Annotated in this window: 59 protein-coding genes, 2 rRNA genes and 2 other annotated features; all 61 genes read left to right on the forward strand. The window is 39.1% G+C overall.

All coding sequences use genetic code 11. The features are described 5' to 3' along the window. Positions 1-102: ribosomal RNA gene (locus AS180_RS11420) — 23S ribosomal RNA — on the forward strand; the annotation flags it as partial. 101 nt (positions 103-203) lie between these two features. Next, positions 204-319: ribosomal RNA gene (gene rrf, locus AS180_RS11425) — 5S ribosomal RNA — on the forward strand. Positions 320-523: 204 nt separating this feature from the next. Next, complete coding sequence (locus tag AS180_RS11430; RefSeq protein ID WP_025909695.1) at positions 524-985, forward strand: CtsR family transcriptional regulator; 462 nt, start codon at positions 524-526, stop codon at positions 983-985. Positions 986-1,022: 37 nt separating this feature from the next. Further along, the gene (locus tag AS180_RS11435) at positions 1,023-1,562 is read left to right on the forward strand and encodes a UvrB/UvrC motif-containing protein (RefSeq protein ID WP_025909696.1); all 540 of its coding nucleotides are present in this window, start codon (positions 1,023-1,025) and stop codon (positions 1,560-1,562) included. 4 nt (positions 1,563-1,566) lie between these two features. After that, positions 1,567-2,634 carry a protein arginine kinase gene (locus AS180_RS11440; protein WP_025909697.1) on the forward strand — a complete coding sequence of 356 codons (1,068 nt, stop codon included), beginning with the start codon at positions 1,567-1,569 and terminating at the stop codon, positions 2,632-2,634. A gap of 20 nt (positions 2,635-2,654) precedes the next feature. Further along, positions 2,655-5,096 (forward strand): ATP-dependent protease ATP-binding subunit ClpC, encoded by a 2,442-nt coding sequence (clpC, locus tag AS180_RS11445; protein WP_025909698.1) that lies wholly within the window; start codon positions 2,655-2,657, stop codon positions 5,094-5,096. A 123-nt stretch (positions 5,097-5,219) separates the two neighbouring features. Continuing rightward, positions 5,220-6,599 (forward strand): DNA repair protein RadA, encoded by a 1,380-nt coding sequence (gene radA / locus AS180_RS11450; RefSeq protein WP_025909699.1) that lies wholly within the window; start codon positions 5,220-5,222, stop codon positions 6,597-6,599. A gap of 5 nt (positions 6,600-6,604) precedes the next feature. Beyond that, positions 6,605-7,681, forward strand: coding sequence for a DNA integrity scanning diadenylate cyclase DisA (disA, locus tag AS180_RS11455; RefSeq protein WP_025909700.1), 1,077 nt, complete (start codon positions 6,605-6,607; stop codon positions 7,679-7,681). A 142-nt stretch (positions 7,682-7,823) separates the two neighbouring features. Continuing rightward, positions 7,824-8,921 carry a PIN/TRAM domain-containing protein gene (locus tag AS180_RS11460; protein ID WP_062686839.1) on the forward strand — a complete coding sequence of 366 codons (1,098 nt, stop codon included), beginning with the start codon at positions 7,824-7,826 and terminating at the stop codon, positions 8,919-8,921. A 25-nt stretch (positions 8,922-8,946) separates the two neighbouring features. Beyond that, the gene (gene ispD, locus AS180_RS11465) at positions 8,947-9,636 is read left to right on the forward strand and encodes a 2-C-methyl-D-erythritol 4-phosphate cytidylyltransferase (protein WP_025909702.1); all 690 of its coding nucleotides are present in this window, start codon (positions 8,947-8,949) and stop codon (positions 9,634-9,636) included. Positions 9,637-9,648: 12 nt separating this feature from the next. Further along, a complete protein-coding gene (gene ispF / locus AS180_RS11470; protein ID WP_025909703.1) occupies positions 9,649-10,128 on the forward strand; it encodes a 2-C-methyl-D-erythritol 2,4-cyclodiphosphate synthase in 480 nt (159 codons plus the stop codon). 101 nt (positions 10,129-10,229) lie between these two features. Next, positions 10,230-11,687, forward strand: coding sequence for a glutamate--tRNA ligase (gene gltX, locus AS180_RS11475; RefSeq protein ID WP_025909704.1), 1,458 nt, complete (start codon positions 10,230-10,232; stop codon positions 11,685-11,687). 34 nt (positions 11,688-11,721) lie between these two features. Further along, positions 11,722-11,945, forward strand: a binding site (T-box leader). A gap of 49 nt (positions 11,946-11,994) precedes the next feature. Next, a complete protein-coding gene (cysE, locus tag AS180_RS11480) occupies positions 11,995-12,648 on the forward strand; it encodes a serine O-acetyltransferase (RefSeq protein WP_025909705.1) in 654 nt (217 codons plus the stop codon). Continuing rightward, positions 12,638-14,035, forward strand: a complete 1,398-nt coding sequence (cysS, locus tag AS180_RS11485) for a cysteine--tRNA ligase (protein ID WP_025909706.1) — start codon at positions 12,638-12,640, stop codon at positions 14,033-14,035. Before cysE ends, cysS begins: the two co-directional genes overlap by 11 nt. Positions 14,036-14,042: 7 nt before the next feature. After that, positions 14,043-14,456, forward strand: a complete 414-nt coding sequence (locus tag AS180_RS11490; protein WP_062686840.1) for a Mini-ribonuclease 3 — start codon at positions 14,043-14,045, stop codon at positions 14,454-14,456. 1 nt (position 14,457) lies between these two features. Further along, entirely contained in the window at positions 14,458-15,204 is a 747-nt protein-coding gene (gene rlmB / locus AS180_RS11495; protein ID WP_025909708.1) for a 23S rRNA (guanosine(2251)-2'-O)-methyltransferase RlmB, read from the forward strand. 1 nt (position 15,205) lies between these two features. Then, complete coding sequence (locus AS180_RS11500; protein WP_025909709.1) at positions 15,206-15,715, forward strand: NYN domain-containing protein; 510 nt, start codon at positions 15,206-15,208, stop codon at positions 15,713-15,715. 68 nt (positions 15,716-15,783) lie between these two features. Beyond that, positions 15,784-16,434 (forward strand): RNA polymerase sporulation sigma factor SigH, encoded by a 651-nt coding sequence (gene sigH, locus AS180_RS11505; protein ID WP_025909710.1) that lies wholly within the window; start codon positions 15,784-15,786, stop codon positions 16,432-16,434. Between the two features lie 73 nt (positions 16,435-16,507). Continuing rightward, positions 16,508-16,657, forward strand: a complete 150-nt coding sequence (gene rpmG, locus AS180_RS11510) for a 50S ribosomal protein L33 (protein WP_025909711.1) — start codon at positions 16,508-16,510, stop codon at positions 16,655-16,657. A 53-nt stretch (positions 16,658-16,710) separates the two neighbouring features. After that, positions 16,711-16,890, forward strand: a complete 180-nt coding sequence (gene secE / locus AS180_RS11515; protein ID WP_025909712.1) for a preprotein translocase subunit SecE — start codon at positions 16,711-16,713, stop codon at positions 16,888-16,890. A 193-nt stretch (positions 16,891-17,083) separates the two neighbouring features. Continuing rightward, on the forward strand, positions 17,084-17,617 hold the full coding sequence (gene nusG / locus AS180_RS11520) for a transcription termination/antitermination protein NusG (RefSeq protein ID WP_025909713.1): 534 nt from the start codon (positions 17,084-17,086) through the stop codon (positions 17,615-17,617). A 164-nt stretch (positions 17,618-17,781) separates the two neighbouring features. Then, positions 17,782-18,207 (forward strand): 50S ribosomal protein L11, encoded by a 426-nt coding sequence (rplK, locus tag AS180_RS11525; protein ID WP_025909714.1) that lies wholly within the window; start codon positions 17,782-17,784, stop codon positions 18,205-18,207. Positions 18,208-18,315: 108 nt separating this feature from the next. Next, complete coding sequence (gene rplA, locus AS180_RS11530; RefSeq protein WP_025909715.1) at positions 18,316-19,017, forward strand: 50S ribosomal protein L1; 702 nt, start codon at positions 18,316-18,318, stop codon at positions 19,015-19,017. A 62-nt stretch (positions 19,018-19,079) separates the two neighbouring features. After that, positions 19,080-19,223, forward strand: a sequence feature (ribosomal protein L10 leader region). Positions 19,224-19,264: 41 nt separating this feature from the next. After that, positions 19,265-19,765: a 50S ribosomal protein L10 gene (gene rplJ / locus AS180_RS11535; RefSeq protein WP_025909716.1), complete on the forward strand. Its 501-nt coding sequence runs from the start codon at positions 19,265-19,267 to the stop codon at positions 19,763-19,765. A 44-nt stretch (positions 19,766-19,809) separates the two neighbouring features. Beyond that, the gene (rplL, locus tag AS180_RS11540; RefSeq protein ID WP_013054917.1) at positions 19,810-20,172 is read left to right on the forward strand and encodes a 50S ribosomal protein L7/L12; all 363 of its coding nucleotides are present in this window, start codon (positions 19,810-19,812) and stop codon (positions 20,170-20,172) included. A 113-nt stretch (positions 20,173-20,285) separates the two neighbouring features. Then, on the forward strand, positions 20,286-20,888 hold the full coding sequence (locus AS180_RS11545; RefSeq protein ID WP_025909717.1) for a class I SAM-dependent methyltransferase: 603 nt from the start codon (positions 20,286-20,288) through the stop codon (positions 20,886-20,888). Positions 20,889-21,130: 242 nt separating this feature from the next. After that, positions 21,131-24,697: a DNA-directed RNA polymerase subunit beta gene (gene rpoB / locus AS180_RS11550; protein ID WP_025909718.1), complete on the forward strand. Its 3,567-nt coding sequence runs from the start codon at positions 21,131-21,133 to the stop codon at positions 24,695-24,697. 72 nt (positions 24,698-24,769) lie between these two features. Continuing rightward, complete coding sequence (rpoC, locus tag AS180_RS11555) at positions 24,770-28,363, forward strand: DNA-directed RNA polymerase subunit beta' (RefSeq protein ID WP_025909719.1); 3,594 nt, start codon at positions 24,770-24,772, stop codon at positions 28,361-28,363. Between the two features lie 130 nt (positions 28,364-28,493). After that, on the forward strand, positions 28,494-28,742 hold the full coding sequence (locus AS180_RS11560; protein ID WP_025909720.1) for a 50S ribosomal protein L7ae-like protein: 249 nt from the start codon (positions 28,494-28,496) through the stop codon (positions 28,740-28,742). A 96-nt stretch (positions 28,743-28,838) separates the two neighbouring features. Next, positions 28,839-29,261 carry a 30S ribosomal protein S12 gene (gene rpsL / locus AS180_RS11565; protein ID WP_025909721.1) on the forward strand — a complete coding sequence of 141 codons (423 nt, stop codon included), beginning with the start codon at positions 28,839-28,841 and terminating at the stop codon, positions 29,259-29,261. A gap of 49 nt (positions 29,262-29,310) precedes the next feature. Further along, positions 29,311-29,781, forward strand: coding sequence for a 30S ribosomal protein S7 (gene rpsG, locus AS180_RS11570; RefSeq protein WP_013054923.1), 471 nt, complete (start codon positions 29,311-29,313; stop codon positions 29,779-29,781). 63 nt (positions 29,782-29,844) lie between these two features. Continuing rightward, a complete protein-coding gene (gene fusA / locus AS180_RS11575) occupies positions 29,845-31,923 on the forward strand; it encodes an elongation factor G (RefSeq protein ID WP_025909722.1) in 2,079 nt (692 codons plus the stop codon). Positions 31,924-32,037: 114 nt separating this feature from the next. Continuing rightward, positions 32,038-33,228, forward strand: coding sequence for an elongation factor Tu (tuf, locus tag AS180_RS11580; protein WP_025909723.1), 1,191 nt, complete (start codon positions 32,038-32,040; stop codon positions 33,226-33,228). A gap of 323 nt (positions 33,229-33,551) precedes the next feature. Beyond that, positions 33,552-33,860: a 30S ribosomal protein S10 gene (rpsJ, locus tag AS180_RS11585; RefSeq protein WP_025909724.1), complete on the forward strand. Its 309-nt coding sequence runs from the start codon at positions 33,552-33,554 to the stop codon at positions 33,858-33,860. Between the two features lie 41 nt (positions 33,861-33,901). Continuing rightward, positions 33,902-34,531, forward strand: coding sequence for a 50S ribosomal protein L3 (gene rplC / locus AS180_RS11590; protein ID WP_025909725.1), 630 nt, complete (start codon positions 33,902-33,904; stop codon positions 34,529-34,531). 28 nt (positions 34,532-34,559) lie between these two features. Further along, positions 34,560-35,183 carry a 50S ribosomal protein L4 gene (gene rplD / locus AS180_RS11595; RefSeq protein WP_025909726.1) on the forward strand — a complete coding sequence of 208 codons (624 nt, stop codon included), beginning with the start codon at positions 34,560-34,562 and terminating at the stop codon, positions 35,181-35,183. After that, on the forward strand, positions 35,183-35,470 hold the full coding sequence (gene rplW / locus AS180_RS11600) for a 50S ribosomal protein L23 (protein WP_025909727.1): 288 nt from the start codon (positions 35,183-35,185) through the stop codon (positions 35,468-35,470). Before rplD ends, rplW begins: the two co-directional genes overlap by 1 nt. Positions 35,471-35,497: 27 nt before the next feature. Further along, positions 35,498-36,328, forward strand: a complete 831-nt coding sequence (gene rplB, locus AS180_RS11605) for a 50S ribosomal protein L2 (protein WP_025909728.1) — start codon at positions 35,498-35,500, stop codon at positions 36,326-36,328. Between the two features lie 57 nt (positions 36,329-36,385). Continuing rightward, complete coding sequence (gene rpsS / locus AS180_RS11610) at positions 36,386-36,664, forward strand: 30S ribosomal protein S19 (protein WP_025909729.1); 279 nt, start codon at positions 36,386-36,388, stop codon at positions 36,662-36,664. Between the two features lie 19 nt (positions 36,665-36,683). After that, on the forward strand, positions 36,684-37,025 hold the full coding sequence (gene rplV, locus AS180_RS11615) for a 50S ribosomal protein L22 (protein WP_025909730.1): 342 nt from the start codon (positions 36,684-36,686) through the stop codon (positions 37,023-37,025). Positions 37,026-37,028: 3 nt separating this feature from the next. Continuing rightward, positions 37,029-37,685 (forward strand): 30S ribosomal protein S3, encoded by a 657-nt coding sequence (gene rpsC / locus AS180_RS11620; protein ID WP_025909731.1) that lies wholly within the window; start codon positions 37,029-37,031, stop codon positions 37,683-37,685. 2 nt (positions 37,686-37,687) lie between these two features. Continuing rightward, positions 37,688-38,122: a 50S ribosomal protein L16 gene (gene rplP, locus AS180_RS11625; RefSeq protein ID WP_025909732.1), complete on the forward strand. Its 435-nt coding sequence runs from the start codon at positions 37,688-37,690 to the stop codon at positions 38,120-38,122. After that, positions 38,112-38,312 (forward strand): 50S ribosomal protein L29, encoded by a 201-nt coding sequence (rpmC, locus tag AS180_RS11630; protein ID WP_025909733.1) that lies wholly within the window; start codon positions 38,112-38,114, stop codon positions 38,310-38,312. Before rplP ends, rpmC begins: the two co-directional genes overlap by 11 nt. A gap of 24 nt (positions 38,313-38,336) precedes the next feature. Further along, a complete protein-coding gene (gene rpsQ, locus AS180_RS11635) occupies positions 38,337-38,600 on the forward strand; it encodes a 30S ribosomal protein S17 (protein ID WP_025909734.1) in 264 nt (87 codons plus the stop codon). 52 nt (positions 38,601-38,652) lie between these two features. Further along, positions 38,653-39,021, forward strand: a complete 369-nt coding sequence (rplN, locus tag AS180_RS11640) for a 50S ribosomal protein L14 (protein WP_025909735.1) — start codon at positions 38,653-38,655, stop codon at positions 39,019-39,021. Positions 39,022-39,072: 51 nt separating this feature from the next. Continuing rightward, on the forward strand, positions 39,073-39,384 hold the full coding sequence (gene rplX / locus AS180_RS11645; RefSeq protein ID WP_025909736.1) for a 50S ribosomal protein L24: 312 nt from the start codon (positions 39,073-39,075) through the stop codon (positions 39,382-39,384). 31 nt (positions 39,385-39,415) lie between these two features. After that, positions 39,416-39,955, forward strand: coding sequence for a 50S ribosomal protein L5 (gene rplE / locus AS180_RS11650; protein WP_062686841.1), 540 nt, complete (start codon positions 39,416-39,418; stop codon positions 39,953-39,955). A gap of 33 nt (positions 39,956-39,988) precedes the next feature. Next, positions 39,989-40,174, forward strand: a complete 186-nt coding sequence (locus AS180_RS11655) for a type Z 30S ribosomal protein S14 (RefSeq protein ID WP_025909738.1) — start codon at positions 39,989-39,991, stop codon at positions 40,172-40,174. 30 nt (positions 40,175-40,204) lie between these two features. Continuing rightward, positions 40,205-40,603: a 30S ribosomal protein S8 gene (gene rpsH, locus AS180_RS11660; protein ID WP_025909739.1), complete on the forward strand. Its 399-nt coding sequence runs from the start codon at positions 40,205-40,207 to the stop codon at positions 40,601-40,603. Positions 40,604-40,634: 31 nt separating this feature from the next. Next, positions 40,635-41,174 carry a 50S ribosomal protein L6 gene (rplF, locus tag AS180_RS11665; protein ID WP_025909740.1) on the forward strand — a complete coding sequence of 180 codons (540 nt, stop codon included), beginning with the start codon at positions 40,635-40,637 and terminating at the stop codon, positions 41,172-41,174. 32 nt (positions 41,175-41,206) lie between these two features. Beyond that, the gene (gene rplR / locus AS180_RS11670; RefSeq protein WP_025909741.1) at positions 41,207-41,569 is read left to right on the forward strand and encodes a 50S ribosomal protein L18; all 363 of its coding nucleotides are present in this window, start codon (positions 41,207-41,209) and stop codon (positions 41,567-41,569) included. 20 nt (positions 41,570-41,589) lie between these two features. After that, positions 41,590-42,090 (forward strand): 30S ribosomal protein S5, encoded by a 501-nt coding sequence (gene rpsE, locus AS180_RS11675; protein ID WP_025909742.1) that lies wholly within the window; start codon positions 41,590-41,592, stop codon positions 42,088-42,090. 13 nt (positions 42,091-42,103) lie between these two features. Then, on the forward strand, positions 42,104-42,286 hold the full coding sequence (rpmD, locus tag AS180_RS11680; protein ID WP_025909743.1) for a 50S ribosomal protein L30: 183 nt from the start codon (positions 42,104-42,106) through the stop codon (positions 42,284-42,286). Between the two features lie 33 nt (positions 42,287-42,319). Next, entirely contained in the window at positions 42,320-42,760 is a 441-nt protein-coding gene (gene rplO / locus AS180_RS11685; RefSeq protein WP_025909744.1) for a 50S ribosomal protein L15, read from the forward strand. 2 nt (positions 42,761-42,762) lie between these two features. Continuing rightward, the gene (gene secY / locus AS180_RS11690) at positions 42,763-44,055 is read left to right on the forward strand and encodes a preprotein translocase subunit SecY (RefSeq protein WP_025909745.1); all 1,293 of its coding nucleotides are present in this window, start codon (positions 42,763-42,765) and stop codon (positions 44,053-44,055) included. Positions 44,056-44,119: 64 nt separating this feature from the next. Further along, complete coding sequence (locus tag AS180_RS11695; RefSeq protein ID WP_025909746.1) at positions 44,120-44,773, forward strand: adenylate kinase; 654 nt, start codon at positions 44,120-44,122, stop codon at positions 44,771-44,773. Next, positions 44,770-45,516, forward strand: a complete 747-nt coding sequence (map, locus tag AS180_RS11700) for a type I methionyl aminopeptidase (RefSeq protein WP_025909747.1) — start codon at positions 44,770-44,772, stop codon at positions 45,514-45,516. Before AS180_RS11695 ends, map begins: the two co-directional genes overlap by 4 nt. A gap of 240 nt (positions 45,517-45,756) precedes the next feature. Beyond that, the gene (infA, locus tag AS180_RS11705) at positions 45,757-45,975 is read left to right on the forward strand and encodes a translation initiation factor IF-1 (RefSeq protein WP_025909748.1); all 219 of its coding nucleotides are present in this window, start codon (positions 45,757-45,759) and stop codon (positions 45,973-45,975) included. A 37-nt stretch (positions 45,976-46,012) separates the two neighbouring features. Continuing rightward, on the forward strand, positions 46,013-46,126 hold the full coding sequence (gene rpmJ, locus AS180_RS11710; protein ID WP_003156543.1) for a 50S ribosomal protein L36: 114 nt from the start codon (positions 46,013-46,015) through the stop codon (positions 46,124-46,126). 23 nt (positions 46,127-46,149) lie between these two features. Next, a complete protein-coding gene (gene rpsM / locus AS180_RS11715; RefSeq protein ID WP_025909749.1) occupies positions 46,150-46,515 on the forward strand; it encodes a 30S ribosomal protein S13 in 366 nt (121 codons plus the stop codon). A 23-nt stretch (positions 46,516-46,538) separates the two neighbouring features. Further along, on the forward strand, positions 46,539-46,928 hold the full coding sequence (gene rpsK / locus AS180_RS11720) for a 30S ribosomal protein S11 (RefSeq protein ID WP_025909750.1): 390 nt from the start codon (positions 46,539-46,541) through the stop codon (positions 46,926-46,928). Positions 46,929-47,093: the final 165 nt, after the last annotated feature.

Below are 47,093 nucleotides of genomic sequence, written 5' to 3' on the forward strand. Positions count from 1 at the left end.
AGCTAGTAAGATCCCTGAAAGATGATCAGGTTGATAGGTCAGAGGTGGAAGCACGGCGACGTGTGTAGCTGACTGATACTAATCGATCGAGGACTTAACCAAATTAGAAAAGCGAAGGCGACTAATTAGGAGCCATAGCTAGACAGTAAACTTAGTACTCAGCAAAATGTTATCTAGTTTTGAGAGAATAATCTCAAATCATGTCTGGTGGCGATAGCAGAGAGGTCACACCCGTTCCCATGCCGAACACGGAAGTTAAGTTCTCTAGCGCCGATGGTAGTTGGGACTTTGTCCCTGTGAGAGTAGGACGTTGCCAGGCATATTATTTAAAAGGATTAGCTTATAGCTAGTCCTTTTTTTATTTCTCATTAATTTCAATAAATGACGTTTTGAACCTTATTTTAGTGGAAATCATAAAAGTAAGGCAAAACTTATCAAACTACATAGTTGAAATTTTTTTCATTTCCTTTTATATTTAATTTAATAAGGTCAAATATAGTCAAAGTCAGAAGGAGGGTGCAACGTGCCAAATATCTCTGACATCATTGAACAGTATTTAAAAGAAGTGCTCGAATTAAGTGACAGAGAAATTGTTGAGATTAAACGTAGCGAAATTGCAGATAAGTTTCAATGTGTTCCATCTCAAATCAATTACGTTATTAATACGCGCTTTACGATTGAAAGAGGTTATGTGGTTGAAAGTAAGAGAGGTGGAGGTGGCTTTATCAGAATTTCTAAAGTCCGAACTCATAATGCTTCTCATTTATTTCAACAAGTCATCGATCTTATCGAATCTCAAATTTCACAGTCATATGCTGAAAGCGTCATTTTCAGGTTAGTTGGAGAAAAAGTCATTACGGAGCGAGAAGCTAAGATAATGCTTAGCGTTATTCATCGATCTGTTATTGACCTTGAGCTACCATATCGTGATGAACTTCGAGCGAAATTACTAAAAGCTATGTTGAATTCATTAAGGTATCGCTAATTGAATTGATTTTATGTAGACAGGGAGAGATGGTTGCATGATTTGTCAGCAATGTGAGATTCGACCTGCAACACTTCATTTTACGAATGTAGTGAATGGGAATAAGACAGAAGCACACCTTTGCGAACAATGCGCTGCAGAGAGTGGGGATGTATTTTCTATATCATCTCAGCAAGGCTTTTCAATTAATAGTCTATTAGCAGGACTATTAAATTTTGAACCTTCTGCTACAGGTCCGAATACAATTAAAAATGAACCACTACGTTGCCCTACATGCGGAATGACGTATCATCAATTTTCTAAAGTTGGTCGGTTTGGCTGTTCAAACTGCTATGAAACCTTTGAACAACCACTTGTTCCGTTTTTGAAGAGGTTACATGGGGGGAATTATTTACATCATGGTAAAATTCCAAAGAGAATTGGAAGTAATCTTCATTTAAAAAAGGAATTACAGGCTCTGAGATTGAATTTAAAGGAGTATATTGAAAAAGAAGAATTCGAAAAAGCTGCAGAGCTTCGAGATGAAATTCGCTTATTAGAGAAAAAAATCAATAACTCTACGGGAAAGGAGATATAGCCGTATGTCTGAACTATTCTTCACAAATCCCGTAAGCTCTTGGATGAAACAAGAAGCACCGGACTCTGATATTGTACTAAGCAGCAGAATTCGTCTAGCTAGAAATTTAACAAATTTTCTTTTTCCTACAATGTTAGTAAAAGAAAAAGCTGATGAAATTGTAAACAATTTTGATCAAGTGTTTGAAGAAATAAGGAAAATGGAAGAGTGTGAATTATCTTCTCTAAAAATGAGTGAGTTAAAGCCACTGGAGAAACGAGTACTGGTGGAGAAGCATTTAATCAGTCCTCAATTATCTGAATCTAATTCAGGGGCTTGTTATTTATCAAAGCAAGAAGATTTAAGTATTATGGTTAATGAAGAAGATCATTTACGCATACAATGTTTATTTCCAGGTCTTCAATTATCCGAAGCATTAGAACGAGCTAATGAAGTAGATAATTGGATTGAAAATCGCGTGGACTACGCTTTTGATGAACAAAGAGGCTATTTAACGAGTTGCCCAACGAATGTTGGTACAGGGCTTCGTGCCTCGGTTATGATGCATGTACCTGCATTGGTTATGACTCGTCAAATTCATCGAATTATTCCTGCAATTAATCAATTAGGTTTAGTTGTAAGAGGAATTTACGGAGAAGGTAGCGAAGCATTAGGTAATATCTTTCAAGTTTCTAACCAAATTACGTTAGGAAAATCTGAAGCTGATATTGTATCAGACTTGAATAGTGTTGTAACACAATTAATTGCTCAAGAAAGATCTGCCAGAGATGCATTACTTAAAACCTCTCATTTGGAGTTAGAAGATCGCGTTCATCGCTCATATGGAGTATTAGCTCATAGTCGCATAATTGAATCTAAAGAAGCGTCTCAGTGCTTGTCAGATGTTCGATTAGGGATTGACTTAGGTTATATTACAAACATATCCAAAAATATTTTGAATGAACTCATTATTATGACGCAGCCAGGCTTTTTACAACAGTATTCAGGCTCTGCGTTAGATGCCCATGAACGAGATATTAAAAGAGCTACCTTAATTAGAGATCGCCTTAGTAATATTAAAAATATAGATTAAACGTGGAGGGTGACAGCCGTATGATGTTTGGAAGATTTACAGAGCGTGCACAAAAAGTATTAGCGTTAGCACAAGAAGAAGCTTTACGACTTGGACATAACAATATTGGAACTGAACATATTTTATTAGGTATTGTACGTGAAGGTGACGGTATTGCTGCAAAAGCATTATCTGCATTAGGGTTAAGCACAGAAAAAATTCAAAAAGAAGTCGAAGCTCTTATTGGAAGAGGTCAAGAGTTAACTCAAACGATTCATTATACACCTCGCGCTAAAAAAGTAATTGAACTTTCAATGGATGAAGCAAGAAAATTAGGTCATTCGTATGTGGGAACTGAGCATATTTTACTTGGATTAATTCGTGAAGGTGAAGGCGTAGCTGCTCGTGTACTTAATAATTTAGGAGTGAGCTTAAATAAAGCTCGTCAACAAGTATTGCACCTGTTAGGTAGTAACGAAGCTGCTTCTAGTCATCAAGGTGGTGGAACTTCGAATGCAAATACACCAACCCTTGATAGTTTAGCTCGGGATTTAACAGTGGTAGCACGTGAAGGAAGTCTAGATCCAGTTATTGGGCGTAGCAAGGAAATTCAGCGTGTTATTGAAGTGTTGAGTCGTCGTACAAAGAATAACCCAGTTCTTATCGGTGAACCAGGTGTAGGTAAAACAGCAATCGCAGAGGGATTAGCACAGCAAATTGTTAACAACGAAGTGCCGGAGATTCTTCGAGATAAGCGCGTTATGACCCTAGATATGGGAACCGTAGTTGCTGGAACAAAATATCGTGGTGAATTTGAAGATCGTTTGAAAAAAGTAATGGATGAAATTCGTCAAGCCGGTAATATCATTCTATTTATTGATGAGCTGCATACATTAATCGGTGCTGGTGGTGCAGAAGGGGCAATTGATGCTTCAAACATTCTAAAACCATCCTTAGCACGCGGTGAATTACAATGTATTGGTGCTACTACTTTAGATGAATACCGAAAATATATTGAAAAAGATGCAGCTTTAGAGCGTCGTTTCCAGCCAATTCAAGTTGATGAGCCAACCCTAGACGAATCTATCCAAATTTTAAAAGGCTTAAGAGATCGTTATGAAGCTCATCACCGCGTATCAATTTCTGATGAAGCTATTGAACAAGCAGTAAAATTATCTGACCGTTATATCTCAGATCGCTTTTTACCAGATAAAGCAATTGATTTAATTGATGAAGCTGGTTCAAAAGTTCGCTTACGTTCATTTACGACGCCGCCTAATTTGAAAGAGTTAGAGCAGAAGCTAGAGTCAATCCGAAATGAAAAAGATGCTTCTGTCCAAAGTCAGGAGTTTGAAAAGGCTGCATCATTACGTGATACAGAACAACGCTTAAGAGAAGAATTAGAAGAAACTAAAAAAGCTTGGAAACAAGAGCAAGGTAAAGAGAATTCAGCTGTTACAGTAGAAGACATCGCGATGGTTGTATCTAGCTGGACTGGAGTGCCGGTTTCGAAATTGGCTCAGGAAGAATCAGAGCGTTTACTAAACATGGAAGAGATTTTACACTCTCGTGTCATTGGCCAAGAAGAAGCTGTAAAAGCAGTGGCAAAAGCTGTTCGTCGCGCAAGAGCAGGCTTGAAAGATCCAAAACGTCCAATAGGCTCATTTATTTTCTTGGGACCAACTGGTGTAGGTAAAACAGAGCTTGCTCGTGCTTTAGCTGAATCAATGTTTGGTGACGAAGATGCGATGATTCGTATTGATATGTCAGAGTATATGGAAAAACACTCGACTTCTCGCTTAGTAGGTTCTCCTCCAGGCTACGTTGGATATGATGAGGGTGGTCAGTTGACGGAGAAAGTTAGAAGAAAGCCATACTCTGTTGTATTACTAGATGAAATTGAAAAAGCGCATCCGGATGTATTTAACATTTTATTACAAGTTTTAGAAGACGGACGCTTAACTGATTCAAAAGGTCGCACTGTAGATTTCAGAAACACAATTCTAATCATGACTTCAAATGTTGGTGCAGATACGTTAAAACGTAACAAGCATCTTGGATTTACGGTTGAAACAGAGGGTCAGGATTATAAGGATATGAAAGGGAAAGTTATGAGTGAGATGAAGCGTGCTTTCCGTCCAGAGTTCCTAAACCGTATTGATGAGATTATTGTGTTCCATTCGTTAGAGAAACCGCATCTAGCTGAAATTGTAAAGCTAATGGCTGATCAATTAACTAGACGCTTAAAAGAACAAGAAATTGAATTGGAATTAACAAAGGCAGCAATTGATAAGATTGCAGAAGAAGGGTTTGACCCAGAGTATGGGGCGCGTCCTCTACGTCGAGCAATCCAAAAGCATGTTGAGGATCGTTTATCTGAGGAGTTATTAAGAGGCGTCATTCAAAAAGGTCAAAAGGTAACGTTAGATGTAGAAGGTGAAAACTTTACAGTCAAGTCATCTTCACCGAGCAGTATTAGCTAAAGAATTAAGAACATGTGGGGCATACGACAAAATACGTATGCCTCCATTTTTTATTTACAATGTAAAGATAGTGTACAATAGCATCAAGGACTTTTATAAAGAACGAGGAGATTATACTAAATAATGAGTAAAAGAAAAACAAAGTTTTCATGTCAACATTGTGGGTATGAATCGGCTAAATGGATGGGAAAGTGTCCTGGCTGTGGCAGTTGGAATTCAATGGTGGAAGAAATTGAAGAGACAAAGTCTTCAAGGCGAGGAGGAGCTTTTTCTGGCGCAACCTCTACAAAGGTGCAAAAGCCTCAATCCATTACGAATATTGAATCAACGACTGAACCAAGGATATATACAAAGTCACCCGAGCTAAACCGTGTTTTAGGTGGAGGGATTGTTAGAGGATCACTAGTCTTAATTGGGGGAGATCCTGGTATTGGTAAATCAACTTTGTTGCTACAAACTTCAGCTCAGTTAGCTATGAACAAGCATAAGGTGCTTTATATATCTGGTGAGGAATCAACAAAGCAAACAAAGCTAAGAGCAGATCGCTTAGGTATTAAAGCGGAAGATTTGTATGTGCATGCAGAAACAAACTTAGAGTCAATCACAGAAGCTATCTCAAGTATGAATCCAGAACTTGTTATCATTGATTCAATTCAAACAATTTATCACGGTGACGTTACATCAGCGCCCGGAAGTGTTTCTCAAGTACGCGAGTGTACAGCAGAGTTAATGCGAATTGCAAAAACAAACGGCATAGCTATTTTTATTGTAGGTCATGTTACCAAAGAAGGGTCTATTGCAGGTCCAAGGTTACTTGAACATATGGTAGACAGTGTTTTGTATTTTGAAGGAGAACGCCACCATACGTACCGGATTTTAAGAGCAGTAAAAAACCGCTTTGGTTCAACAAACGAAATGGGTATTTTTGAAATGAAGGAAAGTGGTCTAGAGGAAGTGCTCAACCCATCTGAAATCTTTTTAGAAGAACGATCTCAAGGTGCAGCTGGTTCTGTCGTTGTGGCTTCGATGGAGGGTACTCGTCCCGTATTGGTAGAGTTACAAGCACTTATTAGCCCAACAAGCTTTGGAAATCCTAGAAGAATGTCTACAGGACTTGATCATAACCGTGTCTCGCTTATTATGGCAGTGTTAGAAAAGCGAGTAGGATTACTGTTGCAAAATCAAGATGCGTACTTAAAAGTAGCAGGTGGGGTAAAGTTAGATGAGCCAGCTATTGATTTGGCGGTTGCGGTTAGCATTGCATCGAGCTTTAAAGATGCACCTTCAAACCCTACAGACGTAGTAGTAGGAGAAGTTGGATTAACAGGTGAGGTTCGAAGAGTGTCTCGCATTGAACAACGAGTGCAAGAAGCTGTGAAATTAGGATTTAAGCGAATCATTGTTCCTGAAAAAAACTTAGGTGGTTGGAAAATACCAGAAGGCATTGACGTAGTAGGGGTGTCCACTGTGTCAGAAGCGTTACAGTACACATTAGGAGGTTAAAAAGAATGAATGATGAAAAGATAACAGAGCAAAAGCAAATCTCTGATATTCTAGAATTTGTGGCTCCTGGAACCCCTTTTCGCGATGGTATTGAAAATGTATTAAGAGCTAAGACCGGCGGGTTAATTGTAATCGGGTACAATGATCAAGTGAAAAAGATGGTAGATGGAGGGTTTTCAATTAATTGTGCATTTACACCAGCTCACTTATATGAGTTGGCTAAAATGGATGGAGCGCTTATCTTAAATGACAGTGGTAGTAAAATTTTATTTGCAAATGCTCAATTAATGCCGGATCCATCTACTCCTTCTTCGCAAACCGGTATGCGACATCGTACAGCAGAGCGGGTTGCCAAGCAATCAGGAGTACTGGTTATTGCTATTTCACAGCGTCGAAATGTTATTACGCTGTATAAAGACTCTTCTCAATATGTATTAAAAGACATTAGCGTTATTTTAGCAAAAGCGAACCAAGCGCTTGGCACGTTGGAGAAATATAAAGCAGTTTTAGATGATTCCATCAATAGCCTAAGTGCTTTAGAGTTTGAAGAACAAGTAACTCATACAGACGTGTTACAATCTTTGCATCGCATTGAGATGGTATTGCGAATTAAAAACGAAATTTTAAGTTATATTAGTGAGTTAGGAACAGAAGGGCGATTAATTCGTCTGCAGATGAATGAATTGTTGTCTCACTTAGAAGAAGAAGCAATTTTGTTAATGAAAGATTATATGTATGATACAAGCGTAGAGCCAACAAAAGTAATTGAAAAGATGCAACAGCCATCTAATAATGTATTGCTAGATGACCAAACTCTCTTACGGCTAATGGGTTATCCAATTTATACGAGCTTTGAAGAGGGAGTTGTTCCGAGAGGATATCGAATGCTTCATAAAATTCCGCGACTACCGTCTATTATTATCGAGAACTTAATTGAAGAATTAGGCGACCTCAAGGCTATTACAGATGCAACTGTTCAGGAGCTTGATGAAGTAGAGGGTATCGGTGAAATACGTGCTCGTAAAATTCAACAAGGACTAAAGCGACTGAAGGAACAACACTTGCTAAACCGTCAGCTCTAGGATATTAATTGACTTTTTAATCTTGGTTAGGATATTGTGAAAATACTAATAGAGGGACATTTTGTTTACAAATTATGTTTTCAATTAAATAAAAGGTTTCAATCATTGTAAACTGTTTATAATGATAAAAGGAGGTGATGGCGTGTTAAAACGTTTTGTTCAATTGTTTTTTATCATAACAGGTGGTACATTAGGAATCTTTCTTATCCCAGAACTTATTGAATTATTAAGTCTAAAAGATATTGCATTATTAGACAAGTCATACATTCACGCTCCTTTAGGTGCAATTCTCTTTTTTGTCATAACATTCTGGTTAGTAGATTATGTTGTAGGCTTTATTCGCCGCATCGAAGAGTCTCTTGTAAAGGCACCGGTAACAGATGTTTTATTTGGGAGTTTAGGCTTAATATTAGGGTTAATTGTTGCCTATTTAGTTGGTACGTTCCTTTGGAAAATTCAGCTGCAGGTAGTTAGTACAGTTTTACCAATCTTTTTAAGTATTTTATTAGGTTACTTAGGCTTTCAAGTAGGGTTTAAAAAGAGAGATGAGTTGGTCAATGTTTTTTCGATACCTACTCGTATTGGTAAGAAAAAAGGTTCGGAAGAAGAGCAAGAGAATAATCAATCCTTGCAGTCTTTAAAAATTTTAGATACAAGCGTTATTATCGATGGACGCATTGCAGATATATGTCAAACTGGTTTTTTAGATGGAACCATTGTCATTCCTCGATTTGTGTTAGAAGAGCTTCAGCATATCGCAGACTCATCAGATGTTTTAAAGCGCAATAGAGGTCGTCGAGGTCTTGATATCTTAAATCGAATTCAAAAGGAATTGTCTATGAAGGTAGAGATTTACGAAGGTGATTTTGAAGATATTCAAGAAGTAGATAGTAAACTTGTAAAGTTGGCAAAAGTTACTTCGGGTCTCGTCGTGACAAATGATTTTAATTTAAATAAAGTATGCGAACTGCAAAATGTAGGGGTTTTAAATATTAATGACTTAGCAAACGCAGTCAAACCAATTGTTTTACCAGGAGAAGAAATGAATGTACTTGTCATTAAAGACGGTAAGGAACACAATCAAGGTATTGCCTACTTAGACGATGGTACAATGATTGTTGTAGAAGAAGGCCGAAACTATATCGGTAAGCAAATCGATGTACTTGTGACAAGCGTACTTCAAACATCAGCTGGTCGAATGATTTTTGCTAAGCCTAAGCTCTTAGAAAAAGCCCTCTAATTTTCAGCTATAAGGGAGAAGGAACATGCAATACGATGTAATTGTTTTAGCAGCAGGACAAGGTAAGCGAATGAAAGCAGGGCGAAATAAGCAATTTCTATTAATTCGAAATGTACCTCTTCTTGTTCATACACTAAATATATTTGAAACTGATCATACATGTAATAGCATTATTTTAGTTATTAATGATCAAGAACTAGAGGATATTACATCACTTTTAGAGCAATATCCGATGCGTAAAGTTACGGCAGTGGTGTCGGGTGGTCAAGAGCGCCAACATAGCGTGTATAATGGGTTGAAAGCCATTAAGCTGTCTAATGTGGTTCTTATACATGATGGTGCTAGACCATTTGTGAAGCATCACCATATCCACAAACTTGTAGAAGAAGCGGCAGTTAAAGAAGCGGCAACTTTAGGCGTTCCTGTTAAAGAGACGATTAAGAAAGTAGAAAACAACATCGTAGTGGAAACGATTGAACGCTCTAGCTTGTGGTCTATTCAAACCCCACAAGCTTTTCTTTCGTCTACCATTCAAAGAGCTCATAACGTAGCAAAAGAAAACGGTTATCTAGGAACAGATGATGCAAGCTTAGTGGAACAGCTAGGTCAGGAAGTAGCAATTGTACAAGGAGACTACGATAATATAAAATTAACAACACCAGAAGACTTAATTTATGCAGAAGCTATTTTAACAAAGTTGGAACAAAACAACTAAGAGGTGAAGGAAATGAATATACGTGTTGGACAAGGATTTGACGTTCATCAATTTGCAACGGGACGTCCATTAATCATTGGAGGGATTGAAATCCCATATGAGAGAGGATTACTGGGACATTCTGATGCTGATGTACTTCTGCATACGATTGCCGATGCACTGTTAGGAGCAATAGCTCAAGGGGATATTGGAAAGCATTTTCCAGACACGGATCCAGAGTTTAAAGATGCAGATTCAGCTAAGCTTTTACAACATGTGTGGAAGCTAGTGAAAGCAGAAGGTTATGCGCTCAGCAATGTAGATTGTACAATTATTGCACAGAAACCTAAGATGGCACCGTACATCCAGCCAATTCGAGAGCGTATTGCCGAACTATTAGAAGCTGAAGTGTCACAGATTAATGTTAAAGCAACGACGACAGAAAAATTAGGCTTTACTGGTCGTGAAGAAGGAATTGCTTCACAAGCCGCGGTGTTAGTATATCAAAAATAACCCAGAGTCTTTAACAGAATTACATTTGGTGATAAAATTAATAATGTCGAAAAATAATAAATTACATACTTACGTAAAATAAACTGGAGGTTATCCTACTTATGTCAAAAGAAGTACGCGTTCGCTATGCACCGAGTCCAACTGGGCACCTTCATATCGGAAACGCACGAACAGCTTTATTTAATTATTTATTTGCTCGCAATCAAAACGGTAAGTTCATTATTCGTATTGAAGATACAGATCAAAAGCGTAACATTGAAGGTGGAGAAGAAAGCCAGCTTCGCTATCTAAAGTGGTTAGGCATTGATTGGGATGAAAGTATTGATATCGGTGGAGAATACGGCCCGTATCGTCAATCCGAACGTACAGAAATTTACCAAAAATATACGGACGAACTATTAGAAAAAGGTGCAGCTTACTATTGCTACTGTACAGAAGAAGAATTAGAAAAAGAACGTGAAGAACAGACTGAAAATGGTCAAATGCCACGCTACTCAGGCAAATGCCGTAACTTAACAGAAGAGCAGCAAAAAGAATTAGCAGCAGAAGGTCGCAAGCCAAGCATCCGCTTCCGAGTTCCAACGGGTACGGTAGTGAAGTTCAACGATATTGTTAAAGGCGAAGTAGCATTTGAATCCGACGGTATCGGTGACTATGTTATCGTGAAAAAAGATGGCACGCCTACTTATAACTATGCTGTAGCTATTGATGATCATCTAATGGAAATGACGCACGTTTTACGTGGAGATGATCATATTTCAAATACACCAAAGCAAATTATGATTTATAATGCGTTAGGTTGGGAGCCGCCTGTATTTGGACATATGACATTAATTGTAAATGAAAGTCGCCGCAAACTAAGTAAGCGTGACGAGTCCATTATCCAATTTATCGAGCAGTATAAAGAATTAGGTTACTTACCTGAAGCTCTGTTCAATTTTATTGCAATGCTTGGATGGTCACCTGTAGGGGAAGAAGAAATCTTCTCAAAAGAGCAGTTTATTGAAATCTTTGATCCTGCTCGTTTATCTAAATCACCAGCATTATTTGACACGAATAAACTTCGTTGGATGAACAATCAATACATGAAGCAGCTTGATTTAGATGAAGTTGTAGATCTATCTCTTCCTCATCTCGTAAAAGCTGGACGTGTAGAAGAACAAATGACGGAAGAACAAACGAAGTGGGTAAAAGAACTAATTGCCCTTTATCAAGAACAAATGAGCTACGGTGCAGAAATCGTGGAGCTAACAGAAATGTTCTTCAAAACAGAAATTGAGTATAATGAAGAAGCGAAAGCTGTACTTGCAGAAGAGCAGGTGCCAGAGGTATTGCAAGCTTTTGCAACGGAAATTGAAGCAATGGAGACTTTTAGTCCCGAAGAGATTAAAGCAGCAACAAAAGCTGTTCAAAAAGCAACAGGTCATAAAGGTAAGAAGCTATTTATGCCAATTCGTGTAGCTACAACGGGTGAAACACATGGACCAGAATTACCAAAAGCTATTTCGCTACTTGGTAAAGCAACAGTGTTAGCTCGTCTAGCAAAAGTTTCTGGTTAACAAATTGGTTTAAAACCCATATAGTTAATATATATTGAAATCGTTGATAAGGAGAAGTAAATAGGCTATCGCTTTTTTAGAGAGGATTACCATCGGCTGAAAGTAATCTATGCGTATACCTATTGAAATGCACCTTAGAGACTTCTGTTGAAAACTGAGGTTAGTAAGCAGGAGCGGGTATCGCCGTTACACGAGATGAGTTGGAGTGCGTATCTGCACTCAAGCAGAGTGGAACCGCGTATAAGAAACGTCTCTGTGTCAGTTGACACAGAGACGTTTTTTTTATAAAAAATGGGGGGTGAAAAAGGTGATAAAGATGTTAAAAGAGGATATTGAGGTGATATTTGAACAAGATCCTGCTGCTAGGAGCTACATCGAAGTTATTTTAACGTATTCTGGGCTCCATGCTATTTGGTCACATCGTTTAGCTCACGCGTTGTTTAAACGCAAATGGTTCTTTTTAGCACGTGTAATTTCACAGGTTAGTCGCTTCTTTACAGGAATTGAAATTCATCCGGGGGCAAAAATAGGACGACGCTTTTTTATTGACCACGGAATGGGAATCGTAATTGGAGAGACTTGCGAAATAGGAGACAATGTCACAGTTTATCAGGGAGTAACTTTAGGCGGTACGGGAAAAGAAAAAGGAAAACGTCATCCAACGATTAAAGACCACGTTCTTATTGCAACGGGTGCTAAAGTTTTAGGGTCCATTACCATTAACGAAAACTCAAAAATTGGTGCCGGGTCGGTTGTCTTGAATGATGTTCCTGAGAATTCAACAGTTGTGGGAATACCAGGTCGAGTCGTCATTCAAAATGGAGTTCGTATTAAAGATTTAAATCATCAGGATTTACCAGATCCAGATGCAGAGCGATTCAAGCAGCTTGAACATCAATTAAGCGAACTACAACAAGAAATCAAGCAGCTCAAAGAAGGGAAGATTTATCATGACAATTAAGCTATATAACACATTAACTCGTCAAAAAGAAGTGTTTACACCTTTAGAGGAAAATAAGGTTAAAATGTATGTCTGTGGTCCAACTGTTTATAACTATATTCATATTGGAAATGCAAGACCCGCCATTGTATTCGATACAGTGCGTCGCTATCTAGAGTTTAGAGGGTATGAAGTACAATATGTGTCAAACTTCACAGATGTTGATGACAAGCTAATTCGAGCAGCTAAAGAGCTGGGTGAAGATGTACCAACGATTGCAGAACGATTTATTAACGCTTATTTTGAGGATACGACAGCACTTGGCTGCAAACATGCGACTATACATCCTCGCGTAACAGAGAATATGGATATTATTATTGATTTTATTGATGAGCTAGTTAAAAAAGGCTATGCATATGAGTCAGATGGAGACGTTTATTACCGCACAAGAAAGTTCGAAGGTTACGGAAAGCTTTCACATCAATCAATTGATGAGCTGCAATCAGGTGCTCGTATTGAAGTTGGAGAAAAGAAAGAAGATCCGTTAGACTTTACGTTATGGAAAGCGGCAAAAGATGGTGAAATTGCATGGGATAGTCCATGGGGGCAAGGAAGACCAGGTTGGCATATCGAGTGCTCAGCGATGGCTCGTAAATACTTAGGAGATACAATCGACATTCATGCCGGCGGTCAGGACTTATCGTTTCCTCATCATGAAAACGAAATTGCACAGTCTGAAGCATTGACGGGAAAGACATTTGCGAAATATTGGTTGCATAATGGTTATATTAATATTGATAACGAAAAAATGTCGAAGTCATTAGGAAACTTTGTACTTGTACACGACATCATTCAAAAGCACGACCCATCACTATTAAGATTCTTTATTCTATCAGTACATTACCGTCACCCAATTAATTATAACGAAGAAATCCTTGAAAATACTCGAAAAGGCTATGAGCGTTTACAAACAGCTTATGTGAACTTAAAGCACCGTTTAGAGGCAGCAACAGACTTAAACGACGGTAATTCAGAATGGCTAACTAACATTGATGAGCTTCATAACAGTTTTATTAAAGAGATGGATGATGACTTTAATACAGCAAATGCTATTTCAGTGCTATTCGAACTGGCTAAGCAAGCAAATGTATATCTACTCGAAAAGACAACATCAAAAGAAGTAATTGAAGCATTCATTAATGAATTTAACCAATTAGGTGGAGCTTTAGGCTTAACATTTGACGCTCAAGAATTAGTAGATGAGGAAATTGAAAATCTCATTCAACAGCGAATTGATGCTCGTAAAAACCGTGACTTTAAATTAGCTGATCAGATTCGCGATGAATTAAAAGCTAAGAATATTATTTTAGAGGACACGGCTCAAGGAACGCGTTGGAAAAGAGGATGATTGTTTAATGACTGAAAAAAAGTTAGATGTGAAGCAGTTGAATAGCCTAGCATTAGCTTATATGGGTGATGCAGTATTCGACTTGCATGTAAGGAAACATTTGCTTGGGTTAGGGACAGTACGCCCTAACCAGCTTCATAACAAAGCGAAAAAATATGTTTCAGCTAAAGCTCAAGCTCAGATTGTCTATCATTTTAAAGAAATTGAGTTCTTAGATGATGAAGAGCTAGCGGTGCTAAGAAGAGGACGTAATGCAAAATCAGGCACAGTTCCTAAAAACACGGATGTACAAACGTACCGCTATAGCACAGCGTTTGAAGCGTTAGTTGGCTATCATTACTTATTGGGTAACCATGAGCGTTCTCAGGAAATTATTACAAAAGCAATCTCTTTCATTTTTGAAGGAGAGGGAGGAAATTAATATGCAGCAGCAGGATTATATTATCGGACGAAATGCCGTATTAGAAGCATTAAAATCAGAAAGAGAAATTAACAAGTTATGGATTGCAGAGGGCTCTCAGGGGGGATCCATGGGAGAAATTGTGAAATTTGCTAAACGAAACGGCGTATTAGTCCAGTATGTGCCTAAAAAGAAAATTGAACAAATGGTTCAAGGCACGCATCAAGGTGTATTAGCTCTAGTTGCGGCGTATTCATATGCTGAAATTGATGAACTGTTTGAAAAAGCAGCACAAAAAAATGAAGATCCTTTCTTTTTAGTACTAGATGAGTTAGAAGACCCGCACAACTTAGGTTCAATTATGAGAACAGCAGATGCAGTTGGTGCTCACGGGATTATTATTCCAAAGCGCAGATCTGTGGGGTTGACATCAACTGTAGCTAAATCATCAACTGGAGCTATTGAACATATTCCAGTTGCTCGCGTAACGAACTTAGCTCGCACTATTGATGAATTAAAGGAAAGGGGAGTATGGGTAGCTGGTACAGATGCAAAAGAAAGCGATGACTATCGAAACTTAGATGGTACAATGCCACTAGCTTTAGTTATTGGAAGTGAAGGTAAAGGAATGAGTCGCCTTGTTCGAGAAAAGTGTGACTTTTTAGTAAGGCTTCCGATGGTTGGTCACGTAACATCCTTAAATGCATCAGTAGCAGCAAGTTTATTGATGTATGAAGTGTATCGTAAACGTCACCCATTAGGAAGATAAAATGGATATTTTATTAGTAGATGGTTATAACATGATTGGTGCATGGCCTAACTTACGAAATCTACGTGACCATGATTTAGCGGGAGCCCGAGATTTGCTTATTGAAAAGCTTGCTGAGTACCAAGCTTATACAGGCTACCGCGTCATTGTGGTATTTGACGCACATATGGTTCAAGGAATTGAAAAGAAAGCTCATAACTATAAAATTGAAGTCGTTTTTACACGTGAAAATGAAACAGCTGATGAGTATATTGAAAAATTGGCTCAAGATTTAAATAACGTAGCGACACAGGTCCATGTTGCGACATCAGATTTTACTGAACAGTGGGCGATATTTGGTCAAGGAGCATTACGGAAATCCGCCCGGGAATTGTATAATGAAATTCAAGAGATTGAAAGATTTATCAAAATTGAAGTAAAGTCCATTCAAACGCAAAAGCCAGCGGCAAGGATTAAATTGCCTGACGGAGTTGCTGAAATTTTCGAAAAATGGAGACGCGGCGAGAAGTGAGGCTGTTGACGGTGGAGAATTAGCTACTGTATAATATTTCTATCTACTGTGCGGTCAGGGGGATCGATATGGGCGATAACTATGGGAGAAAACTTCATGCTCATTTCGAACAACAAGAAGATGAAGAAGTTGTCGAGCTTGTGCATAAAGGTGACATTGATGCATTAGAGTATTTGATTCACAAGTACAAGAATTTTGTTCGAGCTAAAGCACGGTCGTACTTTTTAATAGGGGCAGATAGAGAAGATATTATTCAAGAAGGCATGATAGGGTTATATAAAGCTATTCGTGACTTTAGAGAAGATAAACTTACTTCATTTAAAGCGTTTGCTGAACTATGTATTACCAGGCAAATCATCACAGCGATTAAAACGGCTACAAGACAAAAGCATATTCCGCTAAATTCTTATGTGTCGTTGGACAAGCCTATTTACGATGAGGAATCTGATCGAACATTGCTAGATGTTATTTCGGGAACCAAGGTCATGAACCCAGAAGAACTCTTGATTAATAGAGAAAAGTTCGATGATATTGAATTAAAGATGGCAGAGCTTTTGAGTGATTTAGAAAGAAAAGTACTCGTATTGTATTTAGACGGTCGCTCTTACCAAGAAATCTCAGAAGATCTAAACCGCCATGTAAAATCAATCGATAATGCGTTGCAGCGAGTTAAACGTAAGCTAGAGCGCTACTTAGAAATCCGTGAAATTACCACGTAGCCTGTATTGACACAGGAAGAAAGTGTGTGATACTTTCTTATAGACATTATCACTTATATAGGTGGCTAACAAAATGCGTAAAAAAGTTGTAATGGCATGTGTAGAATGTGGTAGTCGCAACTATACAACGATGAAAAGTACAGAGCAAAGCAACATTCGTTTAGAGATGAAGAAGTTTTGCAAATCTTGCAACTCACATGTCCAGCATCGTGAAACAAAATAGATTAAAAAGCTGCACAGATTAATACCCCTTTTATTTTAATGGAGGTTACAAACATGAACCGTGTAGGGAAATTTTTGCGTGACGTTGGTCGTGAAATGAAGAAGGTCAGCTGGCCTAAACGAAATGAACTAGTTCGCTATACAATTACAGTTGTTTCTACAGTTATTTTCATGACCGTCTTTTTCGCAGTTGTCGATTATGGAATCTCATCATTGATTCGTTTAATCCCTTGAATAATTTAATGATAATCATGGTATAATGAAACTAAATGATGATTTCTTCTTAAAAAGCCCGGGTACGGGTTTTTTAATTTGTTTTGAGAATGATATGAACTAGAACAGGTGAAGGTTCTAGTTCATCTTCTGTGCAATAGATACTTGAACACTTTATAGGAAGCTGGGAGGGAAGGACATTACGTCCTCAAAAATGGAGAAAAATTGGTATGTTGTTCATACTTATTCAGGGTATGAGAATAAAGTAAAGACGAATTTAGAAAAGCGTGTAGAAACAATGGGCATGCAAGATAAAATCTTCCGCGTGGTGGTACCTGAAGAAGAAGAAAGAGAAATTAAAAACAATAAAGAAAAGATAACAAAGAAGAAAGTATTTCCAGGTTATGTGTTAGTAGAGATTATTATGACAGATGATTCATGGTACGTGGTACGTAACACTCCTGGTGTAACAGGTTTCGTTGGGTCAGCCGGTTCAGGTTCTAAACCGACACCTCTATTACCAGAAGAAGTAGAAATGATTTTAAAGCAAATGGGTATGGATGAAAGTCATGCTGAATTTGACTTTGAGTTAAAAGAAACGGTTCTAGTTAAAGAAGGTCCGTTTGCGAACTTTGAAGGCACAATCGAAGAAATTGATACGGACAAGCGCAAAATTAAAGTTCATGTTGATATGTTCGGACGTCAAACACCTGTTGAGTTAGAGTTTACACAAATTGAAAAAATATAACTTTTAAAACCTTGCATTTCATCTGTTTTAATGTTAATATTTCATAAGTCAGTATGTCTCAATCTTGAGACTAAAACAACTATTTCTTTATTTTATATATAAAGAACTTGGAGTGGGAGGGCATCGCCCTATTACCACATCACGGACTTAAGGAGGTGTGTCTCGTGGCTAAAAAAGTAATTAAACTTGTAAAATTACAAATTCCTGCTGGTAAAGCAAACCCAGCACCACCAGTTGGTCCTGCATTAGGTCAAGCCGGTGTTAACATCATGGGATTCTGTAAAGAATTTAACGCTCGCACAGCTGATCAAGCTGGTTTAATCATTCCTGTTGAAATTACGGTATTTGAAGACCGTTCATTTACATTTATTACGAAAACTCCACCTGCTGCTGTATTACTTAAGAAAGCGGCTGGTATTGAGTCAGGTTCTGGTGAACCAAACCGTAATAAAGTTGCAACAGTCAAGCGTGACAAAGTACGTGAGATTGCTGAAACAAAAATGCCTGACCTAAACGCTGCTAACGTTGAGTCTGCAATGCGTATGGTAGAAGGTACAGCACGTAGCATGGGAATCGTAGTTGAAGACTAATCCCAAATGATTAGGTGTTAGAAGGTTGCGAGATAGGGATAGCTTCCGTTTCGCAACCTTTATTAGTGGGAGGTTATTCCGTTAATACCACATAAGGAGGAAAACAAAATGGCTAAAAAAGGTAAAAAGTACGTTGAAGCTGCGAAGCTTGTAGATCGTACACAAGCTTACTCAGTTCAAGAAGCAATTGAATTAGTAAAGAAAACAAACACAACTAAATTTGATGCAACTGTTGAAGTAGCATTCCGTTTAGGCGTTGACCCTAAGAAAGCTGACCAACAAATTCGTGGTGCAGTAGTACTTCCAAATGGTACTGGTAAAACTCAACGTGTATTAGTATTTGCTAAAGGTGAGAAAGCGAAAGAAGCAGAAGCTGCTGGAGCTGACTACGTTGGCGATTCTGATTACATCAACAAAATCCAACAAGGTTGGTTTGAATTTGACGTAATCGTTGCTACACCAGACATGATGGGTGAAGTTGGTAAACTTGGTCGTGTATTAGGACCAAAAGGCTTAATGCCAAACCCTAAAACTGGTACTGTAACATTCGATGTTGAGAAAGCTGTTAATGAAATCAAAGCTGGTAAAGTAGAATACCGCGTTGATAAAGCTGGTAACATCCACGTACCAATCGGTAAAGTATCATTCGAAGATAGCAAGTTAATTGAAAACTTCACTACAATCTTCGAAACTATGCAAAAAGCTAAGCCTGCAGCTGCAAAAGGAACATATATGAAGAACTTAGCTGTATCTTCAACTATGGGGCCTGGTATCAAAGTTGATATCGCAACTTTCAGCGCAGCTAACTAATTATTGGAAATAAATTGGTGTTGACTTTCTGAGTCCAACTGATTACAATAGATAATGTTGTTAAAAAAATAACATTTGTACCGTAGACAGTAGGTGCCTGTAAGGCTTAATTTCCTACCGAGGTGTGTGTGATAAATTAGTGAACGTTCTGATTCGCTTATAACACCTCCATGTCTTAGTTGTCATGGAGGTGTTTTATTTGCACCTTGTATGAGTGTACGGAAGGAAATCTACAGGAGGTGTAAAAATGAGCAACGTAATTGAACAAAAGAAACAAGTTGTTGATGAAATTGCTGACAAGCTTAAAGCAAGTGGATCAGCAATCGTAGTTGACTACCGTGGGTTAAATGTTGCTGAAGTAACTGAACTTCGTAAGCAATTACGTGACGCGGGAATTGAGTTCAAAGTATACAAAAACACTTTAACTCGCCGTGCTGTAGAAAAGGTTGAACTAAACAGCCTTAACGAAGCGCTAGTTGGTCCAAACGCAATTGCATTTGGTGGAGAAGACGTTATTGCTCCAGCTAAAATTCTTAACAGCTTCGCTAAAGAACACGAAGCGTTAGAAATTAAAGCTGGTGTTATCGAAGGTAATGTAGCAACTGTTGATGAAATTAAAGCTATTGCTGAACTTCCATCTCGCGAAGGCTTACTTTCTATGTTACTTAGCGTTCTTCAAGCTCCAATCCGCAACCTTGCTCTTGCTACAAAAGCTGTGGCAGATCAAAAAGAAGAACAAGGTGCATAATTTAGTCTGTTATATATAACACAATCACAAGGAGGAAATTAACAATGACTCAAGAACAAATCATTGAAGCAGTTAAAAATATGACTGTTTTAGAACTTAACGATTTAGTAAAAGCAATTGAAGAAGAATTTGGCGTAACTGCTGCTGCTCCTGTAGCTGTAGCTGGCGGTGCTGCTGGTGAAGCTGCTGCTGAGAAAACTGAATTTGACCTAGTACTTGAAAGTGCTGGCGGCCAAAAAATCAAAGTTATCAAAGTAGTACGTGAAATCACTGGTCTTGGCTTAAAAGAAGCTAAAGAAATCGTTGATAACGCTCCAAAAGCTCTTAAAGAAGGTATTTCTAAAGAAGAAGCTGAAGAAGCAAAAGCTAAACTTGAAGAAGTTGGCGCTTCTGTAGAAGTTAAGTAATTATTACTTAACATTTGATATGAAAAAGCTCGCTTATTCAAGCGAGCTTTTTTGCTTCTGTTTCTCTATTCGTTTATAGTATTAGAGGATGCCTTTTAGAAGGAGGAGTTCAGTTGACAGAACACTATTTTTCAAACACACCATCGGCTAGCAGTAATGAAGAGACATTTTCGTTTGAACTTCGAGGACAATCTTTTCGTTTCACTAGCGATCATGGTGTTTTCTCTAAAAAAGAAGTTGATTTTGGTTCTCGAGTGCTAATTGACAGCTTTGAGGTTAATAACGTAAAAGGTCCTATTCTAGACGTCGGCTGTGGATATGGTCCTATCGGTTTAGCGATGGCTAAACTTCATCCGGATGAGCAAGTGCATATGGTTGATGTTAACGAGCGCGCATTAGCTTTATCAGAAAAGAATGCAAAAGCTAATGGGATTGATAATGTTCAAATTTATCAGAGCTTTTGCTATAGTAATGTGAAAATTGATCATTTCTCTACTATTCTTACGAACCCACCAATTCGTGCTGGTAAAAAAATTGTACACGAAATTCTTGAAGGGGCATATAGCCATCTCGTTGAACAAGGTGAATTATGGGTCGTGATTCAAAAGAAACAGGGAGCTCCTTCCGCTTTAACGAAACTAGAGTCTCTATTTGAAGAAGTAGAGGTAGTAGAAAAGAAAAAAGGCTATTATATCATACGTGCTAAAAAATGTTGACTAATATTTTTTAGTATGTTAGCATTATAAAATGCCAATATATAAATATTCCATATAGACCTCTGTTATACATAAAATTGCACGTATAATTTGAGAATGTATGGGAAAACTAATAAAATCAATAGTACGTTTTATGAAATTGTGGTTTTCTATTTAAAGAAACCATTTTTCTTTTGTTCAATAATAAACAATAGTTTATTATATGTCTTGAATAATAACGCTTGATTTGAGGGGTGAATCAGTTGACAGGTCAACTAGTTCAGTATGGACGCCACCGCCAGCGCAGAAGTTATGCTCGTATCAGTGAGGTTCTAGAATTACCAAACTTAATCGAGATTCAAACGGCTTCATACCAATGGTTTTTAGATGAAGGATTACGAGAAATGTTCCAGGATATTTCTCCAATCGATGATTTTACTGGTAATTTATCACTAGAATTTATTGACTACAGCTTAGGTGAGCCAAAGTATTCAGTAGAAGAGTCTAAAGAACGTGATGTAACTTATGCAGCACCTCTTCGTGTTAAGGTGCGTTTAATTAATAAAGAAACAGGTGAAGTAAAAGACCAAGATGTGTTTATGGGTGATTTCCCATTGATGACGGAAACTGGTACGTTTGTTATTAACGGTGCTGAGCGCGTTATCGTATCACAATTGGTACGTTCACCAAGCGTCTACTACAGTGGAAAAGTAGATAAAAATGGTAAAAAGGGATATACAGCTACTGTTATTCCAAACCGTGGAGCATGGTTAGAATATGAAACTGATGCAAAAGACGTCGTTTATGTGCGTATTGATCGTACTCGTAAACTTCCAGTATCAGTACTGTTACGTGCGTTAGGTTTTGGTTCAGACCAAGAGATTATTGATCTAATTGGAGATAATGAGTACATCCGTAACACGCTTGAAAAAGATAACACGGAAAGTACAGAAAAAGCGCTACTAGAAATCTATGAGCGCTTACGTCCAGGTGAGCCACCAACTGTAGAAAATGCAAAATCATTGCTTGTATCTCGATTTTTTGATCCAAAGCGCTATGATTTAGCAAACGTTGGTCGTTACAAGATTAATAAAAAGCTTCATATTAAACATCGTTTGTTTAATCAAAAATTAGCAGAAACATTAGTTGATCATGAAACGGGTGAAATTATTGCTGAAAAAGGTGCAATGATTGATCGTCGTACATTAGATCGCTTAATTCCAATGCTTGAAAGTGGAGTAAACTTCAAAACTTATAGCCCGGTTGGCGGAGTTTTAGAAGACAATGTCACGTTACAATCTATCAAGATTTATGCTCCAAACGATCCGGATGGAGAGAAAGTTATTACAGTTTCCGGTAATGCTTACGTGACAGAAGAAGTAAAGAATATTACACCGGCTGATATTCTAGCATCAATTAGCTACTTCTTTAATTTACTTCACCAAGTAGGGGATACAGATGATATCGACCATTTAGGAAATCGTCGTCTTCGTTCTGTAGGGGAATTGTTGCAAAACCAATTCCGTATTGGTTTATCTCGTATGGAGCGTGTTGTGCGTGAGAGAATGTCTATTCAAGACACGAACACAATTACTCCTCAACAGTTAATCAATATTCGCCCTGTAATTGCTGCTATTAAAGAATTCTTTGGTAGCTCTCAGCTTTCTCAGTTCATGGACCAAACAAACCCGTTAGCTGAATTGACACATAAGCGCCGTCTGTCTGCATTAGGACCAGGTGGTTTGACTCGTGAGCGTGCTGGATTCGAAGTTCGTGACGTTCACTACTCTCACTATGGTCGTATGTGTCCAATCGAAACGCCTGAGGGACCAAACATTGGGTTAATTAACTCATTATCTTCTTATGCAAAAGTAAATAAATTCGGCTTTATTGAAACGCCATATCGTCGTATTGATCCTGAAACAGGTAAAGTTACGTCGAGAATTGATTACTTAACTGCTGATGAAGAAGATAACTATGTAGTTGCTCAAGCGAATGCGCGCTTAGGTGAAGATGGTTCTTTCTTAGATGAAAATGTTGTAGCCCGTTTCCGTGGTGAAAATACAGTTATCCGTCGTGATCGTTTAGATTACATGGACGTATCACCAAAGCAAGTAGTATCCGCGGCAACAGCTTGTATTCCATTCTTAGAGAATGATGACTCAAACCGTGCATTAATGGGTGCCAACATGCAACGTCAAGCAGTACCGTTGTTAAACCCAGAAGCGCCACTTGTTGGAACAGGTATGGAATATGTATCTGGTAAAGACTCAGGAGCTGCAGTTATCTGTAAGCACCCTGGTGTTGTTGAGCGCGTGGAAGCAAAACAAGTTTTTGTTCGTCGTTATGAAGAGGTAGACGGGCAAAAAGTTAAAGGTAACTTAGATAAATACAAGCTTCTTAAGTTTGTTCGTTCGAACCAAGGTACTTGCTACAACCAGCGTCCAATTGTTTCAGTTGGCGATGAAGTTGTAAAAGGTGAAATCCTAGCTGACGGCCCTTCTATGGAAAAAGGAGAGCTTGCATTAGGACGTAACGTTTTAGTAGGTTTCATGACTTGGGACGGATATAACTATGAGGATGCTATTATCATGAGTGAACGTCTTGTAAAAGACGATGTATATACTTCTGTTCATATTGAAGAATATGAGTCTGAGTCTCGTGATACGAAACTAGGACCAGAAGAAATTACACGTGATATTCCAAACGTGGGTGAAGATGCTCTTCGTAACCTAGATGAGCGTGGTATCATTCGCATTGGTGCCGAAGTTAAAGATGGTGATCTTTTAGTTGGTAAAGTAACGCCTAAAGGTGTTACGGAACTAACAGCTGAAGAGCGCTTATTACATGCAATCTTTGGTGAAAAAGCACGTGAGGTTCGCGATACTTCATTACGTGTACCACATGGTGGAGGCGGAATTATCCTTGATGTTAAAGTCTTCAATCGTGAAGATGGCGATGAGTTACCACCAGGTGTAAACCAACTTGTTCGCGTGTATATCGTTCAGAAGCGTAAAATTTCTGAAGGTGACAAAATGGCCGGTCGTCACGGTAACAAAGGTGTAATCTCGCGTATTTTACCAGAGGAAGATATGCCTTACTTACCAGATGGAACTCCAATCGATATCATGTTAAACCCACTAGGGGTACCTTCTCGTATGAACATCGGGCAAGTATTAGAGCTTCATTTAGGTATGGCGGCTCGTAAACTTGGAATTCATGTTGCATCTCCAGTATTTGATGGTGCTCGTGAAGAAGATGTTTGGGCGACGATTGAAGAGGCAGGCATGTCACGTGATGCGAAAACTGTATTATACGATGGTCGTACAGGTGAACCTTTCGATAATCGTGTATCAGTAGGTATTATGTACATGATTAAACTTGCTCACATGGTAGACGATAAGCTTCACGCACGTTCTACTGGACCATATTCACTTGTTACCCAACAGCCATTAGGTGGTAAAGCGCAATTTGGTGGACAACGTTTTGGAGAGATGGAAGTATGGGCGCTGGAAGCATACGGTGCTGCTTATACGCTACAAGAGATTCTAACTGTGAAGTCGGATGATGTTGTTGGTCGTGTGAAAACATATGAAGCCATCGTAAAAGGCGAAAATATTCCAGAGCCAGGTATACCTGAATCATTCAAAGTATTAATTAAAGAATTACAAAGTTTAGGTATGGATGTAAAAATGCTTTCAGCTGATGAGCAAGAGATTGACATTGTAGATTCAGAGGATGATCAAGAACAACAATCCGAATCTATTATGTCTGATATAGAACCAGAAGGAATTTCTGAAGGTCAAAAAGACCCTGTTATCAAAGAGTAAGGAATTACTTTCATATAAAAGTATACGCACGTTAAGGGAAAAAACCTGTAGATTAAAAGGGAGGTAGGCTCCTTGCTAGATGTAAATAACTTTGAGTATATGAAAATTGGTCTAGCTTCGCCAGATAAAATTCGCTCTTGGTCATACGGTGAGGTAAAAAAACCGGAAACGATCAACTATCGTACATTAAAACCTGAAAAAGATGGTTTGTTTTGTGAGCGCATCTTTGGTCCACAAAAGGACTGGGAGTGCCACTGTGGTAAATACAAACGCGTTCGTTACAAAGGCGTAGTATGTGACCGTTGTGGAGTAGAAGTAACAAGAGCAAAAGTACGTCGTGAACGTATGGGACATATTGAACTAGCTGCACCTGTTTCACATATTTGGTACTTCAAAGGTATCCCTAGCCGCATGGGACTTGTCTTAGACATGTCCCCTCGTGCGCTAGAGGAAATTATCTATTTTGCTTCATATGTTGTAACAGATGCTGGTGATACACCGCTTGAAAAGAAACAGCTATTATCTGAAAAAGAATATCGTGCATATCGTGAAAAGTATGGAAAAACTTTCCATGCAGCGATGGGTGCGGAAGCTGTTAAGAAATTATTACAAGACATCGATCTTGACAAAGAAGTAGATGCTCTAAAAGAAGAGCTTAAAACTGCTCAAGGTCAACGTCGTACACGTGCAATTAAGCGTTTAGAAGTGTTGGAAGCTTTCCGTCACTCTGGTAATGAGCCTTCTTGGATGATCTTAGATGTTTTACCGGTTATCCCACCGGAACTTCGTCCAATGGTTCAATTAGATGGTGGACGTTTTGCAACTTCTGACCTAAATGATTTATATCGTCGTGTAATTAACCGTAACAACCGCTTAAAACGTTTACTAGATCTTGGAGCTCCTAGCATTATCGTTCAAAACGAAAAGCGTATGCTTCAAGAAGCTGTAGATGCTTTAATCGATAACGGTCGTCGTGGGCGCCCTGTAACAGGTCCTGGTAACCGTCCGTTAAAATCTCTTTCACATATGTTAAAAGGTAAGCAAGGACGCTTCCGTCAAAACTTACTTGGTAAACGTGTTGACTACTCTGGGCGTTCTGTAATCGTTGTAGGACCGAACTTAAAGATGTACCAATGTGGTTTACCAAAAGAAATGGCGTTAGAACTATTTAAGCCGTTTGTTATGAAAGAGTTAGTTGAGCGTGGTTTAGCTCATAACATCAAGAGTGCGAAACGTAAAATCGAGCGCGTTCAACCTGAAGTATGGGACGTATTAGAATCGGTTATTAAAGAGCATCCAGTTCTGTTAAACCGTGCACCTACACTTCACAGACTTGGTATCCAAGCGTTTGAACCTACATTAGTAGAAGGTCGTGCAATCCGTCTACATCCACTTGTATGTACAGCATACAATGCGGACTTTGATGGTGACCAAATGGCCGTTCACGTACCGTTATCTGCAGAAGCACAAGCAGAAGCGCGCATCTTAATGTTAGCAGCGCAAAACATCCTGAATCCAAAAGATGGTAAACCAGTTGTTACACCATCTCAAGATATGGTATTAGGTAACTACTACTTAACACTTGAGCGTGAAGACGCAGTGGGTGAAGGTATGGTATTTAAAGATACAAATGAGGCGTTGCTGGCATACCAAAACGGATATGTACATTTACATACTCGTGTTGGTGTATACGCTGGTTCTTTAAATAACCAAACATTTACTGAAGCACAAAATCAACAATTGTTAGTGACGACTGTAGGTAAGCTTGTATTTAACGAAATCTTACCGGAATCATTCCCGTATATTAACGAACCAACAAGAGAAAACCTTGAAGTTAAGACACCGGATAAATACTTTGTTGAAAAAGGTGCTGACGTAAAAGAATTCATTAAAAATCAACCTGCAATTGCACCATTTAAGAAAAAAATCTTAGGTAATATCATTGCTGAAGTATTCAAACGCTTTAAGATTACTGAAACGTCTAAAATGCTTGATCGCATGAAAGACTTAGGTTTCAAATATTCTACTAAAGCTGGTATTACAGTTGGTGTAGCAGATATCGTTGTATTAGGTGAAAAAGAAGTTATCTTACAAGAAGCGCAAGCTAAAGTAGATAATGTTCTAAAACAATTCCGTCGTGGTTTAATTACTGAAGATGAGCGTTATGATCGCGTAATCTCAATTTGGAGTAGTGCGAAAGACGTTATCCAAGGTAAGCTGATGGAATCCTTAGATAAACGAAATCCAATCTTTATGATGAGTGACTCTGGTGCCCGTGGTAACGCATCTAACTTCACGCAGCTTGCTGGTATGCGTGGTCTGATGGCTAACCCGTCTGGACGTATCATCGAGTTACCAATCAAATCAAGTTTCCGTGAAGGTTTAACAGTATTAGAATACTTTATCTCTACTCACGGCGCGCGTAAAGGTCTTGCTGATACAGCCCTTAAAACAGCTGACTCAGGTTATCTTACTCGCCGTCTTGTTGATGTGGCTCAAGATGTTATCGTTCGTGATGATGATTGCGGTACAGACCGAGGAATCTTGGCTGTTGCAATCAAAGAAGGCACGGAGGAAATCGAAAAGCTGGATGAGCGTCTAATTGGACGTTATGCACGTAAAACTGTTGTTCATCCAGAAACAAACGAAGTACTTGTAGCAGAAAATGAATTAATTACAGAAGATCTAGCTGAAGAAATTGTAAATGCTGGTGTTGAAGAAGTATGGATTCGTTCTGCGTTTACTTGTAACACTCGTCATGGAGTATGTAAAAAATGTTACGGACGTAACTTGGCAACTGGTTCAGAAGTTGAAGTTGGTGAAGCAGTTGGTATTATCGCTGCTCAATCAATCGGTGAGCCAGGTACACAGTTAACGATGCGTACATTCCATACTGGTGGGGTTGCCGGAGATGACATCACTCAAGGTTTACCTCGTATCCAAGAGATCTTTGAAGCTCGTAACCCTAAAGGCCAAGCTGTTATTTCAGAAATCGAAGGTACCGTTACTTCAATTACTGAAGGACGTGACCGTCAGCATGAAATTACAGTTCAAGGTGACATTGAAACACGCTCTTACACAGCTCCTTACAGTGCACGCTTGAAGGTAGCTGAAGGCCAAGAGATTGCTCGTGGTCAAGAGTTAACAGAAGGTTCAATTGATCCGAAAGAGTTATTAAAAGTAAAAGATATCACTGCTGTTCAAGAATACCTGCTACGTGAAGTACAAAAAGTATACCGTATGCAAGGGGTAGAAATTGGTGATAAGCACGTTGAAGTAATGGTACGCCAAATGCTTCGTAAAGTGAGAGTAATGGATTCTGGAGATACAGATGTATTACCAGGTTCACTATTAGATATTCACCAATTCACTGATGCTAACGAAAAAGTGTTACTAGAGGGCAATCGTCCAGCTACTGGTCGACCTGTACTACTTGGTATCACAAAAGCATCTCTTGAAACGGATTCCTTCTTATCAGCAGCATCATTCCAAGAAACTACTCGTGTTCTTACAGATGCAGCTATTAAAGGAAAACGTGATGAACTATTAGGTCTTAAAGAGAACGTTATTATTGGTAAACTTGTTCCTGCTGGTACTGGTATGAATAGATATCGTAATGCTGAACCAGTTAAAAATCAGGTTGAAGAGCCAGTAACAATCGATTAATAAGTAGTCATTTTTCTAGAATGGATGTTTTTTTAAAAAAACTGCATCGTGCAGTTGACATCCATTCTAGGGAATGATACTATATCAAAGGTGCTCCTATAAACTACCTGTTGCTTTGGAGGATATGATAATGTCTTATGAAAAAGTATCACAGGCTGATCATATTATTGTAGGAACTAAGCAGACAGTGAAAGCTTTAAAAAAAGGAATTGTAAAGGAAGTTATACTTGCGGATAATGCAGACACCTACATTACCGACTTGGTAGTGAAAGTTGCTGTGCAAGAAAACACCCCTTACAGTTTTGTTAACTCTATGAAAGAGCTTGGAAAAGCTTGTGGAATAGAAGTAGATGCGGCAGCTGTTGCAATTATTAGTTAACACGTTTTTGGACTAGTGTTCAAAAACTTTGTTTTTTGCTAAAAAATGAACCACCTGGATGTGTGGTCTTACAAAAGCTGAAAGGAGGAAATTCAAATGCCTACTATTAATCAACTAATCCGTAAAGGTCGTGTGAGCAAGGTTCAAAAATCTGACTCACCTGCTTTAAACAAAGGTTACAACAGCTTTAAAAAAGCTCAAACTAACCAATCTTCTCCACAAAAACGTGGTGTATGTACACGTGTGGGTACTATGACACCGAAGAAACCGAACTCGGCTCTTCGTAAATATGCTCGTGTACGTTTAACTAACGGTATCGAGGTTACTGCTTATATCCCAGGTATTGGTCACAACTTACAAGAACACAGCGTGGTACTTATCCGCGGTGGACGTGTAAAAGATTTACCAGGGGTACGTTACCATATCGTACGTGGTGCGTTAGATACTGCTGGTGTGGATGGCCGTATGCAAGGTCGTTCTAAATATGGTACTAAGCGACCAAAAGCAGCTAAAAAATAATATAAACAACAAATAGAATTATTCTCATAAGTGAAAGGAGGAAATTAGAATGCCACGTAAGGGTCCTGTTGCAAAGAGAGACGTATTACCAGATCCAATTTACAATTCAAAGCTTGTATCACGCTTAATCAACAAAATGATGCTTGATGGAAAGCGCGGTAAATCACAAGCTATTCTTTATAGAGCATTCGATCTAGTACAAGAGCGCAGTGGTAAAGAAGCTATGGAAGTATTCGACCAAGCTCTTAAAAACATCATGCCTGTATTAGAAGTTAGAGCACGCCGTGTAGGGGGTTCTAACTACCAAGTTCCTGTAGAAGTACGTCCAGAGCGTCGTACAACTCTAGGTCTTCGTTGGTTAGTAAACTATGCTCGTCTTCGTGGAGAAAAAACGATGGAAGAGCGTTTAGCTAACGAAATCCTTGACGCAGCTAACAACACTGGTGCTGCAGTTAAGAAACGTGAAGATACTCATAAAATGGCAGAAGCGAACAAAGCGTTTGCTCACTACCGTTGGTAATCTTTTAACGAATCAACTTAAAAAACTAATTATAATTATAATATGGAAGGAGAAATACCTAACATGGCAAGAGAGTTCTCCTTAGAAAACACTCGTAATATTGGTATCATGGCTCATATTGATGCTGGTAAAACAACAACAACTGAGCGTGTTCTTTATTATACTGGTCGTATCCATAAAATTGGTGAAACTCATGAAGGAGCTTCACAAATGGACTGGATGGAGCAGGAGCAAGAGCGTGGTATTACAATCACGTCTGCTGCAACAACTGCTTCTTGGAAAGGTCACCGTGTTAACATCATCGATACTCCTGGACACGTAGACTTCACTGTAGAAGTTGAACGTTCACTTCGTGTACTTGATGGTGCGGTGGCAGTTCTTGATGCTCAATCTGGTGTTGAGCCTCAAACAGAAACTGTATGGCGTCAGGCTACTACATACGGTGTACCGCGTGTAGTATTCGTAAACAAAATGGATAAAATCGGTGCTGACTTCTTGTACTCTGTTAAAACGATTCATGATCGTTTAGGTGCAAATGCTCACCCAATCCAATTGCCAATCGGTGCTGAAGATCAATTCACAGGAATCATTGACTTAGTGGAAATGAAAGCTTACCACTACGGTAATGACCTAGGAACTGATATTCAAGAAATTGAGATTCCAGAAGAATACAAAGAATTAGCTGAAGAATATAATGCTAAACTTGTAGAAGCTGCTGCAGAACTTGATGAAGAATTAATGATGAAGTATCTTGAAGAAGGCGAGCTTAGCGTTGAAGAACTAAAAGCTGCTATCCGTAAAGGTACTTGTGACGTTGAATTCTTCCCAGTTCTTTGTGGATCAGCGTTCAAAAACAAAGGTGTACAATTAATGTTGAACTCGGTAATTGATTACTTACCAGCTCCAACAGATGTACCAGCAATCAAAGGTATCACTCCTGATACTGATGAAGAAGTTGTACGTCCATCTAGCGACGACGCTCCATTCTCAGCTTTAGCGTTTAAAGTAATGACAGATCCATACGTAGGGAAATTAACATTCTTCCGCGTATATTCTGGAATTCTTAACTCTGGTTCTTATGTACAGAACTCTACAAAAGGTAAGCGTGAGCGTGTAGGACGTATCCTACAAATGCATGCTAACTCTCGTGAAGAGATTTCAGCTGTATATGCTGGAGATATCGCTGCTGCTGTAGGTTTGAAAGATACTACTACTGGTGACACTTTATGTGATGAAAAGAATCTTGTTATTCTTGAGTCTATGGAGTTCCCAGAGCCAGTTATTTCATTATCTGTTGAGCCTAAGTCAAAAGCTGACCAAGATAAGATGACAACTGCTCTTCAAAAACTACAAGAAGAAGATCCAACTTTCCGTGCGGAAACTAACACAGAGACTGGTCAAATCATCATCTCTGGTATGGGTGAACTTCACTTAGATATCATCGTTGACCGTATGCGTCGCGAGTTCAAAGTAGAAGCTAACGTTGGTGCTCCTCAAGTAGCATACCGTGAAACTTTCCGCGGTTCTGCGAAAGTTGAAGGTAAATTTGCACGTCAATCTGGTGGTCGTGGACAATTCGGTCACGTTTGGATTGAGTTTGAACCGAACGAAGAAGGTAAAGGCTTCGAATTCGAAAACAAAATTGTTGGTGGTGTAGTTCCACGTGAATACATCCCTGCAGTTCAAGCTGGTCTTGAAGATGCACTTCAAAACGGTGTATTAGCAGGTTACCCAGTAATCGATGTTAAAGCTGCTTTAGTAGACGGTTCTTACCATGACGTTGACTCAAGTGAGATGGCGTTTAAAATTGCTGCTTCTATGGCACTTAAAAACGCAGTTTCAAAATGTAACCCAGTTATTCTTGAGCCAATGATGAAAGTTGAAGTTGTAATTCCTGATGAGTACTTAGGTGACATCATGGGTGACATCACTTCTCGTCGTGGACGTGTAGAAGGTATGGAAGCTCGCGGAAACGCTCAAGTAGTACGCGCATTCGTACCACTTTCTGAAATGTTTGGTTATGCAACTGCATTACGTTCTAATACTCAAGGTCGTGGAAACTACTCAATGCACTTTGATCATTATGAAGAAGTACCAAAGTCTATTTCAGAAGAAATTATTAAAAAAAATAAAGGTGAATAATTGATTTTCACTCTTTATTAAAGTATAACTACTTATGTACGCTGTGAAAGTGGAGTTGATTCCTTTTCACGGCCTCATAAATTTACATTATAAGAAATTAAGGAGGCGTTACGAATGGGTAAAGAAAAATTCGACCGTTCAAAAACACATGCCAATATTGGTACAATTGGTCACGTTGACCATGGTAAAACAACTTTAACAGCTGCTATCACTACTGTACTTGCTAAGAAAAGCGGTAAAGGTGCAGCTATGGCTTATGACATGATCGACGCTGCTCCAGAAGAGCGCGAGCGTGGAATCACAATCTCAACTGCACACGTTGAGTATGAAACTGACACTCGTCACTATGCACACGTTGACTGCCCAGGACATGCTGACTACGTTAAAAACATGATCACTGGTGCTGCACAAATGGATGGCGGTATCTTAGTAGTATCTGCTGCTGATGGCCCAATGCCACAAACTCGTGAGCACATCCTTCTTTCTCGTCAAGTAGGTGTTCCATACCTAGTTGTATTCTTAAACAAATGTGACATGGTAGACGATGAAGAGTTACTTGAATTAGTAGAAATGGAAGTACGTGACCTTCTTTCTGAATACGACTTCCCAGGTGACGATGTACCGGTAATCAAAGGTTCTGCTCTTAAAGCTCTTGAAGGAGATGCTGATTGGGAAGCTAAAATCATCGAGCTTATGGACGCTGTTGATGAGTACATCCCAACTCCAGAGCGTGACACTGAAAAACCATTCATGATGCCAGTTGAGGACGTATTCTCAATCACTGGTCGTGGTACAGTTGCTACTGGTCGTGTTGAGCGTGGACAAGTTAAAGTTGGTGACGTTGTAGACATCATCGGTTTAGCTGAAGAATCAAAATCTACTACTGTAACTGGTGTAGAAATGTTCCGTAAGCTTCTTGACTATGCTGAAGCTGGTGACAACATCGGTGCTTTACTTCGCGGTGTTTCTCGTGAAGATATCCAACGTGGACAAGTACTAGCTAAACCAGGTACAATCACTCCACACACTAAATTCAAAGCTGAAGTATACGTTCTTTCTAAAGAAGAAGGTGGACGTCACACTCCATTCTTCAGCAACTACCGTCCTCAGTTCTACTTCCGTACAACTGATGTAACTGGTATTTGTAACTTACCAGAAGGCGTAGAAATGGTAATGCCTGGCGACAACATCGAAATGACTGTTGAACTTATTGCTCCAATCGCGATTGAAGAAGGTACTAAATTCTCAATCCGTGAAGGTGGACGTACAGTAGGCGCTGGCGTTGTAGCTACAATCACTGAGTAATCTTTTACTCTTTAAAAAAGAAGCAGGAAATCCTGCTTCTTTTTTTTTGGTCATAAAAGGTAAATAGAGAATTTATGATTACACTTGCATTGTGTATTTGTTTTATATATAATGAAAAAAGTGCGCAACAGAAAAAAGTTTTATATTTTATATAAAAGACTGTTGCAATACCGACCCATTTTTAGTACAATAAGAATGTTGGTCTTTGACTGCGATGATGCGGAAGGTTGCCGACACACCCGGCCGCTTTGCCATGGCGAGTGTGGGGAAATTTCCGCGGAGAATGTCTATTTAGAAAGATAGGCGAAAAAGGAGGGAAAATAATGGCAAAAGAAAAAATTCGCATTCGTTTAAAAGCATACGATCACAGAATTCTTGATCAATCAGCTGAGAAAATCGTAGAAACTGCTAAACGCTCTGGCGCTACAGTATCTGGTCCGATTCCGTTACCAACTGAGAAATCAGTTTATACAATTCTACGTGCTGTGCACAAATATAAAGATTCTCGTGAGCAATTCGAAATGCGCACGCATAAACGCTTAGTTGATATCGTGAATCCAACACCACAAACTGTTGATTCATTAATGCGTTTAGATTTACCATCTGGTGTAGATATCGAAATTAAACTTTAATTTAAAATAAAGAATGAAGACATACTTAGGAGGTGTGACTAATGGCCAAAGGAATCTTAGGAAGAAAGATCGGTATGACTCAAGTATTCGCTGAAAACGGTGATTTAATCCCTGTAACAGTAATTGAAGCTACTCCAAACGTAGTTCTTCAAGTTAAAAACGCTGAGACAGACAGTTACGAAGCAATCCAATTAGGTTTTGAAGATATTCGTGAGAAATTATCTAACAAACCTGCTAAAGGACACGCTTCTAAAGCTAATACTGCTCCTAAGCGCTTCATCCGTGAGTTACGCGGAGTGAACGCTTCAGAATATGAAGTTGGTCAAGAAGTCAAGGTTGATATTTTCGCAGAAGGCGATGTAATCGATGTAACAGGAGTTTCAAAAGGTAAAGGTTTCCAAGGTGCTATTAAACGCCACGGACAATCTCGTGGACCAATGTCTCACGGTTCTCGTTACCACCGTCGCCCAGGTTCAATGGGTCCTGTTGCTCCAAACCGCGTATTCAAAGGTAAATTATTACCAGGACGCATGGGTGGAGAGCGCATTACAGTTCAAAACTTATCAATCGTAAAAGTTGACGTAGAACGCAACCTTTTATTAGTAAAAGGTAACGTGCCAGGAGCTAGAAAATCTCTAGTAACTGTGAAATCTGCGGTTAAATCTAAATAATAATTCTTCGAGAAAGGAGGAATAACCAATGCCAAAAGTAGCATTGTTTAACCAAGACGGTAAAAACGTTGGTGAAATCGAATTACAAGATGCCGTATTCGGTATCGAACCTAATAACAAAGTACTTTTTGATGCAATCATCATGCAACGTGCAGCGATGCGTCAAGGTACTTCTAAAGTAAAAAATCGTTCTGAAGTACGTGGTGGTGGTCGTAAGCCATGGCGTCAAAAAGGTACTGGTCGTGCACGTCAAGGATCTATCCGTTCTCCACAATGGCGTGGTGGTGGCGTAGTATTTGGTCCAGTTCCAAGAAGCTATAGCTACAAATTACCTAAAAAAGTTCGTCGTTTAGCTATTAAGTCTGCTTTATCTACAAAAGTTCAAGATAACAGCATTGTTGTACTTGAAGCTTTATCTTTTGATGCTCCAAAAACAAAAGAGATGGTAGCAGTTCTTAAAAACCTAACAGTAGAGCGCAAAGCATTAGTAGTAACTGCTGATCTTAACGAAAATGTTGCACTTTCAGCACGTAACATTCCTGGTGTAACAGTTGTTACAGCTAACGGATTAAGCGTATTAGACGTTGTTAATCACGATAAGCTTGTAATCACTAAAGACGCAGTTGAAAAAGTAGAGGAGGTGCTTGCATAATGAAAGATCCTCGTGATATTATTAAGCGCCCCGTAATTACAGAACGTTCAACAGACTTAATGACTGAGAAGAAATACACTTTTGAAGTTGATGTAAAAGCTAATAAAACTGAAGTTAAAGATGCGATCGAAAGAATCTTTGACGTAAAAGTTGAAAAAGTAAATGTCATGAACTACAAAGGTAAATTCAAACGTGTAGGTCGTTATAGCGGTCTTACAAACCGTCGTCGTAAAGCGGTAGTAACGCTAACTCAAGAAAGCAACGAAATCGAATTCTTCGAAGCTTAAGATTAATAGAGAAGGAGGGAAATTGAGATGGCGATTAAAAAGTACAAACCAACCTCAAATGGTCGTCGTGGTATGTCGGTTTCAGATTTCGCTGAAATCACTACTGACAAACCAGAAAAATCGTTACTTGCACCTGTTACACGCAAAGGTGGTCGTAACAACCAAGGTAAAATCACTGTTCGTCACCAAGGTGGTGGGCACAAACGTCAATACCGTATCATCGACTTTAAACGTGATAAAGATGGAATACCTGGACGCGTTGCTACAGTCGAGTATGATCCAAACCGTTCAGCAAACATCGCATTAATCAATTATGCTGATGGTGAAAAACGTTACATTCTTGCTCCTAAAAACCTTAAAGTAGGTATGGAAGTTATGTCAGGTACTGAAGCTGACATTAAAGTAGGTAACGCTCTTCCACTTGCAAACATTCCTGTTGGTACAGTAGTACACAACATCGAATTAAAACCAGGTAAAGGTGGACAATTAGTACGTTCAGCGGGTGCTTCTGCACAAGTACTTGGTAAAGAAGGTAAATATGTATTAGTACGTTTAACTTCTGGTGAAGTTCGCATGATCCTAGCTACTTGCCGCGCTACTGTAGGTCAAGTAGGTAATGAACAACACGAACTAATCAACATTGGTAAAGCTGGTCGTTCTCGTTGGTTAGGTATCCGTCCAACTGTTCGTGGTTCTGTAATGAACCCTAATGATCACCCACACGGTGGTGGTGAAGGACGTTCACCTATCGGACGTAAGTCTCCAATGAGTCCATGGGGCAAACCAACACTTGGATTTAAAACTCGTAAGAAGAAAAATAAATCCGATAAATTTATCGTTCGTCGTCGTAAAAAATAACGGGATTGAGCTACGGTTCAAGCGAACCGTAGAACAATCACGAAGGGAGGTTCACTTATGGGTCGCAGCTTAAAAAAAGGACCTTTTGTTGATGGACACTTAATTAATAAAATTGAGAAGTTAAATGAAACAGACAGCAAACAAGTTGTTAAGACTTGGTCTCGTCGTTCAACTATTTTCCCTCAATTCATCGGTCACACTATTGCTGTATATGACGGTCGTAAACATGTACCTGTTTATGTAACTGAAGATATGGTAGGTCATAAACTTGGTGAATTCGCACCAACTCGTACTTATAAAGGTCACGCAAGTGACGATAAGAAAACAAGACGCTAATATGAGAGGAGGCTTTTAAATGCAAGCTAAAGCTGTTGCGAGAACAGTACGTATTGCTCCTCGTAAAGTTCGTTTAGTTGTAGATTTAATTCGAGGTAAGCAAGTGGGTGAAGCATTAGCAGTGCTACTTCACACGCCTAAGGCTGCTTCTCCGGTTGTTGAGAAACTATTAAAATCTGCTATTGCCAATGCAGAACACAATTATGAAATGGACGCTAACAACTTAGTTGTTTCTGAAGTTTTTGTTGACGAAGGTCCAACTTTAAAACGTTTCCGTCCACGTGCTCAAGGTCGTGCAAGCCAAATTAACAAACGCACAAGCCACATTACAATCGTGGTATCAGAAAAGAAGGAGGGATAATTCATGGGTCAAAAGGTAAATCCAGTTGGTCTACGCGTCGGCATCATCCGTGATTGGGAATCAAGATGGTTCGCTGGTAAAGACTATGCTGACTTATTACATGAAGACTTAAAAGTACGTGAATATATCGCTAAACGTCTTAACGATGCAGCTGTTTCTAAAGTAGAAATCGAACGTGCTGCTAACCGTTTAAACGTAACGATCCACACTGCAAAACCTGGTATGGTAATTGGTAAAGGTGGTACTGAAGTTGAAGCACTTCGTAAAGCTCTTAACCAATTAACAGGCAAGCGTGTACACATCAACATTTTAGAAATTAAAAGAGCTGACTTAGATGCTAAGCTTGTTGCTGAAAACATCGCTCGTCAACTTGAAAATCGTGTATCATTCCGTCGTGCGCAAAAGCAATCAATTCAACGCACAATGCGTGCTGGTGCACAAGGTATCAAAACAATGGTATCTGGTCGTCTAGGCGGAGCTGACATTGCTCGCTCTGAATACTATAGTGAAGGTACAGTTCCACTTCATACACTTCGCGCTGATATCGATTATGCTCATGCTGAAGCAGATACAACTTACGGTAAGCTTGGCGTGAAAGTATGGATCTATCGTGGAGAAGTCCTTCCTACTAAAAAGAAATCTGAGGAAGGAGGAAAATAATAATGTTATTGCCAAAACGCGTTAAATATCGTCGCGAACACCGCGGAAAAATGCGAGGACGTGCAAAAGGTGGTACTGAAGTACACTTCGGTGAGTTCGGTTTACAAGCTTTAGAAGCTTCTTGGATTACAAACCGTCAAATCGAATCTGCTCGTATCGCTATGACTCGTTACATGAAACGTGGCGGTAAAGTATGGATTAAAATTTTCCCTTCTAAACCTTATACTGCTAAACCACTAGAAGTGCGCATGGGTTCTGGTAAAGGTGCACCTGAAGGTTGGGTAGCTGTTGTTAAGCCTGGTAAAGTAATGTTTGAAATCTCAGGCGTATCTGAAGAAGTTGCTCGTGAAGCATTACGTTTAGCAGCTCACAAGCTACCAGTAAAGTGTAAGTTTGTAAAACGTGAAGAAATTGGTGGTGAATCTAATGAAAGCTAATGAAATTCGTGACCTTACCACTGCCGAAATTGAACAAAAAGTTAAAGCTTTAAAAGAAGAGTTATTCAACCTTCGTTTCCAATTAGCGACTGGACAATTAGAGAATACTACTCGTATTCGCGAAGTACGCAAAGCGATTGCTCGCATGAAGACTGTAGTTCGTGAAAGAGAGATCGCTGCTAATAAATAATAAGTCTGAGAGGAGGCTTTCAGAATGAGTGAACGCAATCAACGTAAAGTTTACACTGGCCGCGTAGTTTCTGACAAAATGGATAAGACTGTTACTGTTCTTGTAGAAACATACAAAAAGCATTCGCTTTACGGTAAACGTGTAAAGTACTCAAAAAAGTTCAAAGCTCACGATGAGAATAACACAGCTAAAGTGGGCGATATCGTGAAAATCATGGAAACTCGTCCGTTATCAGCTACTAAACGTTTCCGTCTAGTAGAAGTTGTAGAAGAAGCTGTTATTATCTAATAGTGAAAGACAGATCGGATAAGAATGATTCATCCGAAGGGAGGTTTCGTACATGATTCAACAAGAATCTCGTTTAAAAGTTGCAGACAACTCTGGTGCGCGTGAAGTACTTACTATCAAAGTATTAGGTGGTTCTGGTCGTAAGACAGCTAATATTGGTGATGTTATCGTTTGTACGGTGAAACAAGCAACACCAGGAGGCGTTGTTAAAAAAGGTGACGTTGTTAGAGCAGTAGTAGTACGTACAAAACGCGGTGTTCGTCGTAACGACGGTTCATATATCCGTTTTGACGAAAATGCTTGCGTAATCATCCGTGACGATAAGAGTCCACGTGGTACTCGTATCTTTGGACCAGTTGCTCGTGAATTACGTGACAACAACTTCATGAAGATCGTATCTTTAGCTCCAGAAGTTATCTAATTATATATTAATGAATAAAAACAAAATGCCTTTTAAGGAGGTGCGAATAGGATGCATGTAAAAAAGGGCGACAAAGTAGTGGTTATCTCTGGTAAAGATAAAGGCAAACAAGGCGAAGTACTTGCTGCTTTTCCAAAGAAAAACCGTGTACTTGTAGAAGGCGTAAACGTAGTGAAAAAACACTCTAAACCTTCTCAAGTAAATCCACAAGGTGGAATCGTTAGCCAAGAGGCACCTATCCACGTATCTAACGTAATGCCATTAGATCCGAAATCTGGTGAACCAACACGTGTTGGTTACAAAGTAATCGACGGCAAAAAGGTACGTGTAGCAAAAAAATCTGGTGAAACTTTAGATAAATAATTATTGAAATGTGAAGGGAGGTATAGTTCACATGAACCGTCTTAAAGAGAAATTTATAAAAGAAATTACACCTGCTCTAGTGAGCAAGTTTAATTATGAATCTGTAATGCAAGTGCCAAAGATCGAAAAGATCGTTATTAACATGGGTATCGGTGAAGCTGTTTCTAACTCAAAAGCTCTAGATAATGCTGTTGAAGAATTAGCAGAAATCACTGGTCAAAAACCTATCGTAACTCGTGCTAAGAAATCTATTGCAGGTTTCCGTCTACGTGAAGGTATGCCAATCGGTGCTAAAGTAACTTTACGCGGCGAGCGCATGTATGAGTTCTTCGATAAATTAGTTTCAGTTTCACTTCCACGTGTACGTGATTTCCGTGGAGTATCTAAAAAAGCATTTGATGGTCGTGGAAACTACACATTAGGTGTTAAAGAGCAATTGATCTTCCCAGAGATCGATTATGATAAAGTGAGTAAAGTTCGTGGTATGGATATCGTTATTGTTACAACAGCAAACACTGATGAAGAAGCTCGTGAGCTTTTAACTCAGTTCGGTATGCCATTCCAGAAGTAATAACTGCCAACGTTAAGCAGAGGAGGCGAAAATGTGGCTAAAAAATCAATGATTGCGAAGCAAAAACGCCAGCAGAAGTTCAAAGTACAAGAGTACACACGTTGCGAACGTTGTGGACGTCCACACTCAGTACTACGTAAATTCAAGCTTTGCCGTATTTGTTTCCGTGAGCTTGCTTATAAAGGTCAAATTCCTGGTGTTAAAAAAGCTAGTTGGTAAAACCCAAGTTTGGGAAGGAGGTAAATTAATATGGTAATGACTGATCCTATTGCAGATTTACTAACTCGTATCCGCAATGCGAACATGGTTCGTCATGAAAAAATCGAAGTTCCTGCTTCAAACATTAAGAAGCAAATTGCAGAAATCCTTAAGCGTGAGGGTTTTGTGCGTGATGTAGAATACATCGAAGATAACAAACAAGGTATCATCCGTATCTTCTTAAAATACGGTGCAAACAATGAGCGTGTAATTACAGGCTTAAAACGTATCAGTAAACCTGGTCTACGTGTATATGCAAAAACAAACGAAGTACCTCGTGTACTTAACGGTTTAGGAATTGCAATCGTTTCTACTTCTCAAGGTGTTTTAACTGACAAAGAAGCTCGTCAAAAACAAACAGGTGGAGAAGTATTAGCATACGTTTGGTAATAAGTTTTTAAAGTGAATGGAGGTGTAAGTTATGTCACGTGTTGGTAAAAAGCCTTTAGAACTTCCTGCAAGTGTTACAGTTACAAACGAAAACAACACTGTAACTGTAAAAGGGCCAAAGGGTGAATTGACTCGTACATTCCACCCTGAGATTGAAATCAAAGTTGAAGATAACGTATTAGTTGTAACTCGTCCTAGCGACAACAAGGAGCACCGTGCTCTTCACGGAACTACTCGTAGCCTATTAGGTAACATGGTTGAAGGTGTTACAAATGGTTTCGAACGTGGTTTAGAATTAGTCGGTGTTGGTTACCGTGCGCAAAAATCTGGTAGCAAATTAGTATTGAGTGTTGGATACTCTCATCCAGTTGAGATCACTCCAGAGCAAGGTATCGAAGTTGAGGTTCCTTCTCAAACTAAAATTGTTATTAAAGGTATCGATAAAGAGCGTGTAGGTGCATTAGCTGCAAATATCCGTGACGTTCGCCCACCAGAGCCTTACAAAGGTAAAGGTATTCGTTATGAAGGTGAATATGTTCGTCGTAAAGAAGGTAAAACTGCTAAGAAGTAATGCCAGTTAGGTAAAAGAAAGGAGTGACCGAAATGATCACGAAGCAAGATAAGAACAAAGTTCGTAAGAAAAGACATGCTCGTGTTCGTGCTAAATTGTCTGGTACTGCAACTCGTCCACGTTTAAACGTGTACCGTTCTAACCAACATATTTATGCACAAGTCATTGACGATTTAAATTCAGTAACAATCGCTAGTGCGTCTACTTTAGATAAAGATCTTTCTTTAGAAAGTACTAGTAACGTTGAAGCTGCTACAAAAGTTGGCGAATTAGTTGCTAAACGCGCAGTAGAAAATGGCGTGAAAGAAGTGGTATTCGATCGTGGCGGTTATTTATATCATGGTCGCGTAAAAGCTTTAGCTGACGCTGCTCGTGAAGCTGGATTACAATTCTAATTGTAAAAGGAGGGAAAATCATGCGTCGTATTGATCCAAATAAATTAGAGCTTGAAGAACGTGTTGTTACCGTTAACCGCGTAGCTAAAGTTGTTAAAGGTGGACGTCGTTTCCGCTTTGCTGCTTTAGTAGTAGTTGGTGACAAAAACGGTCATGTTGGATTTGGTACTGGTAAAGCACAAGAGGTGCCAGATGCAATCCGTAAAGCAATTGAAGATGCGAAGAAAAACTTAATCACTGTACCTATGGTTGGTACTACAATTCCACACGAAATCCTTGGACAATTTGGTGCAGGTCAAATTTTCTTGAAACCTGCTTCTGAAGGTACGGGAGTTATCGCTGGTGGTCCAGTTCGTGCGGTATTAGAATTAGCTGGCGTAAGTGATATTCTATCTAAATCTTTAGGTTCAAATACTCCAATTAACATGGTACGTGCAACTCTTAACGGTTTAGCTAACCTAAAACGTGCAGAAGAAGTTGCAAAACTACGTGGTAAGTCTGTAGAAGAACTGTTAGGATAAGGAGGGACACAGAATGGCAAACAAATTAGCAATTACCCTCACTCGTAGCGTAATTGGTCGTCCAGAAGATCAACGTGTAACTGTTCGTACACTTGGCTTACGTAAAGTAAACCAAACTGTCGTTCAAGACGATAATCCTGCAATTCGCGGTATGATTAACAAAGTAGCTCACCTTGTTACAGTAAAAGAGCAATAATTATAAATTGTCACTCTAAGGAGGTGCTCCGGAATGAAACTTCATGAATTACAACCAGCTGCAGGTTCACGTAAAGTGCGTAACCGTGTAGGTCGTGGTACTGGTTCAGGTAACGGAAAGACTTCAGGTAAAGGTCACAAAGGGCAAAACGCTCGTTCTGGCGGTGGCGTAAGACCTGGATTCGAAGGTGGTCAAACGCCTTTATTTCGTCGTCTTCCAAAACGTGGCTTCACTAACATCAATCGCAAAGAGTATGCGATCGTTAACCTTGAAGCTTTAAATCGTTTTGAAGATGGAACTGAAGTAACACCAGAACTATTAATTGAAACTGGTTTAGTAAGCAAAGAGAAGGCTGGTATTAAAGTGCTTGGTAACGGTACATTATCTACTAAGCTAACTGTTAAAGCTGCTAAGTTCTCCTCATCTGCTAAAGAAGCTATTGAAGCTGCTGGCGGAACTGCAGAGGTGATCTAATAATGTTTCAAACAATCTCCAATTTAATGCGCGTACGTGAAATTAGACAAAAAATCTTTTTCACATTGTTAATGTTAGTTATTTTCCGAATTGGTACTTTTATTCCTGTACCTAGTGTTAATACGGATGTACTGAAGTTGCAAGACGAGTTAAATGTATTTGGAGTTCTAAATACATTTGGCGGTGGGGCTCTTCAAAACTTCTCTATACTTGCAATGGGCATTATGCCTTATATTACAGCATCCATCATCGTTCAATTATTGCAGATGGATGTTGTACCTAAGTTTACAGAATGGTCAAAGCAAGGAGAGGTTGGGCGTCGTAAACTTGCCCAAGTAACTCGTTACGGAACAATTGTGCTTGGATTTATCCAGGCATTAGGTATGTCTATAGGATTTAACAATATGTCGGGTGGGCAATTAATTGCTAATCCCGGAGTCGCTACTTATCTTTTAATTGCTGTCGTACTAACGGCAGGAACAGCGTTCTTAATGTGGTTAGGCGAACAGATTACAGCGAAAGGCGTCGGTAATGGTATTTCCATCATTATTTTTGCTGGTATCGCTGCTGGGATCCCTACAACACTCAACCAGATCTACGCTCAGCAATTCGAAGATGTTGGGGATCAGTTATTTATTCGTATTGTGACAGTTGTTTTAATTGCACTTGCTGTATTAGCTATTGTAGTTGGTGTTATTTATTTCCAACAAGCTTTACGAAAAATACCTATTCAATATGCAAAGGGTTCAGCCGGTCGTAATCCTACGGGTGGTCAGTCCACACATTTACCGTTAAAAGTAAATGCTGCTGGGGTTATTCCTGTTATCTTTGCAGTTTCATTCATTATTACTCCACCAACGATTGCATCATTCTTCGGTCCGAATGATGTGACAGATTGGATTCAAAAGACGTTTGACTATACTCAGCCAATTGGTATGATAGTATATGTTGCGTTAATCATTGCTTTCTCATATTTCTACACATTTGTTCAGGTTAACCCAGAGCAAGTAGCAGAAAACTTGAAGAAGCAAGGTGGATACATTCCAGGTATTCGCCCTGGTAAAAGCACACAAGAATATTTAACAAAAGTGTTGTACCGCTTAACATTAATCGGTTCAATTTTCCTTGCGTTAATTGCTGTACTACCAGTGATTTTTATCCAGGTTGCAAATTTACCTCAGTCTGCACAGATTGGTGGTACTAGTTTGTTAATCGTTGTCGGTGTAGCTCTTGAGACAATGAAACAGCTTGAGAGTCAATTAGTGAAACGACATTATAAAGGGTTTATTAAATAAAGGGTTTAGTGGGAAGCAGCTTGCTTTCCCATTAAACAGATAGATACTGAGGGGGAAGCAAAAAATGAATTTAGTGTTAATGGGCCTTCCTGGTGCTGGGAAAGGTACTCAAGCAGAACAGATCGTTGAGCATTACGATATCCCTCATATCTCAACAGGAGATATGTTCCGAGCTGCAATTAAAGAAGGAACGCCTCTAGGCTTAAAAGCTAAATCATTTATGGATCAAGGTAATCTTGTACCAGATGAAGTAACAATCGGTATTGTTCGTGAACGTTTAAACAAACAAGATTGTGAAAATGGCTTTTTACTTGATGGATTCCCAAGAACAGTAGCACAGGCAGACGCTCTTGAAACAATCTTAGAAGAATTAAACAAAAAGATTGATTATGTTATTAATATTGATGTAGATGAAAGTATCCTTATGGAACGCCTTACAGGGCGTCGCATTTGTAAAGACTGTGGAGCTACTTACCACCTTGTATTCAACCCTCCTGCTAAAGAAGGCGTTTGTGACAAGTGTGAGGGAGAGCTGTACCAGCGTGCAGATGATAATGAGGAAACTGTTTCAACTAGACTCTCAGTTAACGTTGAACAATCAAAACCATTACTTCATTTCTATGAAGAAAAAGGTTATTTACGCAATATTAATGGTAATCAAGACATTAACGTTGTATTTGACGACATCCGTAATTTACTCGGGGGAGTCAAGCAATGATCATTTGCAAGACGCCGCGTGAAATTGCAATCATGCGTGAAGCAGGGAAAATTGTAGCTTTAACTCATCAAGAGTTAAAAAAACATATTCAACCTGGTATTACGACGGAAGAATTGGATGCAATTGCTGAAAAATTTATTCGTCAACATGATGCAATTCCGTCTTTTAAAGGGTATAATGGTTTTCGCGGTAGTATTTGTGCTTCTGTAAACGAAGAATTAGTTCATGGTATTCCAGGAAACAGAAAGCTGCAAGAAGGAGATATCATCAGCATTGATATTGGTGCTAAATACAATGGCTATCACGGTGATTCTGCTTGGACGTACGGAGTTGGAAAGATTTCAGAAGAAAATCAACGGCTTCTAGATGTCACAGAGCAATCTCTTTATAAAGGCTTAGAGCAAGCTAAGCCCGGCGATCGATTATCGAATATTTCACATGCTATTCAAACGTATGCAGAATCTCAAAACTTTTCAATTGTAAGAGAATATGTTGGTCATGGTGTTGGCCAAGATTTACATGAGGATCCGCAGATTCCACATTATGGTCCACCAAATAAAGGACCGCGTCTACGTCCAGGCATGGTGTTGGCAGTAGAGCCAATGGTGAACGCTGGAACTCGATATGTCAAAACATTATCTGATAACTGGACTGTTGTAACAGTCGACGGAAAGATGTGTGCGCATTTCGAACATACAATTGCAATCACTGAGACGGGATATGAAATTCTAACAACGCTGTAGTTGGTAGTTAAGGTTATCTCTATCCATTCCTCGCTAGATGCACTGGACAGTTAAACAGTAATTATCTAAATTCACGATGCTCGTTTTTCGTCTGAATTGCTGTTAAAATGGTAAAGATGTATATTACAAACGTGATCCATCTTGAATTTAATGATTACGATCTCCGGATGTTCAGAACAGGTTCTTTTTAAGTCAATTAATGATAGCTTGTTACTGTTGCAAAGAAAGGAGAGCACTTTAATGGCAAAAGACGATGTAATTGAAGTAGAAGGTACAGTCCTAGAGACTTTACCTAATGCAATGTTCAAGGTAGAATTAGAAAATGGTCATACAGTACTTGCTCATGTATCTGGTAAGATTCGTATGCACTTCATTCGCATTTTACCTGGTGACAAAGTAACTGTAGAATTATCACCATACGATTTAACTCGCGGTAGAATTACGTACCGTTTCAAATAAAACCTATGCACTCCGTACTATCAAGGAGGTATGAAACATGAAAGTCAGACCATCGGTAAAGCCGATCTGCGAAAAATGTAAAGTAATCCGCAGAAAAGGGAAAGTAATGGTAATTTGTGAAAACCCTAAGCATAAACAAAAACAAGGTTAATCATAAGGAGGTGCACTGTTCACATGGCACGTATTGCTGGTGTTGATATTCCTCGTGACAAACGCGTAGTCGTTTCTTTAACATACATTTTCGGTATTGGTCGTCCAACTGCTGAAAAAGTTCTAGCTGAAGCTGGAGTTTCTGAAGATACTCGCGTTCGTGACTTAACAGAAGAAGAATTAGGTAAAATTCGTGATATTTTAGATAGCTATAAAGTAGAAGGCGATCTTCGTCGTGAAGTTTCTTTAAACATCAAACGTTTAATTGAGATTGGTTCATACCGTGGTATCCGCCACCGTCGTAGTTTACCAGTTCGTGGTCAAAACAGTAAAAACAATGCTCGTACACGTAAAGGCCCACGCCGTACTGTAGCGAACAAGAAGAAATAATTAGTAAGGGAGGTCATTAACAGATGGCACGTAAAACTAATACACGTAAACGTCGCGTGAAAAAGAATATTGAATCTGGTGTTGCTCACATTCGTTCTACGTTCAACAACACTATCGTAACTATTACAGATGTTCACGGTAATGCGATCGCTTGGTCTAGTGCAGGTGCACTTGGCTTCAGAGGTTCTCGTAAATCTACTCCATTTGCTGCTCAAATGGCTGCTGAAACAGCTGCTAAAGTATCAATGGACAATGGTATGAAAACTTTAGAAGTAACAGTAAAAGGACCTGGTGCAGGTCGTGAAGCTGCTATCCGTGCTCTTCAAGCTGCAGGTTTAGAAGTAACAGCTATTAAAGATGTTACTCCTGTTCCTCATAACGGATGCCGTCCGCCAAAACGTCGTCGTGTATAATTAATATGTATAGATTCTGTACAATTGTCGATAATGATGATGGTATAGAATTTATTCATGCAACGAAATGTTTTTTCATTTGTTGTGCACATTCGGGAACTGTCTAATAGGGAATTTCGGTTAGGCCTTGAGAAGACTCAGTCTAGCCGAGGTTTCGACGTTTTG

The organism is Priestia veravalensis, from assembly GCF_001457055.1.
In the GTDB taxonomy this organism is placed as follows: domain Bacteria; phylum Bacillota; class Bacilli; order Bacillales; family Bacillaceae_H; genus Priestia; species Priestia flexa.

Excerpts from the sequence above, each read along its gene's own strand:
- rplE (WP_062686841.1), top strand. The coding sequence starts at position 39,416 with ATGAACCGTCTTAAAGAGAAATTTATAAAAGAAATTACACCTGCTCTA.
- rpsL (WP_025909721.1), top strand. The coding sequence starts at position 28,839 with ATGCCTACTATTAATCAACTAATCCGTAAAGGTCGTGTGAGCAAGGTT.
- AS180_RS11435 (WP_025909696.1), top strand. The coding sequence starts at position 1,023 with ATGATTTGTCAGCAATGTGAGATTCGACCTGCAACACTTCATTTTACG.
- fusA (WP_025909722.1), top strand. The coding sequence starts at position 29,845 with ATGGCAAGAGAGTTCTCCTTAGAAAACACTCGTAATATTGGTATCATG.
- ispF (WP_025909703.1), top strand. The coding sequence starts at position 9,649 with ATGAATATACGTGTTGGACAAGGATTTGACGTTCATCAATTTGCAACG.
- secY (WP_025909745.1), top strand. The coding sequence starts at position 42,763 with ATGTTTCAAACAATCTCCAATTTAATGCGCGTACGTGAAATTAGACAA.
- infA (WP_025909748.1), top strand. The coding sequence starts at position 45,757 with ATGGCAAAAGACGATGTAATTGAAGTAGAAGGTACAGTCCTAGAGACT.
- rplJ (WP_025909716.1), top strand. The coding sequence starts at position 19,265 with ATGAGCAACGTAATTGAACAAAAGAAACAAGTTGTTGATGAAATTGCT.
- rplO (WP_025909744.1), top strand. The coding sequence starts at position 42,320 with ATGAAACTTCATGAATTACAACCAGCTGCAGGTTCACGTAAAGTGCGT.
- rplL (WP_013054917.1), top strand. The coding sequence starts at position 19,810 with ATGACTCAAGAACAAATCATTGAAGCAGTTAAAAATATGACTGTTTTA.
- AS180_RS11560 (WP_025909720.1), top strand. The coding sequence starts at position 28,494 with ATGTCTTATGAAAAAGTATCACAGGCTGATCATATTATTGTAGGAACT.
- rplW (WP_025909727.1), top strand. The coding sequence starts at position 35,183 with ATGAAAGATCCTCGTGATATTATTAAGCGCCCCGTAATTACAGAACGT.
- rplX (WP_025909736.1), top strand. The coding sequence starts at position 39,073 with ATGCATGTAAAAAAGGGCGACAAAGTAGTGGTTATCTCTGGTAAAGAT.
- disA (WP_025909700.1), top strand. The coding sequence starts at position 6,605 with ATGAATGATGAAAAGATAACAGAGCAAAAGCAAATCTCTGATATTCTA.
- rpsE (WP_025909742.1), top strand. The coding sequence starts at position 41,590 with ATGCGTCGTATTGATCCAAATAAATTAGAGCTTGAAGAACGTGTTGTT.
- rpsQ (WP_025909734.1), top strand. The coding sequence starts at position 38,337 with ATGAGTGAACGCAATCAACGTAAAGTTTACACTGGCCGCGTAGTTTCT.
- rplD (WP_025909726.1), top strand. The coding sequence starts at position 34,560 with ATGCCAAAAGTAGCATTGTTTAACCAAGACGGTAAAAACGTTGGTGAA.
- sigH (WP_025909710.1), top strand. The coding sequence starts at position 15,784 with ATGGGCGATAACTATGGGAGAAAACTTCATGCTCATTTCGAACAACAA.
- cysS (WP_025909706.1), top strand. The coding sequence starts at position 12,638 with ATGACAATTAAGCTATATAACACATTAACTCGTCAAAAAGAAGTGTTT.
- secE (WP_025909712.1), top strand. The coding sequence starts at position 16,711 with ATGAACCGTGTAGGGAAATTTTTGCGTGACGTTGGTCGTGAAATGAAG.
- rpsS (WP_025909729.1), top strand. The coding sequence starts at position 36,386 with ATGGGTCGCAGCTTAAAAAAAGGACCTTTTGTTGATGGACACTTAATT.
- nusG (WP_025909713.1), top strand. The coding sequence starts at position 17,084 with ATGGAGAAAAATTGGTATGTTGTTCATACTTATTCAGGGTATGAGAAT.
- rlmB (WP_025909708.1), top strand. The coding sequence starts at position 14,458 with ATGCAGCAGCAGGATTATATTATCGGACGAAATGCCGTATTAGAAGCA.
- rpmC (WP_025909733.1), top strand. The coding sequence starts at position 38,112 with ATGAAAGCTAATGAAATTCGTGACCTTACCACTGCCGAAATTGAACAA.
- AS180_RS11440 (WP_025909697.1), top strand. The coding sequence starts at position 1,567 with ATGTCTGAACTATTCTTCACAAATCCCGTAAGCTCTTGGATGAAACAA.
- gltX (WP_025909704.1), top strand. The coding sequence starts at position 10,230 with ATGTCAAAAGAAGTACGCGTTCGCTATGCACCGAGTCCAACTGGGCAC.
- tuf (WP_025909723.1), top strand. The coding sequence starts at position 32,038 with ATGGGTAAAGAAAAATTCGACCGTTCAAAAACACATGCCAATATTGGT.
- rpmJ (WP_003156543.1), top strand. The coding sequence starts at position 46,013 with ATGAAAGTCAGACCATCGGTAAAGCCGATCTGCGAAAAATGTAAAGTA.
- rplC (WP_025909725.1), top strand. The coding sequence starts at position 33,902 with ATGGCCAAAGGAATCTTAGGAAGAAAGATCGGTATGACTCAAGTATTC.
- rpsJ (WP_025909724.1), top strand. The coding sequence starts at position 33,552 with ATGGCAAAAGAAAAAATTCGCATTCGTTTAAAAGCATACGATCACAGA.
- rpsM (WP_025909749.1), top strand. The coding sequence starts at position 46,150 with ATGGCACGTATTGCTGGTGTTGATATTCCTCGTGACAAACGCGTAGTC.
- rpsG (WP_013054923.1), top strand. The coding sequence starts at position 29,311 with ATGCCACGTAAGGGTCCTGTTGCAAAGAGAGACGTATTACCAGATCCA.
- rplF (WP_025909740.1), top strand. The coding sequence starts at position 40,635 with ATGTCACGTGTTGGTAAAAAGCCTTTAGAACTTCCTGCAAGTGTTACA.
- ispD (WP_025909702.1), top strand. The coding sequence starts at position 8,947 with ATGCAATACGATGTAATTGTTTTAGCAGCAGGACAAGGTAAGCGAATG.
- AS180_RS11695 (WP_025909746.1), top strand. The coding sequence starts at position 44,120 with ATGAATTTAGTGTTAATGGGCCTTCCTGGTGCTGGGAAAGGTACTCAA.
- rpmD (WP_025909743.1), top strand. The coding sequence starts at position 42,104 with ATGGCAAACAAATTAGCAATTACCCTCACTCGTAGCGTAATTGGTCGT.
- rplB (WP_025909728.1), top strand. The coding sequence starts at position 35,498 with ATGGCGATTAAAAAGTACAAACCAACCTCAAATGGTCGTCGTGGTATG.
- rplP (WP_025909732.1), top strand. The coding sequence starts at position 37,688 with ATGTTATTGCCAAAACGCGTTAAATATCGTCGCGAACACCGCGGAAAA.
- AS180_RS11490 (WP_062686840.1), top strand. The coding sequence starts at position 14,043 with ATGACTGAAAAAAAGTTAGATGTGAAGCAGTTGAATAGCCTAGCATTA.
- AS180_RS11500 (WP_025909709.1), top strand. The coding sequence starts at position 15,206 with ATGGATATTTTATTAGTAGATGGTTATAACATGATTGGTGCATGGCCT.
- rpsC (WP_025909731.1), top strand. The coding sequence starts at position 37,029 with ATGGGTCAAAAGGTAAATCCAGTTGGTCTACGCGTCGGCATCATCCGT.
- rpsK (WP_025909750.1), top strand. The coding sequence starts at position 46,539 with ATGGCACGTAAAACTAATACACGTAAACGTCGCGTGAAAAAGAATATT.
- rplV (WP_025909730.1), top strand. The coding sequence starts at position 36,684 with ATGCAAGCTAAAGCTGTTGCGAGAACAGTACGTATTGCTCCTCGTAAA.
- clpC (WP_025909698.1), top strand. The coding sequence starts at position 2,655 with ATGATGTTTGGAAGATTTACAGAGCGTGCACAAAAAGTATTAGCGTTA.
- radA (WP_025909699.1), top strand. The coding sequence starts at position 5,220 with ATGAGTAAAAGAAAAACAAAGTTTTCATGTCAACATTGTGGGTATGAA.
- rplA (WP_025909715.1), top strand. The coding sequence starts at position 18,316 with ATGGCTAAAAAAGGTAAAAAGTACGTTGAAGCTGCGAAGCTTGTAGAT.
- rplR (WP_025909741.1), top strand. The coding sequence starts at position 41,207 with ATGATCACGAAGCAAGATAAGAACAAAGTTCGTAAGAAAAGACATGCT.
- rpmG (WP_025909711.1), top strand. The coding sequence starts at position 16,508 with ATGCGTAAAAAAGTTGTAATGGCATGTGTAGAATGTGGTAGTCGCAAC.
- map (WP_025909747.1), top strand. The coding sequence starts at position 44,770 with ATGATCATTTGCAAGACGCCGCGTGAAATTGCAATCATGCGTGAAGCA.
- rplN (WP_025909735.1), top strand. The coding sequence starts at position 38,653 with ATGATTCAACAAGAATCTCGTTTAAAAGTTGCAGACAACTCTGGTGCG.
- rpsH (WP_025909739.1), top strand. The coding sequence starts at position 40,205 with ATGGTAATGACTGATCCTATTGCAGATTTACTAACTCGTATCCGCAAT.